Source organism: Chryseobacterium sp. NFX27 (assembly GCF_049887855.1).
Taxonomy (GTDB): domain Bacteria; phylum Bacteroidota; class Bacteroidia; order Flavobacteriales; family Weeksellaceae; genus Chryseobacterium.
On record NZ_JAGEKK010000006.1, the window covers coordinates 115,344 to 173,014 of the forward strand.

The 57,671-nt window shown below is 38.0% G+C and carries 51 protein-coding genes (2 of these 51 cut by a window edge); 37 read left to right on the forward strand and 14 right to left on the reverse strand.

Going from position 1 to position 57,671, the window contains the following annotated elements; genetic code table 11:
- Nucleotides 1–70, forward strand: partial view of a SulP family inorganic anion transporter gene (locus J4Q03_RS08670; protein WP_426047799.1) — the final stretch only. Its footprint begins 1,523 nt before the window's first position; only the last 70 of its 1,593 coding nucleotides appear in the window; the start codon falls outside the window, past its left edge; its stop codon occupies nucleotides 68–70.
- A gap of 49 nt (nucleotides 71–119) precedes the next feature.
- Nucleotides 120–755 carry a carbonic anhydrase gene (locus J4Q03_RS08675; RefSeq protein WP_426047800.1) on the forward strand — a complete coding sequence of 212 codons (636 nt, stop codon included), beginning with the start codon at nucleotides 120–122 and terminating at the stop codon, nucleotides 753–755.
- 231 nt (nucleotides 756–986) lie between these two features.
- Here J4Q03_RS08675 and pth read toward each other — a convergent pair whose 3' ends face one another.
- From pth to mfd, 7 genes are all read right to left on the reverse strand, one after another.
- The gene (gene pth, locus J4Q03_RS08680; protein WP_426047801.1) at nucleotides 987–1,550 is read right to left on the reverse strand and encodes an aminoacyl-tRNA hydrolase; all 564 of its coding nucleotides are present in this window, start codon (nucleotides 1,548–1,550) and stop codon (nucleotides 987–989) included.
- Between the two features lie 85 nt (nucleotides 1,551–1,635).
- The gene (locus J4Q03_RS08685; RefSeq protein ID WP_426047802.1) at nucleotides 1,636–2,568 is read right to left on the reverse strand and encodes a hypothetical protein; all 933 of its coding nucleotides are present in this window, start codon (nucleotides 2,566–2,568) and stop codon (nucleotides 1,636–1,638) included.
- A 98-nt stretch (nucleotides 2,569–2,666) separates the two neighbouring features.
- Nucleotides 2,667–3,539 (reverse strand): hypothetical protein, encoded by an 873-nt coding sequence (locus tag J4Q03_RS08690; protein WP_426047803.1) that lies wholly within the window; start codon nucleotides 3,537–3,539, stop codon nucleotides 2,667–2,669.
- 152 nt (nucleotides 3,540–3,691) lie between these two features.
- Nucleotides 3,692–4,435, reverse strand: a complete 744-nt coding sequence (locus J4Q03_RS08695; protein WP_426047804.1) for a hypothetical protein — start codon at nucleotides 4,433–4,435, stop codon at nucleotides 3,692–3,694.
- A 7-nt stretch (nucleotides 4,436–4,442) separates the two neighbouring features.
- Entirely contained in the window at nucleotides 4,443–5,258 is an 816-nt protein-coding gene (locus J4Q03_RS08700; RefSeq protein WP_426047805.1) for a hypothetical protein, read from the reverse strand.
- 3 nt (nucleotides 5,259–5,261) lie between these two features.
- Nucleotides 5,262–6,083 carry a hypothetical protein gene (locus J4Q03_RS08705; RefSeq protein ID WP_426047806.1) on the reverse strand — a complete coding sequence of 274 codons (822 nt, stop codon included), beginning with the start codon at nucleotides 6,081–6,083 and terminating at the stop codon, nucleotides 5,262–5,264.
- Between the two features lie 355 nt (nucleotides 6,084–6,438).
- Nucleotides 6,439–9,807 (reverse strand): transcription-repair coupling factor, encoded by a 3,369-nt coding sequence (gene mfd / locus J4Q03_RS08710; RefSeq protein WP_426047807.1) that lies wholly within the window; start codon nucleotides 9,805–9,807, stop codon nucleotides 6,439–6,441.
- A 256-nt stretch (nucleotides 9,808–10,063) separates the two neighbouring features.
- On the opposite strand from mfd, the gene J4Q03_RS08715 reads away from it, so the two are divergent.
- From J4Q03_RS08715 to J4Q03_RS08845, 27 genes are all read left to right on the forward strand, one after another.
- Nucleotides 10,064–10,456 carry a hypothetical protein gene (locus J4Q03_RS08715; RefSeq protein ID WP_426047808.1) on the forward strand — a complete coding sequence of 131 codons (393 nt, stop codon included), beginning with the start codon at nucleotides 10,064–10,066 and terminating at the stop codon, nucleotides 10,454–10,456.
- A 174-nt stretch (nucleotides 10,457–10,630) separates the two neighbouring features.
- Nucleotides 10,631–10,879 (forward strand): hypothetical protein, encoded by a 249-nt coding sequence (locus J4Q03_RS08720; protein WP_426047809.1) that lies wholly within the window; start codon nucleotides 10,631–10,633, stop codon nucleotides 10,877–10,879.
- Between the two features lie 129 nt (nucleotides 10,880–11,008).
- The gene (locus tag J4Q03_RS08725; RefSeq protein ID WP_426047810.1) at nucleotides 11,009–12,508 is read left to right on the forward strand and encodes a GH3 auxin-responsive promoter family protein; all 1,500 of its coding nucleotides are present in this window, start codon (nucleotides 11,009–11,011) and stop codon (nucleotides 12,506–12,508) included.
- A gap of 69 nt (nucleotides 12,509–12,577) precedes the next feature.
- The gene (locus J4Q03_RS08730; RefSeq protein WP_426047811.1) at nucleotides 12,578–12,940 is read left to right on the forward strand and encodes a hypothetical protein; all 363 of its coding nucleotides are present in this window, start codon (nucleotides 12,578–12,580) and stop codon (nucleotides 12,938–12,940) included.
- A gap of 91 nt (nucleotides 12,941–13,031) precedes the next feature.
- A complete protein-coding gene (locus tag J4Q03_RS08735) occupies nucleotides 13,032–14,267 on the forward strand; it encodes an MFS transporter (RefSeq protein WP_426047812.1) in 1,236 nt (411 codons plus the stop codon).
- Nucleotides 14,268–14,358: 91 nt separating this feature from the next.
- A complete protein-coding gene (locus J4Q03_RS08740) occupies nucleotides 14,359–14,760 on the forward strand; it encodes a hypothetical protein (RefSeq protein ID WP_426047813.1) in 402 nt (133 codons plus the stop codon).
- Between the two features lie 37 nt (nucleotides 14,761–14,797).
- Nucleotides 14,798–16,888, forward strand: a complete 2,091-nt coding sequence (locus J4Q03_RS08745; RefSeq protein ID WP_426047814.1) for a T9SS type B sorting domain-containing protein — start codon at nucleotides 14,798–14,800, stop codon at nucleotides 16,886–16,888.
- 101 nt (nucleotides 16,889–16,989) lie between these two features.
- On the forward strand, nucleotides 16,990–19,113 hold the full coding sequence (locus tag J4Q03_RS08750) for a T9SS type B sorting domain-containing protein (protein ID WP_426047815.1): 2,124 nt from the start codon (nucleotides 16,990–16,992) through the stop codon (nucleotides 19,111–19,113).
- 270 nt (nucleotides 19,114–19,383) lie between these two features.
- Nucleotides 19,384–20,973, forward strand: coding sequence for a replicative DNA helicase (dnaB, locus tag J4Q03_RS08755; RefSeq protein WP_426047816.1), 1,590 nt, complete (start codon nucleotides 19,384–19,386; stop codon nucleotides 20,971–20,973).
- A gap of 83 nt (nucleotides 20,974–21,056) precedes the next feature.
- Entirely contained in the window at nucleotides 21,057–21,533 is a 477-nt protein-coding gene (gene rnhA, locus J4Q03_RS08760) for a ribonuclease HI (protein WP_426047817.1), read from the forward strand.
- A gap of 159 nt (nucleotides 21,534–21,692) precedes the next feature.
- Complete coding sequence (locus tag J4Q03_RS08765) at nucleotides 21,693–23,945, forward strand: lectin-like domain-containing protein (protein ID WP_426047818.1); 2,253 nt, start codon at nucleotides 21,693–21,695, stop codon at nucleotides 23,943–23,945.
- Between the two features lie 239 nt (nucleotides 23,946–24,184).
- Nucleotides 24,185–26,446, forward strand: coding sequence for a T9SS type B sorting domain-containing protein (locus J4Q03_RS08770; protein ID WP_426047819.1), 2,262 nt, complete (start codon nucleotides 24,185–24,187; stop codon nucleotides 26,444–26,446).
- Between the two features lie 124 nt (nucleotides 26,447–26,570).
- Nucleotides 26,571–27,197: an NAD(P)H-dependent oxidoreductase gene (locus tag J4Q03_RS08775; protein ID WP_426047820.1), complete on the forward strand. Its 627-nt coding sequence runs from the start codon at nucleotides 26,571–26,573 to the stop codon at nucleotides 27,195–27,197.
- Nucleotides 27,198–27,227: 30 nt separating this feature from the next.
- On the forward strand, nucleotides 27,228–28,799 hold the full coding sequence (gene nadB / locus J4Q03_RS08780) for an L-aspartate oxidase (protein ID WP_426047821.1): 1,572 nt from the start codon (nucleotides 27,228–27,230) through the stop codon (nucleotides 28,797–28,799).
- 9 nt (nucleotides 28,800–28,808) lie between these two features.
- Nucleotides 28,809–29,441: a hypothetical protein gene (locus J4Q03_RS08785; protein ID WP_426047822.1), complete on the forward strand. Its 633-nt coding sequence runs from the start codon at nucleotides 28,809–28,811 to the stop codon at nucleotides 29,439–29,441.
- A 10-nt stretch (nucleotides 29,442–29,451) separates the two neighbouring features.
- Nucleotides 29,452–30,312, forward strand: a complete 861-nt coding sequence (gene nadC, locus J4Q03_RS08790) for a carboxylating nicotinate-nucleotide diphosphorylase (protein ID WP_426047823.1) — start codon at nucleotides 29,452–29,454, stop codon at nucleotides 30,310–30,312.
- A 209-nt stretch (nucleotides 30,313–30,521) separates the two neighbouring features.
- Nucleotides 30,522–33,200, forward strand: a complete 2,679-nt coding sequence (locus J4Q03_RS08795) for a TonB-dependent receptor (RefSeq protein WP_426047824.1) — start codon at nucleotides 30,522–30,524, stop codon at nucleotides 33,198–33,200.
- Between the two features lie 80 nt (nucleotides 33,201–33,280).
- Nucleotides 33,281–34,033, forward strand: a complete 753-nt coding sequence (locus J4Q03_RS08800) for a nucleotidyltransferase domain-containing protein (RefSeq protein WP_426047825.1) — start codon at nucleotides 33,281–33,283, stop codon at nucleotides 34,031–34,033.
- 41 nt (nucleotides 34,034–34,074) lie between these two features.
- Complete coding sequence (locus J4Q03_RS08805) at nucleotides 34,075–34,314, forward strand: hypothetical protein (protein WP_426047826.1); 240 nt, start codon at nucleotides 34,075–34,077, stop codon at nucleotides 34,312–34,314.
- Nucleotides 34,315–34,364: 50 nt separating this feature from the next.
- Nucleotides 34,365–34,601 carry a hypothetical protein gene (locus J4Q03_RS08810; protein WP_426047827.1) on the forward strand — a complete coding sequence of 79 codons (237 nt, stop codon included), beginning with the start codon at nucleotides 34,365–34,367 and terminating at the stop codon, nucleotides 34,599–34,601.
- A 95-nt stretch (nucleotides 34,602–34,696) separates the two neighbouring features.
- Nucleotides 34,697–35,833, forward strand: a complete 1,137-nt coding sequence (locus tag J4Q03_RS08815; RefSeq protein ID WP_426047828.1) for a lanthionine synthetase LanC family protein — start codon at nucleotides 34,697–34,699, stop codon at nucleotides 35,831–35,833.
- A gap of 12 nt (nucleotides 35,834–35,845) precedes the next feature.
- Nucleotides 35,846–38,104, forward strand: coding sequence for a lantibiotic dehydratase family protein (locus J4Q03_RS08820; protein ID WP_426047829.1), 2,259 nt, complete (start codon nucleotides 35,846–35,848; stop codon nucleotides 38,102–38,104).
- Nucleotides 38,094–38,960 carry a thiopeptide-type bacteriocin biosynthesis protein gene (locus J4Q03_RS08825; RefSeq protein WP_426047830.1) on the forward strand — a complete coding sequence of 289 codons (867 nt, stop codon included), beginning with the start codon at nucleotides 38,094–38,096 and terminating at the stop codon, nucleotides 38,958–38,960. The genes J4Q03_RS08820 and J4Q03_RS08825 overlap by 11 nt, the downstream gene beginning before the upstream one ends.
- A complete protein-coding gene (locus tag J4Q03_RS08830) occupies nucleotides 38,950–39,852 on the forward strand; it encodes a lanthionine synthetase LanC family protein (protein ID WP_426047831.1) in 903 nt (300 codons plus the stop codon). The genes J4Q03_RS08825 and J4Q03_RS08830 overlap by 11 nt, the downstream gene beginning before the upstream one ends.
- Before the next feature lie 46 nt (nucleotides 39,853–39,898).
- A complete protein-coding gene (locus J4Q03_RS08835; protein WP_426047832.1) occupies nucleotides 39,899–40,330 on the forward strand; it encodes a hypothetical protein in 432 nt (143 codons plus the stop codon).
- A 75-nt stretch (nucleotides 40,331–40,405) separates the two neighbouring features.
- On the forward strand, nucleotides 40,406–41,398 hold the full coding sequence (locus J4Q03_RS08840) for an aspartate-semialdehyde dehydrogenase (RefSeq protein ID WP_426047833.1): 993 nt from the start codon (nucleotides 40,406–40,408) through the stop codon (nucleotides 41,396–41,398).
- A 53-nt stretch (nucleotides 41,399–41,451) separates the two neighbouring features.
- On the forward strand, nucleotides 41,452–42,453 hold the full coding sequence (locus J4Q03_RS08845) for a cation diffusion facilitator family transporter (protein WP_426047834.1): 1,002 nt from the start codon (nucleotides 41,452–41,454) through the stop codon (nucleotides 42,451–42,453).
- A 163-nt stretch (nucleotides 42,454–42,616) separates the two neighbouring features.
- On the opposite strand, the gene J4Q03_RS08850 is transcribed toward J4Q03_RS08845, so the two are convergent.
- On the reverse strand, nucleotides 42,617–43,072 hold the full coding sequence (locus J4Q03_RS08850; RefSeq protein WP_426047835.1) for an exosortase F system-associated membrane protein: 456 nt from the start codon (nucleotides 43,070–43,072) through the stop codon (nucleotides 42,617–42,619).
- Nucleotides 43,059–43,589, reverse strand: coding sequence for an exosortase family protein XrtF (gene xrtF / locus J4Q03_RS08855; RefSeq protein WP_426047836.1), 531 nt, complete (start codon nucleotides 43,587–43,589; stop codon nucleotides 43,059–43,061). The genes J4Q03_RS08850 and xrtF overlap by 14 nt, the downstream gene beginning before the upstream one ends.
- Before the next feature lie 232 nt (nucleotides 43,590–43,821).
- Between xrtF and J4Q03_RS08860 the strand changes: the two genes are divergently transcribed.
- The 5 genes from J4Q03_RS08860 to J4Q03_RS08880 all read left to right on the forward strand — a co-directional run bounded on the left by J4Q03_RS08860 (nucleotide 43,822) and on the right by J4Q03_RS08880 (nucleotide 47,456).
- Nucleotides 43,822–44,841, forward strand: a complete 1,020-nt coding sequence (locus J4Q03_RS08860) for an aminoglycoside phosphotransferase family protein (RefSeq protein ID WP_426047837.1) — start codon at nucleotides 43,822–43,824, stop codon at nucleotides 44,839–44,841.
- A gap of 92 nt (nucleotides 44,842–44,933) precedes the next feature.
- On the forward strand, nucleotides 44,934–45,341 hold the full coding sequence (locus J4Q03_RS08865; protein ID WP_426047838.1) for a RapZ C-terminal domain-containing protein: 408 nt from the start codon (nucleotides 44,934–44,936) through the stop codon (nucleotides 45,339–45,341).
- A 113-nt stretch (nucleotides 45,342–45,454) separates the two neighbouring features.
- On the forward strand, nucleotides 45,455–46,168 hold the full coding sequence (locus J4Q03_RS08870; protein ID WP_426047839.1) for a nucleotidyltransferase family protein: 714 nt from the start codon (nucleotides 45,455–45,457) through the stop codon (nucleotides 46,166–46,168).
- Between the two features lie 6 nt (nucleotides 46,169–46,174).
- Nucleotides 46,175–46,927, forward strand: a complete 753-nt coding sequence (locus tag J4Q03_RS08875; protein WP_426047840.1) for a TIGR00730 family Rossman fold protein — start codon at nucleotides 46,175–46,177, stop codon at nucleotides 46,925–46,927.
- A gap of 58 nt (nucleotides 46,928–46,985) precedes the next feature.
- On the forward strand, nucleotides 46,986–47,456 hold the full coding sequence (locus tag J4Q03_RS08880) for a DUF6702 family protein (protein WP_238639943.1): 471 nt from the start codon (nucleotides 46,986–46,988) through the stop codon (nucleotides 47,454–47,456).
- 61 nt (nucleotides 47,457–47,517) lie between these two features.
- Here the strand turns inward: J4Q03_RS08880 and J4Q03_RS08885 are convergent, their stop codons facing one another.
- From J4Q03_RS08885 to J4Q03_RS08895, 3 genes are all read right to left on the reverse strand, one after another.
- Nucleotides 47,518–47,871, reverse strand: coding sequence for a hypothetical protein (locus J4Q03_RS08885; RefSeq protein ID WP_426047841.1), 354 nt, complete (start codon nucleotides 47,869–47,871; stop codon nucleotides 47,518–47,520).
- A gap of 201 nt (nucleotides 47,872–48,072) precedes the next feature.
- Nucleotides 48,073–49,470, reverse strand: a complete 1,398-nt coding sequence (locus J4Q03_RS08890; protein WP_426047842.1) for a DUF5689 domain-containing protein — start codon at nucleotides 49,468–49,470, stop codon at nucleotides 48,073–48,075.
- A gap of 17 nt (nucleotides 49,471–49,487) precedes the next feature.
- Entirely contained in the window at nucleotides 49,488–52,364 is a 2,877-nt protein-coding gene (locus J4Q03_RS08895) for a carboxypeptidase regulatory-like domain-containing protein (RefSeq protein WP_426047843.1), read from the reverse strand.
- Nucleotides 52,365–52,608: 244 nt separating this feature from the next.
- Between J4Q03_RS08895 and J4Q03_RS08900 the strand changes: the two genes are divergently transcribed.
- Nucleotides 52,609–53,796: an endonuclease gene (locus J4Q03_RS08900; RefSeq protein ID WP_426047844.1), complete on the forward strand. Its 1,188-nt coding sequence runs from the start codon at nucleotides 52,609–52,611 to the stop codon at nucleotides 53,794–53,796.
- Between the two features lie 55 nt (nucleotides 53,797–53,851).
- A complete protein-coding gene (locus J4Q03_RS08905) occupies nucleotides 53,852–54,271 on the forward strand; it encodes a DUF6146 family protein (RefSeq protein WP_426047845.1) in 420 nt (139 codons plus the stop codon).
- A 96-nt stretch (nucleotides 54,272–54,367) separates the two neighbouring features.
- Here the strand turns inward: J4Q03_RS08905 and J4Q03_RS08910 are convergent, their stop codons facing one another.
- Both J4Q03_RS08910 and rho read right to left on the reverse strand, forming a co-directional pair.
- Nucleotides 54,368–54,964 carry a superoxide dismutase gene (locus J4Q03_RS08910; protein WP_426047846.1) on the reverse strand — a complete coding sequence of 199 codons (597 nt, stop codon included), beginning with the start codon at nucleotides 54,962–54,964 and terminating at the stop codon, nucleotides 54,368–54,370.
- Nucleotides 54,965–55,299: 335 nt separating this feature from the next.
- Nucleotides 55,300–57,162 carry a transcription termination factor Rho gene (gene rho, locus J4Q03_RS08915; RefSeq protein ID WP_426047847.1) on the reverse strand — a complete coding sequence of 621 codons (1,863 nt, stop codon included), beginning with the start codon at nucleotides 57,160–57,162 and terminating at the stop codon, nucleotides 55,300–55,302.
- 145 nt (nucleotides 57,163–57,307) lie between these two features.
- Here rho and J4Q03_RS08920 point away from each other — a divergent pair, with 145 nt between their 5' ends.
- A protein-coding gene (locus tag J4Q03_RS08920; protein WP_426047848.1) for a DUF4293 domain-containing protein crosses the window boundary here: on the forward strand, nucleotides 57,308–57,671 show its 5' portion. The gene runs 26 nt beyond the window's last position; the window shows 364 of its 390 coding nt (coding positions 1–364); the start codon lies at nucleotides 57,308–57,310; its stop codon lies beyond the right edge, outside the window.

Genomic DNA, 57,671 nt, shown 5'->3' on the forward strand with positions numbered 1-57,671 from the left:
AACTTCATACAAAGATTATGAAACAGATGAAGACTCTCACATCCTGATCACACACAGAAGAGCTATGTAAGCTCATTAATTACAGTAATTTTTAATTTTAAAAAGAATAAATCAATCATATGAAAGCACATACATACGAAACCCAATCTACCATTAATCCTGAAAAAGCATTAGATTTTTTAAAAGACGGAAACCAAAGATTTGTGAATAACCTAAAAGCAAACAGAGATCTTTTAGAGCAAGTCAATGCAACGCGTGAAGGTCAGTGGCCTTTTGCAGTAGTTTTAAGCTGCATAGACAGCCGTACTTCTGCAGAACTTATCTTTGATCAGGGATTAGGAGATATTTTCAGTATCAGAATTGCCGGTAATTTTATCAATCAAGATATTTTAGGGTCAATGGAATTTGGCTGTAATGTTGCAGGTTCCAAGCTTGTTGTCGTTTTAGGACACACTAAATGCGGTGCATTAAAAGGAGGTTTGGATGCTGCGCAGATTCAGGGAATGGGAATGGATAATCTAAATCATTTAATTCATCATTTCGACCCAATCATCAATGAAATCATTGAAGAAGGTGAAGAACGTTCATCAAAAAACGGTTCGCTTTTGGAAAGGCTGAATCAGCAAAACGTAAAAAATGCCATCGAAGATATCCGTACCCAGAGCTCAACACTTAAAAAGCTTGAAGATGAAGGTAAGATCAAAATAGTTGGAGCCAATTATGATGTTGAAACCGGAGTTGTAACCTGGCTTTAAGAGATAAAAATCTGTACATTTTTATTTCTCATAGATAAAGAAAATCATTTATAGTTAGATTGGAATTGATTTTAAAAAGTACAACAAAAGATCATCGGAAAATCCGGTGGTCTTTTATTTTTTTGTAATAAGCTTAGAAATAACTATTCTTTTGAACCATTAAGACTTAATAAGCTGTTAAGAATCATTAAGGCAAAATAATCAATTGATTATTTTAAGTTGACATCCTATTTATTTTCCGTTGAATGCAGACATTGTATTATTGATACCGGCAAACACAAAGGACAGGCTGGCTTTAGAGAATTTTTCAATTCTTTCACTCAGCTTTCCGGATTCCTCCTCATTCCAGGTTCCCAACACGTAATCCACCTGGCGCCCTTCAGAAAAGTCTGCAGAAATCCCGAACCTCAGCCTTGCATAATTTTGAGTATTGAGGGTTTCATTAATACTTTTAAGCCCGTTGTGACCGGCATCAGAACCTTTCATTTTCATTCTTAAAGTCCCGAACGGAAGAGCAAGATCGTCTGTAATGATCAGTACATTTTCCAGTGGAATATTTTCTTTCTGCATCCAAAACTTTACTGCATTTCCCGAAAGATTCATATAAGTATCCGGCTTCAGAACAAGAACCTTTCTTCCTTTGTATTTTCCTTCTGCCATCCAGCCGAAATTGGTCGTATTAAATGAAGCTTCCAGTGTTTCAGCTATTTTCTCAGCTACCTTGAATCCTATATTGTGGCGTGTATTTTCGTATTCAGGGCCTTTATTTCCAAGCCCGACTATTAAATATTTCATTCAGAAATTTTTTGCAAAATTAAGGGATAAAAAATAAAAAGCCCAATCTTACAAAAGATTGGGCCTGTATATTATAAAGATCCTTTTAAAAAGGCTTATAAATATAGTTTACACCAAATCCTTTTGTCATATAAGTCTGCGGATCATAGTTGTAATTGGTTGTCCAGTTAATTGGAGACGGGATAGGAGGAATAAGATCTGTTACCGATCTTTTCTTAGGGTTGTTCGGAGATAAGATATGACTTTCCTTATCATTAATTTCAGTTGATAAAAGTCTTGAAATTTTGTATGCTGAAGGAAGCAGTGTAAATGGGCTGATCAGAGTATCGTAATTCACGAAATCATATGCATATCTGGTAGTAGGTCTTCCCATTGCATCTCCGGCCATAGGACCATAATTTCTTACCACCCTGGATACGTTATCTCCTAAATAAGTGTATCCTGTTTTAGAATAACTGATATACGCAAACTGTGTCCCTGGAACATCAGGACCATTTTTCATGATGATAGAGTCCAGCTTTGCTGTTGAGCCGTTATACTTTAACAGGTAGTGGGTTTTTGTTTTTCTTAATAGGGTCTGTGGGCCGGGATTTGTTGCCGGCGGCACAGGTGGAGGCCTTCTGAAAACAGAACGGTTTTCAGAAATTGTTACCAGCTTGTCGTTCGGTCCATAAGTAAATAACTGGCTGTAAGAAACGCTGTCTTTATCAAGCTTCCCGTTTCCGTCCAGATCCAAAAATCCGTTAAAGTTAATTTGGCTTACTTTGTCACCGCTGTATGCAATATTCGTAATTGAAGCACTGTCTGTGATTACTTTCGTTACCAAAAGCCCACTGTAGTGATATTCTGCTAATGTATCCTTATCTGTAATTTCTCTGTATAATGCTCTTGGGCCAATCAGGCCTCCTGTTCCATTAAGGTCCAATAAAGGATCCCCGTCCTCGTCTAGCATGTCTTTACAGGAATGTATTGATGAAAATCCTGCTATTAATAAAATAAAGTAGAAAAGCTGTTTCATTTCCAGGTAATTGTTTATTTTTTGACAAATATAACTTTTTTTTGAACAAAAGTTATGTTTTTATTTATATTCCAGTAAAACTGATAATCAATTGAACTTTACAGAGTTCTGTAAGTATATTTAAGAATCTGATCCTTATCCGAAACGGGATAGTTGTAGGCATCATACACGTAGGTCATAGGTGTATTTACTGCTGGTGCGGGAGATGGCGGCATCACATATACCGATGTTGGATTATTCGGAGAAATTCTATAAAAATTTTCAGGACGTACCAGGCTCCAGGCAGTAAAGAATGATTTGGGAAGTGTGGAAAACGGATTAACCTTAGAATCATAGTTCTGGTAGCTGTAAACAGTCATCTTTGCAGTAGCCATATTAGGTGCTCCTGATGATGTAAGTGTTCCTTTGGCACATTCAGCCTTGAAAATATTATCTCCCACGTAGGTAAAAGTGCTTTCAGTGAATAAGCTGTAAGCTGTATTTCCGGCCACTTTTCTCTTTTCCAGGATTTTCACAAGTTTCTTACCTGTGGCATCGTAAGTGAATATATAATCACTTACAAAAGAGTCTATTGCAGTAGCGGCTGTACCAGTACACGTTGCGCTGTACACATTGCCTTTGCTGTCTTCACTTACGCTAAAATCATACGTCATACTTCCGGTCAGGCTTCCCAAAAATTTTATTTTCCCAATTTTATTATTGATATAGGTTACGGTACCTGTATAATAATTACTGGTATTTCCATCTCTAAGCATTCCTTTCTGAAAAGCAGTACCATTAACTGTATATTCTTCCTGAACAGCGCCACTTAATGTAATCTTTTCCAGAACTCTGGCTGGAGGAGTCGGGTTCCCGTTGTTTCCGCCATTATTGGCACTGGGCTCGAATTGATCTGAAGAAGAATTGTCACATGAAACCATAAGTCCGAAAAATACACCGGCAATGATTTTAAAAAGATAGTTTTTTCCCATGAAAAAATATTTTAGTGAGTTGACAAATATAATTCATTTTTTTGACGAAAACATTCACTTATTCAACAAATTCATGACAATCTTTATCTTTTTACAAAAAAAACCTAAAAACATAATGTTTTCAGGTTTTTATCTTATGATTTATCATGAAATTAATAAGGCTGCAGTACAGATGTCGTTAAAACAGACTGAGACATTTCATTGTTCAGATAGTCTGTATTGACTGCCCTTCCTATTCCCAATGTTCCTGAATTAAGGTTTCTTTTTGTACAGGCCACCTTCACAGAATAATTGTTCTTAGGGGTAAGATTCGTAAGTGTTGCATTCAGGTTGAAAATCTTATAGCTTCCTTCCGAACCTATTAAAACATCAGTTCTAACTGCTCTAAGCGCATTATCTATAAAGATACCACATGCAAAACCCGCAGAAGCATTGGAATTTCCCGTTTTCTGAGCGGTGGTCTGAAAGGTAAAGGCCACTTTATTGATGGCATTGGTAATGGAAAAAGTATCGACTGCTCCCGGAAGAACCGTCCACGCAGAGGTGATCGCCGTCCCTTCCATATAAGGAGCGGTGGCTCCATTAGGGGAAGAAAAACTTGCTCCAACCCGGTCTGCAACAGTATTCAATGAAAATACGGACATACTTCCCTGCCCATCGGCAATTTTTATACTTTTCCAGTCATTCACATTCAGTTCTGAGTTGTTATGAAAAATAGTTCCCGCAGATCCGGCAGATCCTTTCAGCAGATTCGTTCCACCGGTTCGGATTTCTCTTCTAACATTTAAATCACCGTTTATATCCAGCATATTCACAGGATTGGCAGTGTTTACTCCCACCTGTGCAGTTGCCAGCACAGCAAAAAATAATGACTTTATAATAATAATTTTTTTCATGCCTGGATTAATTTATAATTGGATTGAATACCTGGGGAATTTCATACACATCAACTTTAAGGGAAGACTGCGTAATAAAACTGTTAATATTGCTATATGCATTGATTCCTATAGCCAATACAACATCGCTTGCTGTTCTGTAAGATCCCAGCCTTGAGCAGGCCACACTTACCTCATGCTGTCCTTTGGAAAGATTGGTGACTATCCCGATCTGATTGTGTGTAATAAAGGTGCTTGCCGCACTACTTGCCTTTAAATTTCTCTGTCTGAGGTTAACCAGCTTGTTATCCACAAAAATACCACATGCATAATCTATGGAAATATCAGGTGTCCCGTTTACAGGAAGATCAGCCTGCACTACAGTTTCAAACTGAAAATAAGTTTTGCTTTCCGTGCTGAATACACTGATAGGATGCGACAGACCTGCAATTTTCTTAAATCCGGGAAGGCTTGAGATATCTGCTCCTTTAGTAAAAGCTGTATTTTTGGAAGCAATAGTGGATTGCTCACTGTTGGTAAATTTCACACCGGTCCTGTCTGAAAAGGAATTATTGAATATCAGATAAAATTTATTCGGTTCATATTCCGGGATACGCAGTGACTTCCAGATCGGAGGATAGTCCTCTCCCTGAGAAACAAGGATCTGGTCATTATTACCCTGGGACAAAGTATTATCTGTAACGTTAAGGACAACGATTTTATTTCTTAAATTGATATCACCATTGACATCAAGTTGCGCTTTTGGTGAATCCGTTTTGATTCCCACTTGGGCAGAAAGAGACAGCCCTGTCATAAAAAACAGGATCGAAATAATATTTTTCATCAATTAATTGCTTTTATAAGTTACGTATTCAATAACATCGATCTTCATAACAGACTCAAGAGTAAATGCATTGGAAACCGTATTGGTATCGGATACATTACGCCCGACTGTAAACTGTGAGCTTAGATTTGAGGAATTGATTTTTCTACACGCCACCTCAAGCTTTTGTGCCCCAACCGGAACATTCTGCTCTGTATAATTAAGAGTGAAAATATAATCCAGAATACCCTGTTTCTCCGTATTGTTGTTTGAAACAATCTTATCCGGACGTACTGCTACCAGTTTTCCGTTTCTGAAAACCCCGCAGGTAAAAGTAACAGACTGGGAAGTTGTTGCAGACGGAGCCTTCATTTCAACACCTGTTTGAAACTGGTAAGTAAGCCTGTTCTTCCCGTTTTTGATGATAAAATTGTTCTCAAGTCCCGCAATTTTCACCCACTTTCCTTTTGAGGTATCGGCAATGTCATCCCCAACATTATTCTTATACACATTATCTGCCGCAATACCACTGGAAAGCGCCGTAATACCTGCCTGATCCGATGATAGATACGAATTGATCAATTTGTACTGTCCTTCCTCCATAAAGGAAACATTCAACGATTTCCAGACTGGAGGCAGACCTTCTCCCTGCGAAACCAAAACCTGGCCGTTCAATCCGGCATTTCCAACCTGGTCGGATGTGCCGCCTACTCTAAGTTCTTTTCTTAAGGTGGTTTTCCCGTTGATGTCGAGAGTAGATTTGGGAGCAGTAGTCCCGATTCCCACCTGCGCGTTCACACAGAGCGATAAAAGCCCGGCTGCGCAACAATAAATAATTCTTTTCATAATAAGGGCTGCAAAGGTATGAATTTTAAACAAAATAAACCATTTACAAGCCCGTAAACCCGTACTAATAAAGCAATTATGCTGTAGAATTTAATGTACAAAAAAGTAGAATTATTACTACAAAATCTACTTTTTATATCTGACTTATCGGGATCAAAGCAATCAAACCCAATGCCAGCCGAGGATACGGCAATATTTTTTCTCATCCTATTGTGACTTCAAATGCTTCTAAATCCGTATGATACCTTACTTTTTACGTGTAAAAATCATGTTTTTTTTCAATAAAAAAAGGCCTTAAAAAGTAAATTTTTAGGCCTTTCCTATTTTTTGATTATTAAAATATGGTATTCTTCTCTTAATTATGTCCGATAATCGTTTTCAAAAGCACATTAACTTCATCCACATTTTTCACTTTTTCTTTTCTCATCATCAACAGATTACCCTCTTTACCGATCTTCTCTTTAAGCTGAGCCTCCGCCGGATTCTGAGTCAGATAGCTGATGATATGCCTGAACCTGTCGGTCTGGTAAAACTTATCCTGGGGATTTGCTGGAAAATATCCCAAAAACACACCATTTTTCATGACGATCTTTTCAAATCCTATCTCTGCCGCAAGCCATTTCAAGGCAACACTCTTCAATAAATTAACCGCTTCTTTCGGTAAAGCCCCAAAACGGTCGATCAGTTCAAGCTCAAATTTATAAAGATCTTTTTCATTATCAATCTCTGCAATTTTCTGGTACAGCAATAACCTCTCTTCGGTATTGGAGATATAGAAATCCGGAAGCATCAGCTCAAGATCAGTATCAATATTGACATCTTTTACAGATTTGAAAAGCTTCTGCCTGTCTTCCTCATTATCAAAAAGGTTTTCAAAATCCGCATCATCTTTTAATTCTTCCAGGGCTTCCTGCATAAGCTTCTGATAGGTTTCAAAGCCCATTTCATTAATAAATCCGCTCTGCTCCGCCCCAAGAAGATCTCCCGCTCCACGGATCTCAAGATCCTTCATGGCAATCTGGAAACCGCTTCCAAGATCTGAGAACTGCTCAATAGCTTCAAGACGTTTTCTGGCATCAGAGGTTATCATATCATAAGGAGGCGTGATCAAATAGCAGAAAGCCTTTCTGTTGCTCCGTCCTACTCTTCCCCTCATCTGGTGGAGATCTGCCATTCCGAATCTTTGGGCATCATTAATGAATATGGTATTCGCATTGGGAACATCCACTCCACTTTCGACAATCGTTGTAGAAACAAGTACATCATATTTCCCTTCCATGAAATCAAGCACATTCTTTTCCAGCTGCTTACCTTCCATCTGTCCGTGTCCTGTAATCACTCTTGCATCCGGAACCAGCCTCTGGATAAGCCCGGCAATATCTTTAAGGTTTTCAATCCTGTTATTGATAAAGTATACCTGCCCGTCTCTCTGGATCTCATAAGAAACAGCATCCCTGATGGTTTCCTCATTAAAACCAACAAGCTGTGTATCAACAGGCTGTCTGTTTGGCGGCGGTGTTTTGATCACAGAAAGGTCTCTTGCCGCCATGAGGGAGAACTGGAGTGTTCTCGGGATAGGAGTGGCAGTAAGGGTAAGGGTATCTACATTGCTTTTAAGCGTTTTCAGTTTATCTTTCACCGAAACCCCGAATTTATGTTCCTCATCAATGATCAGCAGTCCAAGATCTTTGAACTTCACGGAGCTGCTTACCAGCTGATGGGTGCCAATGATAATGTCTACTTTTCCGTTTTTAAGACCATCTAAAGCTTCTGCTTTCTGTTTGGCAGTTCTGAATCTGTTGACATAAGAAACGTTCACCGGAAAATCTTTCAGCCTTTCTTTAAAACTTCTGTAATGCTGAAATGCCAGAATCGTTGTAGGAACCAATACAGCAACCTGTTTTCCATCTGTCGCGGCTTTAAATGCGGCACGGATCGCTACTTCAGTCTTTCCGAAACCTACGTCACCACAAACCAGCCTGTCCATTACCGTATCTGCCTCCATATCCCTTTTCACATCAATGGTTGCTTTCTCCTGGTCCGGAGTATCTTCATAAATAAAACTGGCTTCCAACTCATTCTGCAGATAGGAATCCGGAGTATAGGAAAATCCTTTTGCCGTTTTTCTTTCAGCGTATAATCTTATAAGGTCAAAAGCAATCTGCTTTACTTTCGCCTTAGTTTTCTGTTTTAATGATTTCCAGGCCGGAGAACCCAGTTTACTCAGTACAATTTCTTTTCCGTCCGGACCGTTATACTTTGAAATTTTATGCAGTGAATGAATACTTACATATAATAAGTCTCCATTTTTGTAAGTCAATTTAAAACATTCCTGGATTTTCCCGTCATTATTTACCTTGACAAGACCCATAAATTTCCCTATTCCGTGGTCGATGTGGGCAATGTAATCGCCTATTTTCAGAGACATCAGATCTTTCAGTGTCAGCTGTTCTGATTTTGCAAAGGTATTTTTTGCTTTATATCTTTGATAGCGGTCGAAAATCTGGTGGTCTGTATATACTAAAAGTTTATGCCCGTTATCTACAAATCCTTCATGCAGCTCAGATTTGAAACTTTTAAAGGGAAGCTCGTGTTCAAGCTCTTCAAATATAGATTCCAGCCTTTCTTTCTGCTTTTCTGTAGAAAAAGAGATCCAGGTATCAAAGCCTTCGCCTTGCTTTTCTTCAATATCTTCTATCAGCAGCTCGAAATTTTTGTGAAAGGAAGGTTGCGGAACCTGCTCAACTTTTATTTCGGTAATTTCTTTAAGCCCTTCAATAGGAATTCCAGCAAAATCAATTGTTTTAAATTTCTTAAAATCAAACAGAAAATCCTGATCTGAAATAAACAGTTCCTGCGGGGCCCTGTGCGCAATATCCTTATTCAAGGTATCATATTTTTCCAATGCTTTCTCATAGAAAGTCCTGATCTTCTGCATTCCAACGGCGCCATTTCTGGAAACAACAAAGCTTTCTTTAGGCAGCAGCTCCAGCAGTGAAACCCGGGTTCCGGTTACTGAAAAATTCATATTGGAAACCAGCTGAAAGTCTTTTACCTTATCTATAGAAAGCTGGGTTTCTATATCAAAGGTTTTAATATTCTCCACCTCATTTCCAAAGAAGGTAAGTCGGTAAGGTTTCTCGTAGGAATATGAAAACACATCAACGATTCCTCCTCTTACTGAAAACTCTCCCGGTTCGGAAACAAAATCTGCCTGCTGGAAATTATAATGGTTCAACAGCTCATCTACGAAATCAAAATCCAGCTGATCACCTACTTTTATGTGATGTGAAATTGCTTTAAAATCTTCTTTTTTCAAAACCTTTTCGGACAAGGCACCGGCATAAGCCACAATAACCTTAGGAGCTTTCCCGGAGTTGATCTTATTCAGAACCTCTGTCCGGAGCACCAGATTTGCATTCTGAGTCTTTTCTACCTGATAAGGCTCAAGATGGGTTGCCGGAAAATACAGAACTTTATCCTTTCCAAGCAGGTCTTCCATTTCAGTGTTGGCATATAATGCATCTTCTTTGTCATCTACCAGATAAAGAATGGTCTTCTTCTGAGTTAGAAAGAGTTCGGCAACAAAAATAGAAACTGAAGATCCGGCACTTCCTTTCACGGAAATATGCTGGCTTTTCTCTAGCTGGGTAAAGATTTCTTTTCCAAATTCTTTCTGAAGCAGGTCCGGAAGAAACTTTTCGTGAATAGGTTTTAGCTGCATAAATAGTAATGGTATAAACGACAAAAGCGATTTCGGGAGTGTTCCGAAACCGTTTGCTTATAACAAAGATAAGGATATTTTTTTCTTTCTCCAGAAATCAAAAGTTATTAAAAATACAACCAAAACAATACAACCACCATCTAACTCTTAATTTTTTACCAATTTATTTAATTAAAAGTTAAAAATATACTGATATTCCGGCATGGCATAGTGTTTGAAAATCACACCTTATCAAACTTTTTAAAGAAATAAAATTATGAAAAAAGCAATCAGAATCTTAGGAATTTTTATGCTGGTCTTTGTTGCCGCATTATCTTTTGCATCATGTAGTGATGATGATGATCCTGTAAACAACGATTTCTTCGCAGGAACTTATAAGGGAAGCATTTCTTATAATGACGGATCTACCAACAACAGCACAGATAACGGAAGTGTATTTGTAACCAAAATTGCGAGCGGTACGAAGTATAATTTCGCATTTTCGAACGGTATCCCGGATCTTAACGGAGTAGAATTTCAGCAGCAGGGAGACCATACTCTGGTAATGGTTGGTTCCACTGCCACATCTTATATTAGAATTGACAATAATGAGTTGAAGATTCTATACATCAAGGACGGGAAAACGTGGACTGCCAACTGTACACGTTAAACCAACTATTCATACTTACATGAAAGCCTGCTTCAATGGAGCAGGCTTTTTCTTTTTAAAAGCTGTCTATTAAGTTTTTTTTAAGCAGTAATAAACTTTAGTTAAGGTTGAAAATCAGGGATTTTCAGCCTGCTTTTTGTATATCTTTACTCAAGAAAAACAAACCGTACACCTATGAAAAAATTATTAGCAGCAATGTTTCTGGCTCTTGGGCTGGGATTTGCAACCGCTCAGCAGACTGCTCCGGCAGCGCCTGCAGCCCCTCATCATCAGACTGCAAAAACAGTAAAAGTTCCTGAAGCTAAAACGGCAAAACCTGCAGCCAAAATGAAAAAAGACGGAACACCTGACAAGAGGTATAAGGAAAACCAAAAACTGAAAAAAGACGGTACTCCAGATAAGAGGTACAAAGAAAACAAGTAAACTTTAACATATAGTTGTTATTTTCATAATCAAATTTCGAAGAACCGGTGAAACTCTTTCACCGGTTTTTTTTGTGGCATATTGGTTGAAAATGATTTCATATTCTATACTTATTTATAAATTTGAGGCATGTTAAATTTCTTCAAGAAAAATGCGGCACTTGTCTGGGCAAAGAAACATGTTCAGAAAACCGGGGAATTCAAAAAAAACTCAGTGAAAAATCAGGAGGTCCTTTTGCTGTCTTTGGTAAAGACGGCACAGAAAACTCTTTTCGGAAGGGAGCATGATTTTGAAAATATTCAGTCCGTCAAAGAATTCCAGGACAGAGTTCCTGTTTCAGACTATGAAGATCTGAAACCCTACATTGAGAGGGTAAAAAAAGGGCAGGCCAATATTCTCTGGACGGAAACTCCTGAATATTTTGCAAAAACTTCGGGCACCACTTCCGGTTCAAAATACATTCCTATCTCAAAAGAAGGAATGCCTTTTCAGATTGCAGGTGCGCAGAGTGCCCTGTTCCATTATATTGCCCAGAAAAACAATGCTGATTTTGTGAACGGAAAAATGATTTTTCTACAGGGAAGTCCCGAGATGGAGGAAGTTTTCGGAATAAAAACGGGCCGTCTTTCCGGAATTGTAGCTCACCATATTCCGGCTTATCTTCAAAAAAACCGTCTGCCAAGCTGGAATACAAATATTATGGAAGACTGGGAAGCGAAGGTAGATAAGATCATTGAAGAAACGGAGCACGAAAATATGACGCTCATTTCCGGAATTCCGCCATGGCTGATCATGTATTTTGAGAAGCTTAGTGAAAAACACGGTAAAAAGATCAAACAGCTTTTCCCTAATCTTCAGCTTCTTGTGACAGGAGGTGTTAACTACGAGCCATACCGTGACAAAATGAACGATCTGCTTGGTGGAAAAGTGGATATCATCCAGACATTTCCGGCCTCTGAAGGTTTTTTTGCTTTTCAGGATGACTATACCAAGGAGGGACTGCTTCTTTTAACCAATCATGGCATTTTTTATGAATTTATTCCTTTGGAGGAGTATGGCAAACCTGAAGCGCGTAGATTGACATTAAAAGATGTAGAACTCAACAAAGATTATGCCTTGGTTCTCACTACAAATTCAGGATTATGGGCTTATTCGATAGGTGATGTTGTAAGATTCATCAATAAAGATCCGTATAGAATTCTGGTGAGCGGGAGAACGAAGCATTTCACCTCTGCTTTTGGAGAACATGTGATCGCCTTTGAAGTAGAGGAAGCAATGAAAGCTACTTTAGAAAGACAGGTAGCGCAGATCACGGAATTCCACCTTGCCCCACAGGTAAATCCTACGGAAGGCCTTCCATATCATGAATGGCTGATAGAATTTGAAAAAGAGCCGGAAAATTTGGAATTGTTCAGGAATGAGCTGGACCGCCAGCTTCGCGAGAGAAATACTTATTATGATGATCTTATTACCGGAAACATCCTTCAGCCGTTGCATATTACTCCACTGAAAAGAAACGCTTTCCATGAGTATGCAAAATCGCAGGGCAGGCTGGGAGGTCAGAATAAAACACCGAGACTCGCCAATGACAGAAAAACTGCAGATCTGTTGGAAATTTACAAACTTTAGAGATATTTTTTCAATTCCAAAAACATATATTCGAAAAAAATTATAAATTTGAAAAAATAAAAAATAATAATGAAAGCATCTGTACTTTTAAAATCATCTTTACTAACATCCTTATTTGTCATTTCATCCTGCGCTACAACAAAGTACAGCGAGGACATTTCAAAAAACAATTATTCTAATCTTCAGGCTGGAAAAATGTATGTTGTTACCATGAAAGATGGTTCTGCCAAACAGAAAATGCTGTTCCGAAACATAGATGGTGACAATCTTATAGGAACTGCAGGTAAAAAGGACAGTACAGAGGTAATTATCCCAAAATCCAATGTAGCAGCCGTAAAAGACAGATCTAAAGCAAGAGCAACAGCAGGTGCTACTGTAATTGGTGCGGCCGGTGTTGCAGCTATCGTAATCAGTGCCTTGAGAGCGGACTAAATAGATTTTATCTTTCGGAACCTATTTGATTTATCATTCGAAAAACAGTATATAAGTAGCCTTAAATAAATATTTAGGGCTATTTTTGTGCATGATTTCCTTTACCCCGTTAAAAACATTGCAAAATGTTGAATTCAGGAATCTTCTTACGGGAAGATTTTTTATTGTTTTAGCTTTCAGAATGCTCGCGACTTTATTGGGATGGTGGGTGTACCAGTTAACAAAAGATCCTTTTTCAATAGGCCTGATCGGTCTTTCGGAAGTAATTCCTGCGGTAAGCTGTGCTTTATATGCCGGCCATGTCATTGACATGAATGAAAAGAAGAGACTGCTCCTGATCTGCAATTATGCCTATATTTTCCTGATCGGTCTTCTGCTGATCCCTGCTTTCTTTAATGTAGAGCTGCACTTTAACGGGCATGAAATCACTTATTTTATATATGGTGTTATATTTTTCACAGGAATTGCAAGAGCCTTTATCGGGCCTATTGTTCCCTCGATGATTCCTAAAATAGTAAAGAAAGAAAATCTTCCGAACGCGGTAACCCTGAACCAGGCTACATTTTTGATCTCTTCTGTATGTGGACATGCTGCGGGGGGACTTCTTATCGGATTTTTCGGAGTAAAATGGACACTAATAGTTATTATCTCTTTAATATTTATCGCCTCCCTGTTCTTCTGGCAGCTGAAACAGCAGCATTCTGAATATAAAAAGGAAAATGTAAATGTGGTGGAAAGCATGCGTGAGGGGATTTCCTATATTTTTAAGACTAAAGAAATCTTAGGGGCATTATGCCTTGATATGTTTGCGGTCCTCTTCGGAGGAGCTGTTGCTATGATTCCGGTATTTGCCACTGACATTTTAGATGCGGGAGCAGAAGGTTTCGGTCTTCTGAACGCCGCTTCAGATATAGGCTCCATGTGTATCATTACTCTTCTGGCGATTGTTCCGCTGAGAAAAAACCAGGGGAAAATTCTTCTTGTCGTTGTTGCCGGATTCGGACTCTGTATTATTGGCTTTGGTTTGTCCAAGCTTTACTGGCTGTCCTTTATATTCCTTGTAATGAGCGGAATGCTTGACGGAATTTCGGTGGTCATCAGAGGAACTATTGTACAGCTGAAAACTCCTGACAACATCAGAGGACGTGTACTGAGTGTCAATTCAATATTTATTATGTCCAGTAATGAAATGGGCCAGTTTGAGAGTGGCTTGATGGCAAAATTACTCGGTGTGGTACGGTCTGTCGTCTTCGGAGGAACTATGACGGTACTGGTAGCTCTTCTGGTAGCGAGTACAAATCCCAAGCTGAGAAAAATGAATTATTAAACAATGATACACTGATTTTTTTAAATATATCACAAAAACTTTAATTTAACTTTAATAATTTTTTATATTTGCCGTATAAATTCCCCTCTTTATGAAAAGAATATTACTTACTTTTTGTTTTGCATTATTTGGTGTACTTATTTCTGCCCAGAGTAGTTACGAGAAAACACTGAATGCAAAAGCAGAAAAAATATCCTCTGCAAAAACCATAGCTGATTACGAAAAGCTTTTCAGAGAATTTTCTGAATTAAAAAAGAACAGAGATCCTTACAGATGGAAAGCGTATTATTATGCAGGCCTTGTACTATATAAGGAAGGTGAGCTTATTCTGAACAGCAACAAGAAGGCAGATGCAGGAAATACCAACAGCCTTGCTGAAAAATTCACTGCAGGAAGTTTGGAATTACAGCCAGACAACAAAGAAACCAATGATTTACTAAACCTTATTCGAGAGCAGAGAACAAAGTTTGAATCTGATAAAACTGTAAAATAGTTTTGCAGGTAAATTTACTGCCATTAAAAAAAATTATATGAAAAAAATATTACTCTTTATAACCTTTTTGGTATCTCATATCTTTTTCGCCCAAAATAACGACTGCTTGACTGCAATACCCATCTGCAGCAATGCAGACATCACCCTGACACCCACCGGAACAGGAAACAGTGATGAAGGAAATGCGGGCTGTCTAAGCGGGGAAAACAACTCTATTTGGTTTACCTTCAGTACCCTTACTGCCGGTACTTTGACATTTGCGATTGACCCTGTTAATAATGTGGATTACGACTGGGCTCTGTATGGGCCTAATAATACCTGCGCAGAGATTCAAACTATAGACCCTCTCAGATGTTCTTATGATGCTCCATCAGCCGGACAATACACAACAGGACTAAACCTTACTGCACTTGACACATCTGAAGGTGCCGGTACGGATAATCTAGGAAACCCTTCAGATGGTATGGTAAAGTATATCGATGTTCTTCCAGGGCAGATATATTATCTGTTAGTTGATCAATTTTCCGGCTCCAGTTCGCAATTTTCATTGACCTTCGGAGGATCTGCAGGCTTACTTACTCCTTTTGGAGATCCTGTTTTACAGCCATTTCCATTTATTATACCTGGCCCAAATCATGATGGAAAAATCAATATATGTACCAATCCGGCAACTTATGATTTTTCTACCTTAACTGCTGAGATAATTAACGGGAATCCTAATTTCATCGTAAAATATTACCGAACACCTGCTGATGCTCTGGATAACGTGAATGCCATCACAACTCCTATCTCTGTGAATACAGCTGATACTTATCATTATGTTATCAGTTATTCGGACCCTACCTCTCCGGCCAGTTTCTTAAATAAATGCAAGCAGTTCGGAACAATAAATTTTGTTGACAGATTTTTTGCACTGACACCGGCAACGCTGACCTCCTGTAGCAATAATAATTCAGGAACCGCGCTATATAATCTAACATCCGCTGCCACAGGTATTACGCCAAACCTTACAGTACAGTATTACCCTTCACTGGCGGCTCTTAATACCGGCACCAATGAAATCACCAACCCTTATGCCTATCATTCAGCAGCAGGATCTGCTTATGTAAAAGCAACCAATGAATTCGGATGTATAGCAACAGCGGAAATCACCCTGAAATTCCACCCTCTGGTAGCAGTCACTGACGCCTCTTTAAGAACATGTTTCCTTGAAACAAATCCTTCATTGGGAACATTCAATCTGAGCACTGCCACAGTAACCACTGTAGTGGGAGCGACTAAAAAATATTACCCTTCTTTAACAGATGCTGAAAACGGGACAAATGAAATTTTAAATTTCTTAGCCTATACTGCTCCGGCCGGTGTAGTTTATGTAAAAGTATTTAATGCGCAGGGATGTTATTCTATTGCAAAAGTGACATTAACTGTACTTTCTCCTGTTTATTCGAATGTGCTTCAGGATAAGATCATCTGTATTGAAGATAAAACAACACTGGATGCGGGCCCCGGATTCAGTGGTTACGAGTGGAGCACGGGAGCAACGACACAGGCTATCAATAATGTAAGCGTAGGAACATATTGGGTTAAATTAAAAACCGGAGACTGTATTACATTACAGACGGTAAAAGTATACGCTTCTGAGCAGCCTGTTGTTTCAGGTATTGATATTTCAAGCAATACTATAACTGTAAACGTTATTGCCGGAGCTCCTGAATACAAATATTCCATGGATAATATTAACTGGCAGGACTCTAACGTCTTCACCAATGTTTCAAGAGGCGACCATACGGTATATGTAAAAGATGCTTATGACTGTGAACCTATTGAGATAACTGTTGTTGTGCCTAACCTTATTAATGTTATCACTCCAAACGGAGACGGCGTAAACGATGTAATAGATTATTCTGCACTATCTGGTAAAAACGGACTTATATTCAGCATCTTTGACAGATACGGAACCAAGATCCACCAGGCAGATAAGTCTAACGGATACCAATGGGACGGAACGGTAGCCGGTAAAAAGATCCCTACAGGAACATACTGGTACTCTGTAACATGGAACGAAAATGATAAAAAGAATACGCCATTCAAGTTCTCAGGATGGGTAATGGTAAAAAATAGAGAATAATTCTCCTGTTAAAACAAAAACCGCTCTACGGGGCGGTTTTTCAACATAAATGCTGATAACTTTATTTACTCAAATCTTGTTTCACAAAAATGATTTTAAACATGAAAAAAACATTACTTCTTTTAATTTTATTTATAGCACAGGTGTTTTATGCACAGTCCGATTGCGTCACGGCCATTCCGCTCTGCGGGAATTCGGACATATTCTATACACCGACAGGACATGGAAATATTGAGGAGGAGCTGTCTGACAATGGATGCCTTAGCAGCGATGAAAATTATTCAGTATGGTATACCTTTACGGTCGCAACATCAGGTACCCTTGCATTTACTATTAATCCTAACGTGGACACCGATGATTATGACTTTGCTGTGTACGGCCCTACAACCAATGGCTGTACCTCTTTAAATACCGGCAACACCTTCGTAACACCGCTAAGATGTAATTACTACGGTACAGGTGCTTCACAGGGAAATACCGGTCTTTCTTTAACAATACCACCGCCACCACCGCCCAATACCAACGGAAACGCAGGAAATCAGGACGAATGGAGCCCGCATATGGTAGTACAGGCTGGTGAAACTTATTATCTTATTGTAGACAACTTCAGAAGTTCACCTAATGGATTCTCACTGACATGGACAGGTACGGCAAGCTTAAGCTCTGCGTTCAACGACTCTGTTCTGGCTCCTAATCCTTTTATTCCACCAGGCATCCCTGCAGCTAACCCTACAGATCCTTCCACGGTTATGGTATGCGGGCTGCCGTCACAATTTAATTTCACAACGCTGACTCCCGGCATTATCAATGGAAATAACTCTAACTTCCAGGTTACCTACCATGACAATACCAACGATGTAGTAACAGGAGAAGACCCTCTTACCATTGCAACAGTAAATGCAGCTACTACCTATTATTACAGAATCCGGTATCTGGATCCGGACAATCCTGACAACGTGGTCAACAAATGTTTCATAAGCGGTAAGTTCAAATTCGTAGATGCCAGCATCACAGCGAAAAATGCAACTATTTTCGCATGTAATAACAATGGTGAAGGTACAGGGAAATTTGACCTGACAACAGCAGACGTATTTACAGGCACCGTTACGAAAAAATATTATCCCACTCTTGCAGACCTGACCGCTGACACTAATGAAATCACTAGTCCTACCGATTACATTTCACCTGAGAAAACCGTATATGTTAAGCTAATTTCTGCGTTTGGATGTACGGCAACAGCAGCGATCACATTATCATTCCATCCGGTGGTTGCCCTAAGAGATGCATTACTAGAAGAGTGTTATATCGAAAATGATATTATGCAGGCTACATTTGACCTGACAACAGCTGACATAGGTGCTGTAGCAGGACAGACAAAAAAATTCTATAAGACATTAATCGACGCTAAGGCCGAAACCAACCCTATTGCCAGTCCGGCCACTTATCTTACAACAAGCACAGAGGTGTATGTAAGAGTTACCAGCGCCAACCAGTGTTATGCTATTGCCAAAATCACGTTAAAAGTTCTTCCTCCGGTAAAATCTGCTGTTCTGAAAGACAAAACAATTTGTGCAGAAGGAAAAACAACACTGGACGCAGGACCTGGGTTCGACGGATATGAATGGAGCACCGGCGATACCACACAATCTATCAATAATGCAGGAATAGGAGTTTACTGGGTAAAACTGAAAACAGGAAAATGCTTCACGCTTCAGACTGTAACGATCTCCGCCTCTTCACAACCGGTAATCTCCAGCGTAGATATCAGCAACAATACCATTACAGTGAACGCTTCAGGCGGAAATCCTCCTTATATGTATTCAATAGACGGTGTCAACTGGCAAGCATCTAACACATTCAGCGGACTTCCGAGAGGAGACAATAAGATATTCTTAAAGGATTCTTACAACTGTAATCCTGTACAGATCACCATTACCGTACCGAATCTGATCAATGCAATCACTCCGAACGGAGATAAGATCAATGATGAGATCGACTACTCGGCTTTATCCTATAAGAAAAACCTTGTTTTCATTGTATATGACAGATACGGAAACAAGCTTTACGAAGCTAATAAAATGAGAGATTATAAATGGGACGGGACGGCTTCCGGCAAGAAAATCCCTACCGGTACTTACTGGTATACGATCTCATGGAATGAAAACGACAAGAATAATACTGAAACGAAATATTCAGGATGGATACTGTTGAAGAATAAAGAATAAGCTTATTTTTAGCGATAAAAAAGACTGTCAATTGTGACAGTCTTTTTTTGTTTTATTTATTAGTCCAGCTACTCACTTTATCATTTGGAATAAAAACCATTAATCATTTTCATTCTGATGAATGGTACTTATTGAAATTTTTCTATTTTTGATCCCCGCTTTTTACTAACATTCATTTACGTTCTGCTGCTATAGGTTGCAGCAGGATTGCTGATAACTTGTTAGTTACTATTTTTTAATTATTTTTTTTAAATAAACTATCTTTGCATCATGGCGCAGAAAGAAACATTATCATCCCTTACACACGGAAATTTTGCAAGAGAACTGTCTATTGCGGATGGAAAAATGCCACCCAATGCTGTAGATTTTGAAAGACTGGTGATAGGAACTTTTTTAATAGACAAAAAAGGTCTTGATCATTCCATTGACCTTCTTACTCCCGAAGTATTCTATGATCCGAGACACCAGGTTATTTTTGCCACAATCCTGAAACTTTACGAGGGCAACCACCCTGTAGATCTTATGACGATTATTCAGGAATTAAAAAAAGAGGATAAATTAAGCCAGGCCGGTGGGGACCATTATATCATTGATCTTACCATGGGGGTAAGTTCATCTGCACACATTGAATACCATGTCCGTGTTATTCTTGAAAAATATATCTTAAGAAGCCTGATTAATGTTTCTGCCAATGTAATCGATTCATCGTATAAAGAATCTACTGATGTATTCGAACTTTTGGATAAGGCAGAACAATCTTTCTTTGAAATCACCAACGGTACGATTAAAAAAGGATTCGATACTGCCAATTCATTGGTAAAACAGGCCATTGATACTATTAAATCTTTGAAAGATAAGGAAGGACTTTCAGGAGTTCCTTCCGGATTCAGGGATATCGACAAAGAAACGGGAGGCTGGCAGAATTCTGACCTCATCATTATTGCAGCCCGTCCGGCGATGGGAAAAACAGCATTTCTTCTGTCGATGGCCAGAAATATCGCCGTAGGCCACAAGATCCCCATGGTGCTCTTCTCTCTGGAGATGGCATCTGTACAGCTTATCACGAGGATGATTGCTTCGGAAACGAAAATCTCTTCCGAAAAGCTGAGAAAGGGAACTTTGGATGATGAAGAATGGCAGAGACTGTTCTCCAACGTATCCGAACTTGAAAATGCACCGCTTTTTATTGACGAAACCCCTTCTCTTTCTATATTCGACTTCCGGGCAAAATGCAGAAGACTGGTTATGCAGCATGGTGTACGACTGATCATGGTGGATTACCTTCAGCTGATGACTGCCGGAGGCGGAGGAAAAGGAGTTGGAAACCGTGAACAGGAAATTTCCATGATCTCGCGTTCATTAAAGGCCATTGCCAAAGAACTTAATGTACCTGTTATTGCACTTTCGCAGCTATCGAGAAGTGTGGAAGCTCGTCCCGGAAAAAGACCTCAACTTTCGGATCTTAGGGAATCCGGAGCAATTGAGCAGGATGCGGATATTGTATCCTTCATTTTCAGACCTGAATATTACAAAATTGCCGTTTGGGATAATGATGAAGAAGGCCAGGAAACTCCAACGGAAAATCAGGCCGAGCTGATCATTGCAAAGCATAGAAATGGAGCTACAGCCGATGTAAGGTTGTCATTCCTGAAACATTTCGCAAAATTCGGGGATATTGAAGCAGCATTAGACGGCGGTATGGGAGGCTATCCTTCTAATTTCGGATCTAATGAACCCAATGGTTTTGATAAAATAAGAACCACTATTCAACCTGGAGCAGCATTTGATTTACCGGATAGCTCAAAGCTTTCAGGATCTTCGATGAACGATCTTGATGATGATGATGATTTCCCATTCTAGAATCCATACTATTTTAAATTAATAACAGCTTGGTATTCTTCAGATTATTTTACAGAATACCAGTTTTATATAGACCTAAACTTTTGAGAATAGAAATATACACCGACGGTGCATGCAGCGGGAACCCAGGAAAAGGAGGTTATGGAATTCTTATGCGTGTTCCTGAAAAAAACTATCAGAAGACATTTTCCAAAGGTTTCAGAAAAACTACCAATAACAGAATGGAACTCCTTGCAGTTATTTCTGCCATGGAGAAACTAAAGTCTTCGGAGAACGATATTCACATTTACACAGACAGCAAATATGTAGCTGATGCTGTAAACCAGAACTGGATCGCAGGATGGATCAAAAGAGGATGGAAAAATGTAAAAAACCCTGACCTTTGGAAAAGATTTATTGAGATGTACAACAAACATACACCAAAAATGCACTGGGTAAAAGGTCATGCCGGTCACTTTGAAAATGAGCTCTGTGACAAACTGGCCGTAGCGGCCGCAAATTCATCCGACCTGGAAATCGACACTTATTTTGAAGGGCTGGAAAACAGTTCTCTTTTTTAATCAATCTAAATGAATATCCACATTATTAGTTATTTTATTCTTTATCATTATCATTTATTGACAAATAATTATCATTTTCGGTAAAATTAACATTAAATATACATTAATTGAAGTGGATTTAATATATTTACAGTGTCTAAATAAAAGTAATCCCCTTTAATGAAAAAATTTTTACTGTCTTCTATTTTACTCATTGCATTTTTTCTACCTGGAAGCCTATCGTCTCAAACGTACCAGCTAACGGGAAATCCTGTGAATACTACAGGATGGACCATGGTGTCGCCAACACAGGTACTGGGCGATTTCGTGCAGCTCACTCCGGATACCAACAACCAGTCCGGATCCATCAGGCTTAATGACCAGATCAACTTAAAATACTGTGATAAATGGAGGGTTGAGTTCGATTTCAGAATGGATTCTAACCAAACTTCCAACGGAGACGGAATTGCATTTTGGTATCTGGCGAATCCGCCTGTTGCAAGTGTATTGGGTTCCGGTCTTGGAGTTTCCCAGAATGCAGTTGGTTTTATTGTAGGCCTTGACACTTACAACAACACAACCACGGCTACAATGAGCAAAATACATGTAGCTTATGGACAGGTTGCCAATACAACAGATAACAACAATGTAGAATTCTTCAATGTTCCGGGAAGTTCTTTTCACTCACCGGACCTGAATACGACCCAGCCTTTTCAAGGAGCAACTTATAAACATGTTGAAGTAACAGCCCAGGTAGACCCGGCAGTTCCTACCAACTGGATTGTAAACATAACGCTTGACGGTACAACAATCTGCAATCAGTCTTTTGCTCCATCAGGTGCAGCCGCCGCCATGACTATTGGATACTTCGGATTTTCGGCTTCTACAGGGGCCGCAAGATCAAGACATTCTATTAAAAATGTAAAAATCTATACTGATAAAGTTCCTATTTTACAAAGTACGGCAACACAGTCTTTCTGTCCAAATCCAGCTACAGGATTCGCTTCTGTAAATTTAACAACCTTCAATTCTCAGTTCGTAAGTAGTCCTTCCAATTATACATTCACGTATCTGCAGGGCTCAACACCAATTGCCAACCCTACAAATTTCCAGTTTAACGCGAATACTACGGTTACCGTGGTTGTAAAGGACAATGCAGGAATATTATGCGATAATCCGGACGGGAAAATACAGCTGGTTCTGGCTCCTCTTACCCTTACCGATAAAACTTTAACGGCGTGTAACAACAATAAAGCAGGGACAGGCTTATTCAACCTTAATACTGCAGATGTCACCAATGTACTTGGCGCCACTAAAAAGTATTATAAAACACTGAATGATCTGAATGCAGGAACCAATGAAATCACGAATCCCAACTCTTACACTTCCGCCCCCGGAATAGTTTATGTAAAAGTAACCACCCCTCAGGGATGTACCGGCACAGCAAAAATTACCCTCGCCTTTTATCCCGAGACCCCTGTTAAAGAAGCTACACTACAATCGTGCTTTCTTCAGGATAATATTACGAGCGCTATATTTGATCTTACTTCTGCCAATGTAACGACGCTGACAAGCGGCTTTACAAAGAAGTATTATTTAAGTGTGGCAGATGCTTTAAGCGGAACCAATGAGATTGTAAATCCATCTCAATATATGTCCGTGAGTACTGCAATTTATATAAAGGTAACAGACTCAAACGCATGTTTCGCTATAGCAAAAGTCAATCTTGTTGTACTTCCACCTGTGAAATCTACCGTTTTAAAAGATAAAGTCATCTGTATTGACGGCAGAACTGACCTGGATGCAGGTCCGGGATTTGACGGCTACGAATGGATTACTGGCGCAACAACCTCTTCTATACAGGGAGTAGGTGTCGGTCTTTATTGGGTAAAGCTAAAAACAGGAGACTGTATAACGCTACAGACTGTGAAGGTTATTGCTTCGGCAAACCCTGTTATTTCAAGCATTGATATTAATAATACAACCGTAACTGTGAATGTTTCCGGAGGCACTCCCCCCTACAAATATTCTTTAAACGGTATCGACTGGCAGGACTCTAATACTTTTACCGGCCTGCACAGAGGAGAAGTAAAAGTTTTTGTAAAAGATTTTTACAACTGTTCACCGGTTGAAGTTCAGATCACTGTTCCCAATCTCATCAATGCCATTACACCAAACGGCGATAACGTGAATGACTTTATTGATTATTCTGCACTAGCATACAAGAAAAACCTGGTTTTTATAGTATATGACAGATATGGCAATAAACTTTACGAAGCTGATAAAACAAGAAACTTCAAATGGGACGGAACTGCTTTCGGTAAAAAAATCCTTACCGGAATTTACTGGTATTCTATCTCATGGAATGAAAACGATAAGAATAATACCGCCACAAAATATTCCGGCTGGGTATTGGTAAAAAACAGAGACTAACCTCCATTAAAAATCACTCCAAATGGGGTGATTTTTTTAATAATATCAATTAAAAGAATACTAACAATTAATTTTTTATTTAACAAATGAAAAAATCATTACCATTTTCAATAATTACCATTAATCATTTAAAATAAATTTCAAATTGACAATTTAAACTAAACAATTGACAATTATTCATTATATAACACGAATCAAAATAAATATATTTATACCGATAACCACAAACCCCTCATTTCATGAAAAAAAAACTACTCATTTATTATTTAACATTATTATTCGGTTTCTCAGGACAGCTGCTTTCCCAAACTTATCAGCTTACGGGAAACCCTGTTAATACAACCGGCTGGGATCTTGTTTCAAATGCGGCTGTTGACACAGATTTTATCAGGCTTACAACCGATAACGGAGGTCTGTATGGTGCTGTAAAGCTGGCTACACCTATCACATTAAGCTATTGCGACAAATGGAAGGTGGAATTTGACTTTAGGATTGATGGAAACGGAACAGCACAGTTCGGCAGAGGAGACGGATTTACATTCTGGTATCTTGCCAACCCGCCGACAGGATTTGTATCCGGTGGCGGACTCGGAATTCCCGGAAATGCATCAGGACTGATGGTAGGATTTGATATCTTCAACAATACCACAGAAGGGCAGATGAGTAAAGTGCATGTTCTTTATGGCACTAACAATACGGCCGGAAACAATATTGAATACAATACAACAGCCGGCAGTACGTTTCACTCTCCCGACCTCAACCCTACTCAGCCATTTGTAGGCCCAACTTACAAACACGTGGAAGTAAACGGAGAAACAGATCTCACCAACCCTACGAACTGGATCATTAAAATAAAAATTGACGGCGTCCTTATTGCAGACCAATCATTCGCTCCTTCAGGTGCTGCCATTGGAATGTCACAGGGTTACTTTGGATTTTCGGCAGCTACGGGAGGTGCCAGCGCCAGACATTCTATCAAAAATGTAAAAGTTTTTGTAGACAAGGTTCCGATCCTGAATGCTACAGTGACTCCATTTGTATGTACCAATCCTGCAACCGGTAACGGAACTGTTGATCTCACGTCTTTCAATGATCAGTTTGTTAATAATCCGGGTAATTACATATTCACCTATTATGTTTTAGGGAGTCCAACACCTATTGCCAATCCTTCAAGCTTTTTGTATTCAGGCGCCACCACAATAAAGGTGGTTATTAAGGATCCAAGCTCCACACTCTGTGATAATGGAGACGGAGTCATACAGCTGAATCCAACCCCGTTTGCAGCCACAGATGCTTCTCTTACTGGATGTAACAACAACAATGCCGGCACTGCGACATTTGACCTTACCACAGCTGCTTTAACAACAGTACCCGGCTGTACGATGGCATTCTACAATACAATGGCTGACCTGAATGCAGGGATCAACCAGATTCCTAATCCTACAGCCTATGCATCAGGAGCAGCCATATTATTTGCAAAAGTGACAACTCCTCAGGGATGTGTGAGTGTGGCAAAAGTTACCCTGAATCTTAATCCGGTTGTTGTAGTTACTGATGCATCATTAAGAACATGCTTCCTCGAAACCAATCCTTCACTGGGAACATTCAATTTAAGCAATGCTCCGGTAACAGTATTGACGGGAGCGATAAAAAAATACTATCCATCCCTTGCGGATGCTGAAAACGGAACCAATGAAATTTTAAATTTCCTGACCTACACCGCTCCATCCGGAGTAATCTATATTAAGGTATCCAACGCACAGGGATGTTATTCAATTGCAAAAGTAACCCTCACCGTTTTATCTCCGGTTCCGTCGAGCGTATTACAGGACAAGATCATCTGTATTGAGGACAAAACCACACTGGATGCAGGTCCTGGATTTAATGGCTACGAGTGGAGCACAGGAGCAACAACACAGGCTATAAATAATGTTGGCGTGGGAACTTATTGGGTAAAATTAAAGACCGGGGACTGTATTACACTACAGACAGTAAAGGTATATGCTTCAGAACAGCCTGTGGTTACCAGTATTGATATTTCAGGAAGCACAGTAACTGTATTTGTTAACGGAGGAGCCCCGCCTTACCAATATTCAATGGATAATATACAGTGGCAGGATTCTAATATATTCACTAATGTGACGAGAGGCGAAACTAAGATTTATGTAAAGGACAGCTATGATTGCGAACCTATTCAGATTAACATTACAGTTCCTAATCTAATTAACGTGATCACGCCAAACGGTGACGGAGTAAACGATGCCATTGATTATTCAGCGCTTTCCAATAAAAAGAATCTGGAAATCGGAATTTTCGACCGATACGGATACAAACTTTTCCAGGCTGACAAATCTAACAGATATGTTTGGGATGGCACCACCAACGGAAGTAAAAAAGTGCCGACAGGAAATTACTGGTACTCCATCACATGGAATGAAAATAACAGCAAGAATACCCCAATCAAATTCTCAGGTTGGATTATGGTAAAAAACAGAGAGTAAATTGAAAATTACTTTTTTTAATACAGGGATCACTCCAAATTTGGAGTGATCTTTTTACTTTTCATAGAAAGAGATATTTCATTATAAACGCACTTTATTCGTATTGTATTCTTAAATTTGTCCTATGAATTATTTGGAAGCTTTAAGCAGAAGATATTCTGTGAAGAAATTTAATCATGAGATTATCCCTCAAGATACCCTGCACAATATTCTTGAGTCGGGAAAGCTGTCTGCAAGTTCGCTTGGACTTCAACCCTACAAAGTACTGGTCGTGGAAAGTGAGGAAATGAAACAGAAATTAATTCCGGCTTTCTATAATCCCTCTCAGATTTCTACCTGCTCGCACCTTATTGTTATCATTTCAAAAAAAACTATTGAGGAGAGCTATATTCACGGCTATTTTAATCATATTTCCGAGGTAAGAGAAACTCCTGTTGAGAAGCTCGACCTTTTTAGAAAAAGCATTAATCAGCATATTACCCAAAAAACACAGGATGAAATTTTCAACTGGGCAGAAAAGCAGTCCTATATAGTATTGGCCAATCTAATGTATGCCGCCGCTATTGAAAATATAGATTCCTGCCCTATGGAAGGCTTCCGCCAGGATTTGATAGAAGAGATTCTCAATATCAATCCGGAGACAGAAAAGGTAACCGTCACCCTGGCTTTGGGCTACCGTTCTGAGGAAGATCATTTCCAGCACATGAAAAAAGTAAGAAAACCAAACGAAAAATTGTTTAAATTTATTTAATATTTAAACGATCGTACCTAAAGCAAGCATATGATAAAAGCGGATGTATTAGTAATTGGTTCCGGCATCTCGGGACTTTCCTATGCCATTAAAGTTTCTGAACAGCTCCCCGACGCCAAGATCATCATCGTAACAAAATCCGACGAAGACGAAAGCAACACTAAATATGCACAGGGCGGGCTGGCCGTAGTCACCGATTTTAAAAATGATAATTTCGAAAAGCATATTGAAGACACCATGCGTGCCGGAGACGGGGAAAACAAACGCGAAGTCGTAGAAATGGTCGTAAGGGAGGCTCCTACAAGATTCAACGAAATTGTAGAATGGGGCGCCAATTTCGATATGAAAAACGGAGAATTTGCTTTGGGCAGAGAAGGCGGCCACACTGAAAACAGAATCGTCCACCATAAAGATATTACCGGATTCGAGATTGAAAGAGCTCTTCTAGCAACAGCCAACAGCAGCCCGAATATTGAAATCCTCGATCATCATTATGTTATTGATATTATTACTCAACACCATGTACCGGGAAAAGAAGTAAGTGAAGGTGATATCAACTGCTATGGTGCCTATATTCTTGACGAAAAATCAAAAAAAATCAAAAAGATCACTTCCAAAATAACATTGGTCGCCACAGGAGGTGCAGGACATGTTTATAAGAACACAACAAACCCTACTATTGCTACCGGAGACGGAATTGCTTTTGTAGCCCGTGCAAAGGGTAAGGTTTCCAATATGCAGTACTACCAGTTCCATCCAACAGCGCTGTACAGCAAAATCAACGGAATGCTTTTCCTTATTTCTGAAGCCGTCCGCGGAGATGGTGCCAAATTAAGGACTAAAAAGGGTGAAAAATTCATGCACAAATATGATGAACGTGAAGAATTAGCCTCCAGAGATATTGTAGCCAGGGCCATTGATAATGAAATGAAGATTTCCGGTGATGAATACGCCGGTCTTGACTGCCTGGATATGGACCATGAAAGATTCCTGGAACATTTCCCGAATATTTATAAAAAATGTAAAGAAGAAGGAATTGATCCTTTCACTCAATTAATCCCTATAGTACCGGCATGCCATTATCTAATGGGAGGTATTGAAGTAGACAGAGACGGACAGTCTTCTATCCGGAATCTTTTTGCCGTGGGAGAATGCACCAATTCAGGATTGCATGGTGCAAACAGGCTGGCGTCAAACTCTTTATTGGAAGGGTTAGTTTTCGGACACAATGCCGCTATAAAAACAGTTGCTCTCCTCAATGAAAATGATTTTAATTTTGATGATCTTAAAGCTGTTCCGGAATGGAATGAAGAGGGAATGAAGATCATGGATGAAATGGTTATCATAAGCTACCTCAGAAAACAGCTTCAGGAAATGATGAGCGATCTGGTAGGTATTGTACGAAGTAACAGACGTTTGAATATGGCCCTGCAGAAACATCAGGAAATTGCAGCAGCCGTGGACGAGATCTACCACTATTCTATTCTTTCACCACAGTTATCTGAATTAAGAAATTTAACAACCGTTGCCCACCTTATCATTACCCAATCTATGGAAATGACTGAAAATAAAGGGGCGTTTTATAATAAAGATTTGGTTTAAATTAAATCAATGAAAACTCTGAATTTAAATATTCTTACAACAGTCAATATTTTATTCTATTCAAGAATGATACTTTCATTGATTTGTGGTTTTATATTATTGAATTTTTGGGTAAAAGATGGAAAAACTGATAATTTTTCAAGTATAATCATCCTTGCAGGAATAATATTTTTAGGACTTCTTTTGGGATTATTTGGAGTAACATTATTAAAAAAAATTATTATCCCCAGATCCAAATATCCTTTAGTTTTAAATCTTTTATGCAATATGAAAGGCTTGGGAAAACCGGATTATTATGGAAGTTTAAAATTCGATTTAAATAAAATAATTGAAGATAATAAATTACGCTTAACTCTATATTATGTCAATAATCACCAATATCCGATTTTAACATTTAATAAAGAAAAAATCATTTACTACACTCAAGAATATGATTGGGATAATTTTAAATGGAGCTATAAAGTTATACCACAAGGACGAAACGAAAAACAAGTATTAGAGTTTCAGGGTATTAATCAAAACAATATAAAAATAAAAGACAATATAGATTTTGAAAAAATAGATGCAAAAGAAAATGAAGTCCTTTTGCTCTTCATTATTCATGATGTATTGTTCGGAAAAAAATCTTCCTTTTATTATTAAAATCAAAAATATGAAAAGACCAGCATACGCTACAGATAAAGTATTAAAAACATTTATTAAAAATGCCCTGGAAGAAGATATCCAGGATGGCGACCACTCTACCCTTTCTACAATTCCAAAGGATTTGAAACAGAGCGCCAAACTTCTGGTCAAGCAGGACTGTATTTTAGCAGGTGTTGAGCTGGCAGAAATTATTTTTAAGACTTTTGATAAGGATTTAAAAGTGGAAATCTTCATTAAAGATGGAGAAGCAGCCAATGTTGGAGATGTGGCTTTAACTGTAACCGGAAGCGCAAGGTCAATTCTTTCCACAGAAAGGCTGATCCTGAACTGTATGCAGAGAATGAGCGGCATCGCGACCCTTACCCACGACTGGGATTCACGATTGGTAGGCACAAAAACAAAACTTTTAGATACCCGAAAAACAACTCCTAATTTCAGAGTATGTGAAAAGTGGGCCGTTGCTATAGGTGGCGGAACCAATCACAGGTATGGTTTATATGACATGATCATGCTGAAAGACAATCACATCGACTATAACGGGAGTATTACGAATGCCGTAAAAATGGCAAAAGATTATGTTAAAAGTACTAAGAAAAAACTAAAGATCGAAGTTGAGACACGAAACCTTGAAGAAGTAAAAGAAGCCATCAAAGCAAAAGTAGACAGAATCATGCTCGACAATATGAGTGTACCTATGATGAAGCAGGCAGTAGAAATGATCAACGGCTCTTGTGAGTCTGAAGCCTCAGGTGGAATTACCCGTGATATGTTAAAAGAAATTGCTTCTACAGGGGTCACTTATATCTCTGCCGGAGCCCTTACTCACTCGGCCGAAAATATAGATTTGAGTCTCAAAGCCGTGAAATAGCGTTATATTTTTAATAAAAACAGCCCCTATTTGTTAAAAACTCAATAATATGATTTTTTTCATATAAAAATTCAATTTTTATTTATAAATCTGAAAATCAACAAGTTAAATCTTATTAAGATTAAGTAAAAATTAACATACAGTTAATATTAGTTAAATTTTATTTCGCGAATTTTGCAGAAAATTAAATCTAACTATTACTAACGATTATGAAATTAATCAACAAATCGATGCTATCCGTAGTAATTACATTATCTACAGCTAGTGTTTATTATGCTCAAGAAGTTCAGGATACGGTGAAAACTAAATCCAATGACATTGAACAAGTTGTAATCACTGGTGTTGCTGATATTGCTAAAGATAGAAAAACACCGGTAGCAGTTTCAACCATTAAAGAAGCACAGATTGTACAACGATTAGGAAATCAAGAATTCCCGGAGATCTTAAACTCTACCCCTTCTATCTATGCAACGAAAGGTGGTGGTGGCTTTGGTGATGGTCGTGTCAATATTCGTGGTTTTGATACAAATAACACAGCAGTAATGATCAACGGTGTTCCTGTAAACGATATGGAAGGGGGTACAGTATACTGGTCAAACTGGCTTGGTTTGTCAGATGTTACTTCTGCTATGCAGGTTCAAAGAGGTTTAGGATCATCCAAATTAGCTATTGCATCTATTGGAGGAACCATTAACGTTATTACAAGAGCAGCTGATAAAAAGAAAGAGGGTAATGTAACTTTAGGTCTTGGTAATGACGGATACCTTAAAACATTATTTTCATACAATACTGGTAAATCTGCAAACGGATGGTCTACTTCATTCTTAATGGCGAGAACGGCAGGTGCAACATATATAGATGGCTCTGATTTTGAAGCATACAACTATTATTTTGCTCTTGGATGGCAGCCAAATAAAAAGCATGATTTCCAATTCACATTTACTGGGGCTCCTCAATGGCACAATCAAAACTTTAACGGAAGTATTGCTACATATTTAGATATGGGTGATGGTAAATTGGATAAGGTTTTTGGGGATGAGCCAAACAGAAAATACAATTCTAACTGGGGATATTTGAATGGAAGACAATATTCTCAATCTGTAAATTATTATAGTAAGCCTGTTGCATCCATCAACTGGGATTGGACAATGAGCGAAAAATCTAAATTATCAACTGTTGTTTATGCTTCTTGGGGACGTGGAGGAGGGACCGGAGTTATCGGATCCATTAATGGAACAAGTATAAACAGTCTTCCGAAAACTCAAGATGGTTTAATCCGTTTTGATGATATTGTTGCGTGGAACCAAGGACAATCAGTATTATGGAACCCATCAAATCCTGCTGCTCCAATCAATAAAGTTAATGCAACGCCAGGAATTGCACAAAGAACCAATGGTCTAGTAAGAAGAGCTTCAGTAAACTCTCACGATTGGTACGGATTCCTTACCAATTTCCAACATAAAATCAATGATAATTTTAATTTTTCAGTTGGTTTAGATGGAAGATACTACTACGGTTATCACCCGGGAGTTTTAACCGATCTTTGGGGAAATAACAAATTTATTGAAAAGGACAACAAGAATAATCCTAATATGGATGTAAACCTTGTTTACAATGCAACACCTTCTGCTAACCCGTTCATCAAGGCGATAAAAGATAAAGACCAAATTGTATACAGAAACTATAACGGAGAAGTCCTTTGGGGTGGAGTTTTTGGACAATTAGAGTATTCTAAGGACAATCTTTCTGCATTTGTACAGGGTTCTGCTTCTGAACAAGGATTCTCAAGAATTGACAACTGGATTATAGATGGTGTTACCGAACAATTAGGAGAAAAGGTAAACACAAAAACAGAGATGAAATATCTGTTTGGTTATAATGTAAAAGCAGGTGTTAATTACAACATCAATGATAATCATAACGTATTTGTGAACGCTGGTTATTATTCTAAACAGCCAAACTTCTTTGCAGTTTATCCTTACTCTGTTTCAGATGGCAGACAGACAGGTAACCAACAAGTCGTGAATAAGGATCTTCAGAATGAAAAAATTGCTTCTGCAGAATTTGGTTACGGCTTTAGATCTTCTAAGCTTAGAGCTAATCTTAACTTATACTATACTTCTTGGGATGACAGATTTGTTCGCCTTACAAACCTTACTATTTACGGCCTGGAAAGAGCAACTGTTAGCTTAAATGGTGTAAAGCAGGTACATATGGGTGCTGAACTAGAATTATTCTACAAACCTTTGAACTTTTTAGAATTTAACGGAATGCTATCTATAGGAAACTGGAAATATAAAAACAATCCTACAGGTCTTTTAGTTGATGAAAACGGAGCTCCTATTGTTGGCTCAAACGGAAAAAACGAGGTTACTTTAGCTTTAGATGGCCTTAAAGTATCTGATGCTGCGCAAACCACAGCAGCTATTGGAGCTACTGTGAAACCAGTTAAAAACCTTGATATTTACGGAACTTGGAGATATTATGACAACCTTTATGGAACATTTAGTATCAACAGTGGTTTTATCATTGGAGAAAATGGGCAAATTCCTGCAGCCAGAGCTGAAAAAGGTTCTTTAAAAGCACCTTCTTATAACCTCACTGATGTTGGAGCATCTTATACATTTGATCTGAAAAATGGACAGAGACTGATTTTATCTGCAAATGTTTACAACTTATTTGATGCTACATACATTTCAGATTTAAGATCATCTAACAAAAAAACAATATCTGATTATAAAGATATTGCAGGTGGGCAAACTGCTCAACAACAATTAGATGCTTACAACGCAAATCCAAATAACTTCTACAAAGGTTTGGATGTTAGCAACAACGTTTATTTCGGATTCGGAAGAACTTGGTCAGCTTCACTTTCTTACAGATTCTAATAACATCACAATATTAGATTTTATAAATATCTATCCCGGCTTTTCGCCGGGATTTTTTTTATTTTTATAAAAACAATTTTATGGAAGAAGCACTCGAAAACTTTTTAAACCATTGGAAAAACAAAAAGTATGTTCTGGGAATTCTACTCACCGGCAGTTATGCTGTAGGGCTGCAAAATAAAAATTCAGATATAGATATCAGGATTATATTTGACAGGTCTAAAACAAAAACTGTAAAGGGACTGACCACTATCAACAACTATACATTCTCCTATTTGGGCAGAAATACTGAATCTGTTAAAAAAAAATTCAACAGCGAATTTATCAACAGGCAGAAATTTGAAGCCTATATTTTTAATATTGGCAAGGTTCTTTATGATCCGAAAAACATCGTAACGGATTTACAGGAACTTGCAACAACCTACACAACAACTCCCTTTCTAAAAAAAACAAATATAAAAAGTGAAGTGAAGGCAGGGCTGTACGGGCTGTACAACCATAAAAATCATTTGCTTTCTATTGATGAAGACTCTCCTTTTTTCTCCTATCATTATTATATCCTTTTAAAGAAAACACTTCATTTCTACTCATCATATCTAGGATATGAGACATTTTTAGATACTAAAACAGAAAAGGTTCTCTGTGATGCTGCATACAGAAAGATATATCATTGGAATGATTTTCCCGATAAAGATTTTGTAAAGTTATGGGTTTCAGGTATTGACCCTAAAACTATCAACAAAAAAACAGCAATAACAATTTATCACTACATAGAGAGCAAAATAGAAAAAATCAATGAAGAAAATTTTAAAACACACTGGATGGAGTCTTAATTTTTACTATTTTAGAGACAAATAAATTTAAATTTTAACCCATGAACAAAAAGAAATTAATTTTAAAAAAGACTAAAATCTCTAAACTCAATACAAATATCCTGGACAGAAACCATAAAGGAAATATCAAAGGAGGTGATGTGGTCATGCCTAATACCCATCCAACCCCTGTATATGGAGGCGATGGCGGTTCAGCCCACGGTGCATGGTACCACGAAGGATATGACGCCCAGACCAATGCAATTCATGGAACGACGTGCTACTACGATTGTGGATCATAATAAATCTCTTAATCGTCAAAAAATATCCACCTATAAAACCTATAAATCACATGAGAAAGAAATTAACATTGAAAAAAACAAAGATCTCAAAACTTAATTTCACACCATTAAGCAGAAATCTTAAAGAAAACATCAAAGGCGGTGACGTGGTTCAGCCTAATACCCACCCAACCCCCGTAATAGGTACGGAGAATGCTTCCGGTCAGGGATACTGGCAGCATGCAAGCTATGATACACAGGGCAATCCTATTCATAGTACGGAATGTTACTATGTGTGTGTATCTTAAACGCTCAATTTAAAAATTATGGCCATAGTAAATTTTGTTTTACTATGGCTTTTTATTCAACAGCTTTCATGTCTTCAGCTTATTTTAAAACAAACTTGGATCAAAAATTACAGGATATATATGTCCATCTGGGACATCATTATACCCAATACAGCAAAATAGGAGCATTAAACGGCCTGGCCGGAATTGCTCTTTTTCAGTTTTATTACGAGGAAAGTTTGGGACTGCACTCAGAGAACAGTCTTAAAACCATAAATTTCTGTATTGAAAAAATAAATGAAGGTCATTTTTCCGCTTCTTACTGTAATGGTTTGGCCGGCTTTGCATGGCTTTTAAATCATCTGGAAGAGTATAATTTTGTAGAAAAAGATGAATTCACCTCCATATTATCAGCAATAGACACCCAGATCGAATATTACCTGCAACAATATATTCTGCATGACAATTACGATTTTTTTCACGGAGCTCTTGGATGTATTTTTTATTTTTTAAAAAGAACTGCTCACAGCAGGGAATATGAAAAACAGATTTCCCTGTTCTTTTCAAAACTTCCCTATCTCTACAAAACAATCCGTGATTATGACCTTTGTAAACTTGCAGTATCTGAAACTATTGAAGGAAAGCTAAAAAAAAGACTTCATCTGGGACCTGCCCACGGCATATCCGGAATTATAGCAATCCTTGGTATAGCCTATGGTAAAAAGTATTTCCAGAAACAGTCTGAACAGTGGCTCGAAAAGTTTACCCAATTGGTTCTGGAAACTAAAATGCCGCCGGATTCCATATCTGTCTTTCCGATATGGATTGATTTAGAGACAGAAGAAAAGTCATTCAGCAGCTTAAGTTGGTGCGCAGGTGATATAGGTATAGGAGCAGCTTTACTAAATACTTCAACTTTACTTGGGAAGCCGGTATGGAACGTCCAGTCAGCAGATATTTTAAAAAAGGCAGCACAAAGAAAAGATATAACACAATCCATGATTAATGGCTACGGAATATGTCATGGTTATTTCGGGGCTTCCAGAATCTTTTCAAGGGCATATCATACAAATCGCGTCCAGGAATTTGAAGAAGCTTCCTTATACTGGCTAAAGAAAGGCATGGATTCGTTCATCATCACAAAAGAGTCCCCGATGAGCATTCTTAACGGATTAGCCGGAGCGGGATTAGTAATGCTTGATTATCAACAAGAAAAAATAAGCAGCTGGGACGAATGCCTGTTAATTTCATAAATAAAAATCATAATGAGTAAGTTTCCTTACAAAGTTTTAAATCAATATGTTCTAAGAACTCCATCAAAACCGCTTAACTTATTAACAACACTTTTCAAAGGCAAAGACATTCAGGAAGAACAGCTTAAAAACTTAGTGAATGACGTCTATTTCAAGGAAGCATTATTCCTGGGCTCTCCTTTACTTTACGCCACTCTTTTAAAGTGGCTGGAGGAGGGATTAAGCAAGGAAAAAGAAGAGAAATTAAAAATATCCTTACTTAAATATATCAGCAGAATGTCTTCACGCTGTACGCCTTTCGGATTATTCGCAGGATACTCCTTAGGACAATTTGGTGATTATAATGCAATAGAAATAAACACAGAAAACCAATATCTGAGATATACAAGGCTGGACATGCAATATCTCATTACCTTTTCCCAGTATTTGTCCGATGACAAAAAATTACGGAACAATTTTATCTACCATACCAATACCAGCATTTATAAAGCAGGCAGTCAATACAGGTATATAGAATACAGCTATCCCGGAGGACTACAGAGAGTTCATCACATCCAGGCCCTTGATGCTACACCCCATTTGGAATTTATCATCAACAAGGCCGCCAGCGGTTCCACTATAAATGCATTGGCTGAACAGATGACTCAGTACGATCCGGAGATCACCCCTGCCGAAGCCAAGCGATTCATTAACGAGCTTATAGATCATCAGCTTTTTGTAAGCAACATAAGCGGGGCCGCAATTGGAAATGATTATTTCACTTCAATCACCAATGTATTTTCCCGAATCAAAAATAACAGCTACAGTAAAAGATTTGCACAAATCAGCAATGAACTTGCCCAACTCGATAAAAAAATCCCCAACACAGTCGACATCTATTATACCCTGAAAAATAAGATTGATGAACTGGGGATAAAAACAGATCCTAAGTTTCTTTTCCAGACCGATTTATCCGTCACTGCAAAAACGAATGTTTTGGACAAAACTATCATTAAAGATCTTCAGGACGGCCTCAATATTCTCAATAAAATATCATTTATTTCACAGAAAAAAGACAGTCCTCTGCTGGACAACTTTATTACAAAATTCAGAATAAAATATGAAGACCGCGAAATCCCTTTATCAATTGCATTGGATAACGAAATTGGAATCGGCTACGGGATACATCCCAACATCATTCCTGGAAATCATTTTCTGGAAAGTCTCCAGATTCCTGTTCAAAGAAAAAAGAAGAACGAAATAAAATGGGATGCCGCCAGTGAGCTCTTTCATCATAAAATAACAGAGGCCCTCAGAAAAAATGAAAAAATTATTACGTTAACATCATCAGATATCCATCAAAATACAGATGAAATGTGGGAGGATATTCATGACACTTTCTCGCTGATGGCAGAGATCGTTCATACAGATCAGGAACAAAAAATCTTTTTCCATGGGTTCAGCGGGGCTAGCGGAGCCAATTTATTCGGAAGATTCTGCTCATCGGATTCCTCACTAAGAGAACACACCCAGAACATTACAGACATTGAAAAAGAAATCAGGAAAAATTTCATTATTGCAGATATATCACATATCCCGGAATCAAGAATAGGAAATGTCATCTGCCGTCCGGGCTTCGCAGAGTATGAAATCCCTTATTTATCCAGATCTGAAAAAGCGGCGGAATTCCAGCTGACCACCTCAGATTTAATGGTTTCTGTACGCAATCATACAATACTATTGCGATCGAAAAAATTAAACAAATACATCATTCCCCGCCTTACAACAGCCCATAACTATAGCAGCAATTCTCTTCCTCTATATCACTTCTTGTGTGATCTGCAGAACCAGGGAAACAGGTATGGACTTGGGCTGAATTTAGGATTAATGGAAAAAAATTACAAGTACATTCCCAGAATAGAGTACAAAAAATGCATTCTTAAAGCTTCTACCTGGAATCTTACCAAAGACGACATGCTTATCTTTACAAAAAAATATACCTCAGATGAAGAACTTTTTGATTGGATGAAAGAAACCCGAAAGGAATGGAACCTCCCTCAATACGTTTTGTTTGCTGAACATGATAATGATCTTCTCATTAATCTTGAAAACATCAGCAGTATAAAAATGTTGATAGATACCATAGGAACCCGGGAAAGTTTTACTCTTAAAGAATTTCTGTACACCGATACAGATCAGCTGGTAAAAAGAAACGGAAGCAGCTTTACCAATCAATTTATATTTACTTTTTATAATAACCAAAAACTTTCTGCAATAAGAAATGCAAAATAATATTCAGCGGATTTTTCCACCTGGCGATAAGTGGCTTTACTACAATATATTTTGTGGATATAATGCTGCAGATCATATTTTGATTGATCATCTTAATACTTTAAGCCTGTCTTTACTTGCTCAAAATCTTATTGACCAATGGTTTTTCATAAGATATAATGATCCTTCCTATCATATCAGGTACAGAATAAGGCTGAAAGATCAGGATCAGGTGGGTTTAATTATTAATACACTAAACAAATTACTGGAAAATCTGATGTCAGGTGAATACATATGGAAATTACAGATAGAAACCTATACGCGGGAGATTGAAAGATATGGCGCTTCAAGCATGGAACTGGCAGAAAAAATTTTCTTTTATGACAGCAGTATCATTATCAATATCATCAATTCTCTTAACGAAGATCAGGAGAATATCCGTAGTCTATGGGCATTAAAACTGATTGACCTTTATCTCTCTGTTTTTAATTTCTCTCTTTCAGAAAAATTGGAATTTGCAGAAAAACTCAGAAATCATTTTTACAGCGAATTTAATATTGAAAAAAATACAAAGAAGCAATTTGATAGACTGTATAATGAAAACAAGCATGCAATTGATGCATTTCTAAGTAAAAAAACGAAAAAAATAAATAAAGCCCCCTTGGCAGACGCTGCTTCAAAAATCCTCTCCCTGAAAGAAAAAAAGCGCCTTAATGTAGATTTCTACAGTATGGTATCCAGTTTTATTCATATGTCGCTAAACAGGCTTTTTACGGGAGACAACAGAATGCATGAGCTGGTTGCGTATGATTTCATATGGCGGTATTATAAAAAAGCACATTATTTCCACACAAGTACAAAGGATCATGGAAGCTGAAAAATACTACTCTTCTTTAAAAGTTTATTTTCAAAACAATGAGCCTGCTTCTCTCAGTACGGGCCTTAATGGCAGATGTGCTATTGCCATTTTTATGTTTGAATATTATAGGGTTTCCTCCGACATAGAAGCTTACAATTATGGAACAGAACTAGTAGAGACAGAGTTAAATGAAATAAACTTAATCCACAATGTATCGCTGTTTGACGGATTATGCGGAATAGCCTGGACGGTACAATATCTCTCAAAGGAAAAGATGATTGATCTTAATGCGGATTCTTATCTTTCCCAATACATCGAAAAACATTTAGAAAAATTCAGGGATTCTCATATCAATTTCAACCATCCTTTACAGCTAGAATATTTTAGTGACCTTCTTTTCTATTTTTCAGAAAGGATGTTTTATACGAGAAAGAAACTTCAGAAGGAGAATTATCTCCACATCTTAAATCAGACATTAATCATCCTTTACAACCAATTTATACAGATAGAAAAGTATAGCTCTCAACAAAATATATCCCTTGAAAGCCTGTTCCCAGTAATAAGATCCTGTGTATATGTATCTGAAACCAATTTTAAATCCCCATTAATCAATACACTGCTACAGAAAGCTTTACTCTGGATAAAAGACAGGAAAATTCATCAGATTCAAACAACCTATGAGCAATTTATTCTAAAAAAGGCAGTCCAATATGCTTCTTCATCACATCGGGGTATCGAAAAATTCACCTCTGAATTCAAACCTGATGAAAACGTTCTTAAAAAGGAAGAAAATACCTTTGGAATATGGAATAATAGCCTCACAAACAGTGCCATTAGAAATATTTCGGAATTAAATGCAAAAAAACACCCCGGGTTAAAGTGTATCTTAGAATCCACGTATAATTACTGATCATACGCCCGGGATTTTTGCTATATTTGTGTACAAAAAATTGAATATGGATTTTTACAAGATTTTGCTTAATGCACACAAAGGATTTGGGTACCTTGAACTTCTTTTGGTCTCGTTATTTATTATTGCCCTTTTAGCCACAATGTTTGGTTTCAGTGGTAAAGTGAACAAATTTTTAAAGAAGACTACTCTCTTTACGATGATTTTCTTCCATGTTCAGTTTTTAATAGGAATCATCATGCTGGTAATGAATTTTACAAAAGGATTGGATATGGGATCAGTCATGAAAAATGCTGACTTAAGATTCCAGTATGTAGAGCACCCGTTTTCTATGCTTATCGCAGCAGTACTGATGACCATCATCAACAAAAAAGTGAAGTCTAATGACACGATTTCCTTAGGAATTGTAATCATGGGACTAATTGCTGCAGGTTTATTTGCATTTGCCTTCCCTTGGACGAGAGTCTTTGGGGCTTAAAACATAAAATAATAAGTTATTAATGATCAATTAATAACTTTATAATAGTTTAACCTTAATTTTTAATTTAAATCAATGAAAGTAGCTGTAGTCGGTTCAACAGGAATGGTTGGACAAGTTATGCTGAAAGTTTTGGAGGAGAGAAACTTCCCTGTAACAGAATTAATCCCGGTAGCATCCGAAAGATCTGTGGGTAAGAAGGTGAAGTATAAACAGGAAGAATTTACCATCGTAAGCATGAAAGACGCTATAGCTGCCAAACCTGATATTGCTATTTTCTCTGCCGGAGGAGATACTTCTCTCGAATTCGCACCCCTGTTTGCTGAAGCTGGTACCACTGTGATCGACAATTCTTCCGCATGGAGAATGGATCCTACTAAAAAACTGGTGGTTCCGGAAATCAATGCCAGTGTTCTGACTAAAGAAGACAAGATCATCGCTAACCCAAACTGCTCTACCATTCAACTGGTAATGGTTTTGGGTCCATTGAATAAAAAATATGACCTGAAAAGAGTGGTTGTTTCCACTTACCAGTCTGTAACAGGAACAGGAAAAGCTGCCGTGGATCAGCTTAATGCTGAGATTAATGGAGATGACAGCGTTGCCAAAGTATATCCTTATCAGATCTTCAAAAATGCACTTCCTCACTGCGATGTTTTCAGTGATGATGATTACACGAAAGAGGAGATTAAATTGATGAAAGAACCTAAGAAAATTTTAGGTGATGATACATTCAATCTTACAGCCACTGCAGTGAGAGTTCCTGTTCAGGGAGGACACTCAGAAAGTGTAAATATTGAATTTGAAAACGAGTTTGACCTTGACGAAGTAAGAAAAATCTTATCCGAAACACCGGGCGTGGTGGTAATGGACAACGTGAAAAACAACGAATATCCAATGCCATTATATTCCGAAGGAAAAGATGAAGTCTTCGTCGGAAGGATAAGACGTGATCTTTCACAGCCCAAAACGCTCAACCTCTGGATCGTAGCAGACAATCTGCGAAAAGGAGCCGCAACGAACGCTGTACAGATTGCAGAATACTTAGCAGCCAACAACTTAGTTTAAACTAACAAAATAAAAAAGAGTCTCAGAATTGAGATTCTTTTTTTTATCAAACTATGGAAAATAAAAAGACCATTAGCCATAAAGACAAAATAGGATTTCAAAAGCTGATTGCCGCTTTTGGACTTATTCTTTTTGTAGGAAAAATTATTGCCTGGAAACTCACCAACTCCGATGCTGTATTTTCTGACGCCATGGAAAGCATCGTAAATGTTATCAGTGCATTCATGGGACTCTATTCCCTCCATCTGGCCGCCAAACCCAGGGATGAAGACCATCCTTACGGCCATGGAAAAGTAGAATTTGTAACATCTGGTATTGAAGGAGCTTTAATAGCCATTGCGGGCATCATGATCATCTATGAAGGCATCAACAGCCTCATCATGGGAAAAACGCTGAGCAAAATAGATCTGGGGATATGGATTATTGCCGCAACTGCCGTTGTAAATTATCTCCTGGGATATATCTCCATTAAAAAAGGGCAGGCAGAAAATTCCCTCGTTCTCGTATCATCCGGGAAACATCTTCAGTCTGATACCATTACGACATTGGGCGTTGTAATAAGCTTAATTATTGTTTATTTCACTAAAATATACTGGCTGGATTCAGTGGTAGCCCTTATTTTTGGATTTTACATCATCTACGTGGGCTATAAGATCGTAAGAAAATCTTTAAGTGGTATTATGGACGAACAGGATCCTGATCTCCTTAACCAGATCATCAGGGTGCTTGAAGAGAACAGACGGATAGAATGGATTGACGTCCACAATATGAAAATCCAGCAGTTCGGTGCCAACCTCCATATAGATGCCCATATTACGCTACCCTGGTACTACAGCCTTCGGGAAGCTCATAATGAAATGGAAAAAATGATTATCCTTCTGGCTAAAAACACAAAAAGAAGTGTAGAATTTAATTTCCATATGGACGACTGCAAAACAGTATCATGTCCTGTATGCCAGATCAAAGACTGTCCTGTCCGTGAAAAAGACTTTGTAAAAAGAGTAGAATGGACCCCGGAAAATGTTACCAGTATAGACAAACATACCATAGACTAAATTTGAGAGTCAGGGGGGTTTAGAGTTTAGTTACTGGTTGACAATAAGTAAATCAATGAATTTATCATCTAATGTCTGCTCATTCACGATTCACTTGCAAAGCAACATTCACAATTGACATTTCCAATCTTAACCTTATTCTAAAACTTGGGCAACTTGTAAGTTAATGGGTTTTCCCGTCTATTTGCCTGTTTTTTTCTAGCTGTTTTCTATAATAAAACATCGGGACGATCAAAAGTAAAGCCAGTGGCTGGATGACAAACCTTCTCATGTAAAAGGAAAAAAGATAGCCAATATCGAATCGGTCATAAATACAGTAAAGATAAATTGGAAAAGTAATCGCGAAGATAATGGCAATCAGCAATGCTCCCTGCACCGTCCACCGGCGGTTTTTAAAAAGACATTGAATGATCAGGCATGAAAGAGCAAGATTAAGGATAAACCTGAAAAGATGGCCTGCAATTAATTTCCCCCATTCAAACCGGGGAAATGCAATATTCTTAACCGCTTCATGAAAATACTCAAGAAAGGGGTCATAGAAAATTTTGTCCTCAAGCATCCTTACACTTATAAGACCGCAGATTCCTGCTATCACCAAAAGCCAGTTAAGAATTTTCATTTTTTAAAGCAAAGAATTTGATCCACACCAGCCAAAGAACCACAACAGTTCCGTAAATAACTGCCGGAAAAATAAAATCATGGAAAATTTTTCCATATTCCTGATAATCTACCAACACGATATTCAGCCCTACAATTCGAAGGAGATTCATAATGTAAAGCAAAACAAGTCCTGCCAAAGCAAAAAGATACGTTTTAGCCCCTTTATAAAATGCAAAAACAAAGGCTATAAACAAGATCATAACGGAAACAGCATTACACCCTTCCACCATTCTTGCCACATAATTTTTCTTTACATAAAACCAAACCTGTTCATTTTTCACATCATCATAAAGCAGCGTAGGAAATCCCGTCGCGTTTTGAATAGAGGCAACCTGGTCAGCAATCATCCGGGAAAAAGAATCCAGCCCATCTGCCTTACCGCTGTTCAGATAAAACTGGTATCCAAAAAGCAACACCAGATAAATGACGATGAACCTCAGCAAAATGTTTAAAACCGGTTTAAAATCCTTTAACATACTGCAAAGATAGAAATTAGACTGAAACTTAGGTTAATAAATATTTGATATCAAATTTTAGACACTAGATGTCAGACATTAGATTTTACAAAATAATTTAACTAACATCAACTTTCAATCACCATCCAGAACTCCAAATCCTCTAATAACTCTACTCCAACTCTAATACGCTCAAACCCTCAAACAACCAGAACACCAAACTCCCATTAAATTAGTATATTTGTTCCATATTATGACTTCCGAAAACGCAAAACGATTTTTTGAAAATTATCTGGGTGAAACATCTTCTGAGTTCGTTACGCTGGCTCAAAGTGGTTCCGCGAGGATGAATTTCCTGGCCAAATCCAACACCAGAAAATACATTGTCACCAGCAATGAAAATATCCCGGAAAACGACAGCTTTCTCTACTATTCTGAAATATTCTCAGAACTTGGCCTCAACACTCCTGATATTTTTGCTGTTTCAGACGACAGAAAAATTTATATTCAGGAATTTCTCGGAGAACAGACTCTTTCAGAGATCATTACAGCAGAAGGCCTTTCCGTTCATGTAAAAACATTGGTGAAGCAAACATTAGAAAAGCTTTTCCAGCTTCAGATCCGGACTCAGGGGAAAATTGATTTTTCGAAAACTTTTGAATATGAAAGGTATGATGAGCTTCCCGTAATTCACGATCTGTATTATTTTAAAAATTTTGTAGCTGATGTTCTGGAACTCGAGTACCGTAAATCGATCTTACTGAAAGAATTTAAACAGATTGCCAAACTCATAGAAAGTCTTGAACCTAAAGGCATCATGATCCGTGATTTTCAGGCAAGGAATATTATGGTTAATGAAGGTCGTAAAGTTTCGTTCATCGATTATCAATCTGCTATGGAAGGACCGTTGATGTATGATGTGATTTCTTTCCTTTTCCAAGCAAAGGCTGATTTCCCGGAAGATTTTAAAAATGAAATGCTTGACTATTACATCGGACAGTTTGAAAACGAAGAGATCAAGAGTCAACTAAAAAATTCGGTAAAACCTATTCAGATGATGAGATTTCTGCAGGTACTTGGGGCTTATGGCTTCAGAGGACTGATTCAAAGGAAGCAGCATTTCACAGCCAGTCTTGAAAAAGGAATTCAAAACATCACCCGGTTTGCTCAATCCTGGGAACAGATGCAGGATTATCCTGAGCTAAAGAAAGTCATAGAACAGTTGTCTTCGGAAGAATCAAAATTGAAAATTAATCGCATTTTAAATGCTTAACTTTTGACTACGATAAGGCTGACAGATTACAGATAATCGGTTATCAATAAAAATAAAGAAACCTTAATGGTTCAAATTAAAAAATAAAGAAAATGTTACACATCGACATACACAGTTTTTCCTACAAAAAAGGAGGAATTCCTAAAGACCACTCAGGAAATGGCGGAGGTTTTACCTTCGACTGCAGAGGAATTTTAAATCCCGGAAGAATTGAGGAATACAAAATCCAGACAGGAAACGATATCGGGGTTCAGGAATACCTAGAAACAAAAACCGAGATGCCGAAGTTTCTCGAGCTGGTAAAATCCATTATTTCAATCAATATCGATAATTATCTGGAAAGAGGTTTTGAAGACCTACAGATCAATTTCGGATGTACGGGCGGACAGCACAGATCTGTGTATTCTGCAATCAAGATCGCTGAATTCATCAAGGAAAAATATCCTGAAGGTATAGAAATAAGCCTTCACCATGACGAACAGCACCACCTGAATGCATAAATGGTCATTGATAAGAGATACATGATTACCACCATTTAAACATCAGTTATCACTTATCCCTTGCTCATTTCCTAATCATTCATCAATTATCATTCATCAATTATAAATAAAAAATGAAAGCTTTAATTTTTGCTGCCGGAAAAGGCACAAGGCTCAAACCTTTTACGGATCACCACCCAAAAGCACTGGCTCCGGTAAACGGCATCCCGCTTTTGGAAAGAAATATCAATTATCTTAAAGGCTTCGGAATAAAAGATTTTGTGATCAATATCCATCATTTTGGAAATCAGATTGTTGAATTTTTAAATAAAAACAGTAATTTCGGATGCAGCATTGAAATCTCAGATGAGACGGATGAGCTGCTGGAAACCGGTGGCGGCTTGATTTTTGCTAGAAGGTTCCTCGATCACGGGGAAGATTTTCTGATCATGAATGCTGATATTTTAACGGATATCAATATTAATGCACTCGTTGAATATCATAAAAAGATAAAAGATTTCGCTACTTTAGCGGTTTCCGACAGAGATAGTTCCAGAAAGCTGCTTTTCAATGACGATATGGTTTTGAGAGGCTGGCTTAATGTACAGTCGGGAGAGCAGAGGCTTGCGGAATTCAACAAAGGCTTTAAAGCTCTTGCCTTCAGTGGTGTTCATTGTATCAACCCTGCTATCTTTGAAAAAATAAAGAGAACCGGCAAGTTTTCTGTTATGGAAGAATATCTTGACCTGATGCAGACTGAACATATCCACGGATTTGTACATGACAGCATTCTGATAGATGTGGGAAGACCGGAATCTGTAATAGAAGCCGAAAAACATTTTAAATAAATTGCAATGGAAATGGATGGAACCAGGGATGAAAGCTTAGTAAATCCTGCGCTTGATATTAACGAAACAAAACTTCACAACAGTCTCAGACAGAAAACCTGGGACGAAACCATCACCAAAGACAGCTGGATGGTTTTCAAAGTAATGGCTGAATTTGTAGACGGGTATGAAAAGCTCGCCAAGATAGGACCGTGCGTTTCTATATTTGGTTCTGCCAGACTGAAGCCTGAAAGCAAATATTACGAAATGGCGGTTGAAATTGCGGAAAAGATCACCAAACTGGGCTTTGGAATCATTACCGGAGGCGGTCCCGGGATCATGGAGGCAGGAAATAAAGGCGCTTTTAATGCACAGGGAAGATCTATCGGACTTAATATCGATCTACCGTTTGAACAGCATTTTAACCCGTATATTAATAAATCCTATTCTATGAACTTCGATTACTTTTTTGTACGAAAGGTAATGTTTGTGAAATATTCTCAGGGATTCGTAGTCATGCCGGGAGGTTTTGGCACCCTGGACGAGCTTACGGAAGCAATGACTCTGATTCAGACCAATAAAATAGGCAAGTTCCCGATTGTTCTGGTAGGAAGTGAATTTTGGAGTGGATTACTGGATTGGTTTAAAGCAACACTGTTAAAAGAAGGAATGATTGCTGAAGGTGATTTAGACTTATATCGTGTGGTAGACACTGCTGACGAGGCTGTTGCACACATCAAGGCATTCTATGATAAATATTCTGTGAATGTAAATTTTTAATTGGCATATTATTTGTGACCTATAATTAGCAAGAATGATTGTAAATCTATTAATTAAGATGAAAAAACTTTTATATATATCAGGAATTTTAACATTTTTTGTGTTAATGAGTTTTATGTATGTAGACTTTTTCTCTTCAATGACCAAAGTTGATTATATAGATGGAAGCAAAACATTGAAGTTTACCACAAAAATGAATACCAACCATATTTCTGATGCTATTAAAATCAATCCCAGTACAGCAGGATTTGAAGCAGAGGTAAAAAAATATGTAAATAATAATTTTGATGTGTTCGTCAATGGATCTCCAAAAACTATAACCTTCACCGGAAGTCAGGTAAGCGGAGAAACTGTATGGGTGTATTTTGAGACCGGTGGTGTTTCCGATATCAATACCTTAAAGATTAAAAACACTATTCTTTTAAGTGCTTTTCCTAAGCAGATCAACATTGTTAGTGTTGCATACAAAGGAAGCCAGAAAGTAATGAACTTCCAGCGAGGCAAGGAAGTAAATGAAGTTTCTTTCTAAACGGAATAATTTAAAATATGGACCACTGCAGATGCAGTGGTTTTTTTGTTCCTTTATTCTTCTAAAGTCCTTCATAAACCTTTTTAAGGTCATATTCTATATCACTCTTATCATATTGAAAAGGAATTTTGATCAAAGACCAGGTTTCATCATACATGTTATATTTTGGATAAATACCGTGTTGGATAAGAGAATCTGTGATATCATATTTTTCGAGTAGAATAACTCCGTTTTCAATGTTTAAAGAGTCAAAAGCCACCAGGTATTTTCTGCCTTTTGTATACTCACCATTTGCTTTCAACTCTATAATATGGCCGCCATCATACATAAATTTAAAGTTATTTCCGCTTCTTCCTCTATCTGTATAATAACTTGAGGTCACAATTCCCACAGCATATTTGGTATTTTTAAGCATATTCTGATTGGGTAGACCAATCCTTAATTTAAACAAATATATATATATATTAAAAGGAGTACACTTCCTGTTATCAGTATTCCCCTTATTATTTTATTTTCCTGCATGGTATTAAGTTTAAAACAAAGTTAAAATAATTATCCAAGCATAAAAAAGGCCGTCCTATAAAAGACGGCCTGTATTTAAAATATCAGATCTTGATTATTGAACCTGAATATTATCTAACTGAATGGTCGTTGTAACACCAGGTGATGCTCCTGTATATTCGAACAGGATAAATCCGTTTCCTGTTAATCCGGCAGGTAAAGTATAAGTTCCCGCAGGAGTCAATGTACCATAACCAGTGGCAGGGGATTGTGGAATGGTAAATGCAGATGTAATATCTGTTTTTGTTGCCGTTGTAATATCTCCAAGCGGAGTATAATTGGTTGTGTAGTAAACTTTTAAAGCATTACCGTTCCAGAATCCGACGTTTACATCAAACTTCAGGGTATTGGCAGCAGTAAAATCAACAGGTACCGCAAAATACGTTAAATAATTCCCGGATCCTGAATTAGCTCCCAGCTGAATATACTTATTATTGCTGAAAGACTTTAACTGCCAGTATCTGTTTCCTAATACTGCATCATTTACATATTTAGGATACACTTCAAGATTAGTAGGATTCAGTGAGTAGCTTTCGAAGTTTTCAAGGAAAGAACCTGAATAAGCGATCTCTGTACCTCCTTTAGGTGGCGTTGGATCTACTCTTGTTCCGCCAAAATTAACGTCAGATAAGCTTCTGATCAGCATCTGCCATGTTGAATTATATCTGCTTACTACAAAAGTAATCGTTCCGCTTCCTTTTGGCACCAGCTCTCCTCCACTCTTGAAGAATCCTGAGTTTCTGATCACTGCAGTACCACCCAATTTATCTTCAATATTTCTGTCTGTATCCAAACCTTGGCCTCCTGCATCATAATCAAGATATTTTTTCTGAACTGGGAAGATCTCACTCATGCTGAACTGCACATCAGATACCGTCACTAAAGTATTGATCAGATTAGCCTGTTTTGCATCATTCAATGAATTAAGTTTTGTTGGAATAATAGTCTGGATATCCAAACCATTGCCATTACACACTCCGGAAACATATCTGCCTAAAAGAGCCTGAGGAATTCTGCCAATGGCGAAATTCGGATCTTCGGAACCAAGTTTAATCGATCCTCTGTCCAGTCCTAAACGTAGTCCTTTCGCATTAATTCTGATATGTGCACCTACCGGGAAGTCTGCAAAATTACTTGCTTTATCCACCTCGATCTGTAGACCTACACTAGGGTTTACCGTTTTATCCTGGAAAGAGATTGTTTTATAGAAATTTCCCTGAGCATCAGAAGAAACGATATAACCGTCGAAGATCTGATCTGTTGTAATGAGTTTATATCCTGTAGCAGGAGCCTGAGCTGCAAAATCAGCCATTGAAATGGTTGGCGCCTCAAATTTATTGGAACAAACAATTGGAGGAGTTTCCCAATCATCATTCTTTACACAAGAAGACACTGCAGACAGTACACCTACTGCTACGAATGCCGTTTTGAAAAAGTTAGTGAAATTATTCATTGTTATTTTTTTATTTATTAGAATCTGAATTGTAAGTTAACGAAGTACGAACGTCCCTGAGTATACCAGTATTTCGGTCCGAAAGAAGATTTAGGGCTATAGTAATCATAAGCGAAATCCATTGCTTTTGTCTCTCTTGTCTGCTCGAAACCTCCCGTGATGAATCTTCTGTTGTTCAAGATATTATTCACAGAAGCAGTCAACAATATATAATACTTTCCAATCATGAATGATTTCCCTGCATTAGCATTCAGAAAAAATGCAGAAGGAAGTTCTACCGGCTTCAGCATATCGCGTATATCACCATCTGTAAGACCTAAATAAGGAGTGCTTGAATACGGGTTTTGAATAAAGTTATTCGTTCTTAAAGCCGGAGCCGGATCCAGATAATTATTATCGAAATAATTCCAGTTTGCTCCTACCCACCAGTATTTCGGATTGTTATACCGGAAACCTAATGAGAAAGCTCTCTGAGGAGTCCCACCCTGCTTATAATCTTTCAGATATGCTTTTCCGAAAGAAGTCACACTGCTTCCTGAGGCATCAGAAACCAAATAAACTTCCGGATTATTTCTGTACGTATACTGGCCTAAACTTGCAAGACCCTGTAAAGATAAGGTAGGAATAACTTTTAGGTCAACACCTAATTCCACTCCCATATTTCTTTTCTCAAGATTAGACATCACCTGGGTAACAAATGCACTCTGTACCTGGGAAACAGATCCGTCAGGATTGGTGCTGCTCATCTGAATTCCGTCTGCAAAGAAACGCTGCACATTGGTTTCGTTCTGCGTATCGACAATATATCCTGATGCTCTTAATTTAAGGAAAGGCGTATTGATCACATAGCTTAAATCATTAGCTGTGTATACCGTACTTCTGATATTAGGGTTAACAAGGGCATTAATTCTGGGATTGATAAACAAATCTTCAAGGAATGGCGCCTGATTGTACATCGCTCCATTGTACACTAAGAAATTACGTCCGTTGATACGGTAAACAATCTGTCCTTTCAGACCGAAGTTCCAGAAATTGTAATCTTTACTTTTCCCATAAGAGTTTTCATATAAATAATGTTTGAAAAGACCTTCTCTGTTTGAAGTGGAATAGCCGGCCAAAGCAGAAACAAATACATCGAAATTTCCTGTAGAAAATTTCAGTCCCGGATTTACTTTCGCTTCCTGTCTTCTCAAAATATAATTATAAGTCATACGGTCTCCCACTCTCAGCTGAACATTAGGATCCAAAGTATTATAGAATCCTGTAGAGCCAGGTTTGGCCGATTCTTTAAACGGATCTACACCAATGGCATAATCTCCGCCTAAAAGATCTTTCATTTCACGGTAAAGCTCAGATCTGTAGTTCTGATAGGAAACGTTCATGACAAATTTCATACGGTCGTTGAAGTTGTACGTATAGTGCGTGCCAGCGTTGAAAATCTTATCATCACTTACATCATCTACAAGATATATCTTGGAACGTTTTCCTGATAACCCGTACAAACGGGCCATCTCAGCCTGGTCCGTAACATCGTTCTTTTGGTTATTGGCATAGATCTGTCCCCAGTTGATCTGAGTTACATTAGGATCTCCGTTCTGCCAGTTAGACATACTTGTATTATAGGCATCCCAAAGTGTATTATACTGCATGGGATCAGTTTCAGTGTTATTAACGGAGTTATAAATAATACTGTTAATATAATAACTTGGTAAGTTTCTGTAGTATGTAGGCGATGGATTGGTAACCCCATTCCAGTCTAAACGTGACCCTTTATCTTTTCCGAACTGGTAAGATGCAGTCGTCCAAAGGCTGGAGTTTTTATTGATCTTCCAGAAATCCTGCACCTGGAAAAGCGGCTGGAATCCTCTTCTGACCCTTTCACTTCTTTTTTCTCCATCCTGCCATCCCCAATAAGAGTTATAGTGTACTCCTCTGTAATCATAGACTTCCTGGGTACTCGGGCTTGCTGTAGATCTTCTGTATGGTGCACCGATAAAGTTGAAAGTCATTGTATGACTGTCACTGAATTTCTTTTCTACCCCCAAATAAGCGCCATAGGCATCATAGAAGGTTCCTTCCTGAATTCCTTCTTCCGCCCACCTTCTGGCTCCCATTACAGTAAACGCCCATCCTTTACTGTTCATTCCTGAAGTATATCGTAAAGATGTTCTGTTTCTGTAGTTTCTGTTGGTCAGGGATTGTGTAAACTGGAATCCTTTTCTATACTCACTGGCTTTTGTATTCTTGTACACAACAGAGCTGTTTCCACCAAAAGCGTATTCAGACGGGGAATGGTTAGATGCGATCTCCGGATATCTCGTGATCTCGTTCAGTCCACCCCAATTGCTGAAATCAACATTACCATTATCAGATTTTACCATTGAGACACCATTCAGCATAGATTCTCCTGTTCTTCCGTCAATTCCTCTTGGGCGGAACCAGTAAAACCCTAAATCAAACGCAGCAATTCTGCTGAAAATATCCTGAGAAGATTGTAGTAATCCTACTGTAGAAGCCTGTCCACTGCTGTTACTGTCATCATCATCATTGTCTATAATCGCTAATCCCTGATCTGCGCTTGTAAGTGTAGAATATAGAGTTATTACCCCCAGATCCTTTCTTTTCTCATTGGTTACGTCAAACTCCATCATTTTGGTTTCGAAGTTTGGTTTCGCAATCATAATTTGATAATGGCCCGGCTGCAGGTCTACAAACTGGAAGTATCCAATTTTGTCAGCCGTTACATCATTTTCGCTCCCTTTAAGATCTACTTCTGCCCTTTCAACAGGCTTTCCATCGGCATCCTTAAGATACGCAAACACAGTAGTCTGCGCAAAATAGAATGAAGCAGGAAGTAAAGTAAATAAAGAGACTAATGATAATTTTTTAATCATGAGTATATTATTTTTTTTAATACTTTTCTTCTTAATTCTCAACAGTTTAAAAGTTGGGGGCACAAATTTAATCAAAATTTGGAATCTCCAACTTTTTTAACAATATTTTTTCTTAACATTGCAACCTTTTAAGATTCATTATATAAGAGAATTGTTTTATCTTGTTTTAAATTTACAAATATTTAAATGGAGTGAATTAAAAAAAGGTAAATTTGTGGTTTAAATAATTTTAATACTCTAGAGGATGAAGAGATTGATGAGTTTTATGGCTGTTATTTTTTCAATAATGGCTTTTGCACAACAGGGGAAACTTAGAAAAGTGGCTACTGTTGGCTTTTTGAATGTTGAAAACCTTTGGGACACCATCCGTTCTGCAGACTATATTGATGGCACAAAAGACATCCGTAATCCGGCTTTCCACAGAAGCATTCCAATGGATTCTATTAAGTTTCTAGAAGCAGAGAAACATGACGGGCCCTGGAGTGACGGTGCTTTAATAGGTAAAAAGGCAGTAAGATATCAAAGCGGCTCTGACGAATTCACGCCAAGCAGCGGTAAAAATTATAATACTAAAATCTACAAAGCCAAACTTGCCAACGAAGCCAAGGTGATTTCCGAAATGGGAGCCCAGTATACCAAAACGGCGCCTGCAGTAGTTGGACTTATAGAAGTTGAAAACAGACAGGTCATTGAAGACCTGGTAAAGCAACCTGCTCTTGCTAAATATGATTACGGAATTATTCATTATAATTCTTATGACTACAGAGGAATTGATGTGGCTTTAATTTATCAGAAAAGAAGATTTACCCCAACCAATTCATTGAAAAAAGAACTGAAAGTTTTCGGTGATGACGGTAAAAGAGAATATACAAGAGACATTTTGGTGGTAACAGGTTTCCTTGACAATGAAAAAGTTGCATTTTTCATGAACCACTGGCCATCAAGAAGAGGTGGCGAGGCCGTTTCACTACCCAAAAGAAATGCCGCTGCCGCTTTACTGAAACAGCAGATGGACAGCATAAGGGCAGCAGATCCTTCCACTAAACTTTTTGCCATGGGTGACTTTAATGATGATCCTGTGAGCGCAAGCTTGAAAAATCATTTAAAAGCTGTTGCAAGTCCTAAAGACCTTAGCGAAACCACACCTTACCTTAATTTAATGTATCCTTTATATAAGAAAGGTATCGCTTCACTGGCTTACCAGGATGCTCCTAACCTTTTTGACCAGATCATTGTTTCTAAAAATGCAGTATCCGATCAGGTGACAAAAGAATATTCCGTGTATAAAGCAGAGATCTTTGCTCCACCTTATTTAGTGAACAAAGAAGGAAATTATAAGGGCTATCCTTTCAGATCTTGGAACGGAGACCAGTTTACAGGAGGATACAGTGACCACTTCCCGGCATTTGTTATTCTTCAGAAAGAACCATAAAAATTAACTTAGGCACTCATTTTGAGTGCTTATTTATTATATCAATGTTTTGATTATGAAAAATCTTATTATACTGCTTTTTTTCGCATGTATTCCTTTCAGCTGCTTTTCCCAAAACAGCCCCCGGAAAGATGAAGAAAAATCAGAAATGAAGCCTTCAAAAAATGAAGACGGAGAGTGGGAACTTACTGTGATTGATACTCAGTTTGATTATTTTTTGAATGCAGTGGCAAAACCAATAAGCCAGTATTCAGAGTCTTATCTGAAAACAAAAAATACATTCCTGGTTACTGAGTGGAATTCCTACTACAATTCAGGGAAATACCGGAATATCATAGAGTCGGGCATAGATTACGATCCAAGAGAAAACTACGGAATAAAATTCGAGTATAAGCTGTATCAGGTCTTTGCTTATGTCAGCTGGAAATACGGACTCAAAATGAGTGGACTTTCCGGAAGCGACGCCGTGAGATAGAATAATACTAAATCAACGTTTCTTACACGTTTGATCTATAATAAAAAAGGTTCAGAATTGCTTCTGAACCTTTTTTATTTTTATAATAGCTGAAAATTATTTGTTGAATAATTCCTCCACTTTGTCCCAGTTTACAACATCAAAGAATGCTGAAACATAATCAGGTCTTCTGTTTTGGTAGTTTAAATAGTAAGCATGCTCCCAAACATCCAATCCAAGAACCGGAGTTCCTTTCACGTCTGCAACAGGCATTAATGGGTTATCCTGGTTTGGAGTAGAAGAAACAGATACAGAACCGTCTGAGTTCTTCACTAACCAAGCCCATCCTGAACCGAATCTTGTTTTAGCGGCATCAGAAAAATCAGTTTTGAATTTTTCAAGACCTCCATATGTTTCAATGGCTGCTTTTACATTTCCTACCGGCTCTTTGCTTCCACCCGGAGTTAAAATTTCCCAGAATAAAGAATGGTTAAAGTGCCCTCCTCCATTATTTCTTACTGCTGGCTTATCAGTTCCTGTCTGGCAGATCTCTTCAATCGTTTTTCCTGCCAATTCAGTTCCTTCAATAGCTTTATTTAAATTGTCAATATACGCCTGGTGATGTTTTGTATGGTGGATTTCCATAGTTTTTGCATCAATAGTAGGCTCCAATGCATCGTATGCATATCCCAATTTAGGTAATTCAAATGACATAATTTTTATTTTTAATGTTATATCCAAATTTAGCCAATATTTAAGCTATTATCAAAAACTGGGGATTACTTTAATAAATCTTTAACATTGATATATTGATTTAGAATGAATTAATTTTTATAAGAGGAAAGCAGGAAGTGGAAAGACGGAGGTTATTGTAGGGTAAAATACATGTCAAAGTCTTATTTTAATTAATAAAAAACTACAACTGAATAAATCTCTAAAATCTTCAAGCTCTAACCCTCTCAAATTCTACTACGCTTTTACTCCCTCCCATCCAAAAAAAAGCACGGAAATCAGCTGATCTCCGTGCTTTTTTAACAATTAAATTTAATCTATTTATTCATAGACATCAGGAATTCTTCGTTATTCAAAGTTCCTCTGATGTTTTTATTTACAAATTCCATTGCTTCTACAGGATTCATTTCAGAAAGATATTTTCTGAAGATCCACATTCTCTGTGAAGTCACCTCATCTAAAAGAAGATCATCTCTACGTGTGCTTGAAGACACAAGATCGATGGCAGGATAAATTCTTCTGTTGGCAATTTTTCTGTCCAGCTGAAGCTCCATATTACCTGTTCCTTTGAATTCTTCAAAGATCACTTCGTCCATTTTAGAACCGGTATCGATCAGTGCAGTGGCAATAATGGTTAATGAACCACCTCCTTCAATCTTTCTGGCTGCCCCGAAAAATCTTTTCGGCTTGTGAAGTGCATTAGCATCCACACCACCTGATAAAACTTTACCTGATGCCGGTGTAACGGTATTATAAGCTCTTGCCAACCTCGTAATTGAATCCAGCAAAATCACTACATCATGTCCGCATTCAACCATTCTCTGGGCTTTTGCTAAAACAAGATTCGCTACTTTTACATGTTTGTCAGCTGCTTCATCAAAGGTAGACGCAATAACTTCTGCATTTACACTTCTTTCCATATCGGTAACTTCTTCAGGACGTTCGTCAATCAAAAGAACCATCATATATACTTCAGGATGATTGGCAGCAATAGAGTTGGCAATATCTTTAAGCAACATCGTTTTACCTGTTTTAGGCTGGGCAACGATCATCGCTCTCTGTCCTTTTCCGATAGGTGCGAAAAGATCTACAATTCTTGTTGAAAGCGTAGAGCCATTTCCGGTAAGGTTGAATTTCTCTTCAGGGAAAAGCGGAGTCAAATATTCAAAGGCAACACGGTCTTTGATGAACGCAAGATCACGTCCGTTCACTTCCGTAGGCTTAAGTAATGAAAAATATTTTTCACCTTCTTTCGGAAGCCTTACAATTCCTTTAACGGTATCTCCGGTTTTTAGACCAAAATTTCTGATCTGTGCTGTAGACACATACACATCATCAGGAGAAGAGATATAACTGAAATCAGATGAACGAAGGAATCCGTAGTTGTCCGGAAGGATTTCCAAAACCCCTTCAATACTTACCATCCCGTCAAAACTGAATTCTTTTCTGTGCTCAGAATGATGGTCCTCATTTCTGTCAGCATGTTGTCTCTGCTGATTTTGGTTTGGATTCTGATTCTGGTGTTGATTAGGATTTTGGTTCTGACCCTGGTTTTGGTTTTGATGCTGATTAGGGTTCTTATTTTGGTTTCCGCTGTTTTGCGGATTGTTGTGTCCTTTTTGTTGGGATCTCGCCTGAGGTTGGGAAGTAACAGGCTTTTCTTCTGATGGGGCAGCTTCCTGAGGTTCTGCATTTTTAGGAGCTTCTGCTCTGTCTTGTGGAGTTTCTGTATTGCCTGTGTTGGCCGTTACTCTCTTTCTTTTTTTTCTAGCCTGTGCTGAATTGTTTTCTTCAGGAGCGGAAACTGTTTCAGCTTTGGGCTCTTCCTGCTTTATTTCTTCAGCAGCAGGCACCTTTTCTTCTACTTTCTCTTCAGCTTTAGGGCTTTCTTCAGTGGGTGCTTTTACTTCTGCTTTGGGTTTGGCAGGTTGTCTTTTAGGCGCTGCTTTTTTTACAGGAGCCTTGGCAGGTTTTTCTGCCGGTTTTTCTTCAGTATCCATACTGGTTTCTGTGGCGTTGAAATAATCTTTTGCAACTTTAGGGTTAGAAGCCTGAAAGTCAAGAACGGCAAAGATCTTATCATTATCATTGCTGTTTCTAGCAACTTTAACGCCTAAATCTTTTAAGATTTTAGTCAGTTCCGTTACGGATTTTGACCTTAACGTTTCTATGTTAAACATACTTAATGTAAAAATGTAATTAATTGTGAGTAAGAAAAGTAAGTCCGGTGACTTTTGTTTTCAAGTACATATGTATAATGCAAATCTACACTTATTTTTGAATTGTGCAAAATTTATGTTATTTTTGCCCAGTATTTAATAATCTATGTTACAGAGAATACAGACTATATGGACTCTTTTGGCAGTTTTGGCTGCTGTTTCCCTTTTCATTACAGGACAGGATATTGATGTTTTCGGCAATATTCCGGTGATTGATATAAGCTGTATTGCCCTTGTTTTGATAGGAGCATTGAGTATTTTTAGTTTTAAAAACAGGAAAAGACAAATTTTGCTGAATACATTCAGCATCATTATAAACGTTTTGTTGATTGGTGTATTGGCGTACTGGTTACTAAACTTATCCGGAGGAATTCATTTTCCTGAGAAGGGTATTGAGCCGGTTTTCCCATTGATCGCGGTGATATGTCTGCTTATTGCAAACACCTATATCCGCAGAGATGAGAGGCTCG

What these genes read in the sequence shown, in the direction of transcription:
- J4Q03_RS08675 (WP_426047800.1), top strand. Translation starts at nt 120, where the DNA reads ATGAAAGCACATACATACGAAACCCAATCTACCATTAATCCTGAAAAA.
- pth (WP_426047801.1), bottom strand. Translation starts at nt 1,550, where the DNA reads ATGAAATATTTAATAGTCGGGCTTGGAAATAAAGGCCCTGAATACGAA.
- J4Q03_RS08685 (WP_426047802.1), bottom strand. Translation starts at nt 2,568, where the DNA reads ATGAAACAGCTTTTCTACTTTATTTTATTAATAGCAGGATTTTCATCA.
- J4Q03_RS08690 (WP_426047803.1), bottom strand. Translation starts at nt 3,539, where the DNA reads ATGGGAAAAAACTATCTTTTTAAAATCATTGCCGGTGTATTTTTCGGA.
- J4Q03_RS08695 (WP_426047804.1), bottom strand. Translation starts at nt 4,435, where the DNA reads ATGAAAAAAATTATTATTATAAAGTCATTATTTTTTGCTGTGCTGGCA.
- J4Q03_RS08700 (WP_426047805.1), bottom strand. Translation starts at nt 5,258, where the DNA reads ATGAAAAATATTATTTCGATCCTGTTTTTTATGACAGGGCTGTCTCTT.
- J4Q03_RS08705 (WP_426047806.1), bottom strand. Translation starts at nt 6,083, where the DNA reads ATGAAAAGAATTATTTATTGTTGCGCAGCCGGGCTTTTATCGCTCTGT.
- mfd (WP_426047807.1), bottom strand. Translation starts at nt 9,807, where the DNA reads ATGCAGCTAAAACCTATTCACGAAAAGTTTCTTCCGGACCTGCTTCAG.
- J4Q03_RS08715 (WP_426047808.1), top strand. Translation starts at nt 10,064, where the DNA reads ATGAAAAAAGCAATCAGAATCTTAGGAATTTTTATGCTGGTCTTTGTT.
- J4Q03_RS08720 (WP_426047809.1), top strand. Translation starts at nt 10,631, where the DNA reads ATGAAAAAATTATTAGCAGCAATGTTTCTGGCTCTTGGGCTGGGATTT.
- J4Q03_RS08725 (WP_426047810.1), top strand. Translation starts at nt 11,009, where the DNA reads ATGTTAAATTTCTTCAAGAAAAATGCGGCACTTGTCTGGGCAAAGAAA.
- J4Q03_RS08730 (WP_426047811.1), top strand. Translation starts at nt 12,578, where the DNA reads ATGAAAGCATCTGTACTTTTAAAATCATCTTTACTAACATCCTTATTT.
- J4Q03_RS08735 (WP_426047812.1), top strand. Translation starts at nt 13,032, where the DNA reads ATGATTTCCTTTACCCCGTTAAAAACATTGCAAAATGTTGAATTCAGG.
- J4Q03_RS08740 (WP_426047813.1), top strand. Translation starts at nt 14,359, where the DNA reads ATGAAAAGAATATTACTTACTTTTTGTTTTGCATTATTTGGTGTACTT.
- J4Q03_RS08745 (WP_426047814.1), top strand. Translation starts at nt 14,798, where the DNA reads ATGAAAAAAATATTACTCTTTATAACCTTTTTGGTATCTCATATCTTT.
- J4Q03_RS08750 (WP_426047815.1), top strand. Translation starts at nt 16,990, where the DNA reads ATGAAAAAAACATTACTTCTTTTAATTTTATTTATAGCACAGGTGTTT.
- dnaB (WP_426047816.1), top strand. Translation starts at nt 19,384, where the DNA reads ATGGCGCAGAAAGAAACATTATCATCCCTTACACACGGAAATTTTGCA.
- J4Q03_RS08765 (WP_426047818.1), top strand. Translation starts at nt 21,693, where the DNA reads ATGAAAAAATTTTTACTGTCTTCTATTTTACTCATTGCATTTTTTCTA.
- J4Q03_RS08770 (WP_426047819.1), top strand. Translation starts at nt 24,185, where the DNA reads ATGAAAAAAAAACTACTCATTTATTATTTAACATTATTATTCGGTTTC.
- J4Q03_RS08775 (WP_426047820.1), top strand. Translation starts at nt 26,571, where the DNA reads ATGAATTATTTGGAAGCTTTAAGCAGAAGATATTCTGTGAAGAAATTT.
- nadB (WP_426047821.1), top strand. Translation starts at nt 27,228, where the DNA reads ATGATAAAAGCGGATGTATTAGTAATTGGTTCCGGCATCTCGGGACTT.
- J4Q03_RS08785 (WP_426047822.1), top strand. Translation starts at nt 28,809, where the DNA reads ATGAAAACTCTGAATTTAAATATTCTTACAACAGTCAATATTTTATTC.
- nadC (WP_426047823.1), top strand. Translation starts at nt 29,452, where the DNA reads ATGAAAAGACCAGCATACGCTACAGATAAAGTATTAAAAACATTTATT.
- J4Q03_RS08795 (WP_426047824.1), top strand. Translation starts at nt 30,522, where the DNA reads ATGAAATTAATCAACAAATCGATGCTATCCGTAGTAATTACATTATCT.
- J4Q03_RS08800 (WP_426047825.1), top strand. Translation starts at nt 33,281, where the DNA reads ATGGAAGAAGCACTCGAAAACTTTTTAAACCATTGGAAAAACAAAAAG.
- J4Q03_RS08805 (WP_426047826.1), top strand. Translation starts at nt 34,075, where the DNA reads ATGAACAAAAAGAAATTAATTTTAAAAAAGACTAAAATCTCTAAACTC.
- J4Q03_RS08810 (WP_426047827.1), top strand. Translation starts at nt 34,365, where the DNA reads ATGAGAAAGAAATTAACATTGAAAAAAACAAAGATCTCAAAACTTAAT.
- J4Q03_RS08820 (WP_426047829.1), top strand. Translation starts at nt 35,846, where the DNA reads ATGAGTAAGTTTCCTTACAAAGTTTTAAATCAATATGTTCTAAGAACT.
- J4Q03_RS08825 (WP_426047830.1), top strand. Translation starts at nt 38,094, where the DNA reads ATGCAAAATAATATTCAGCGGATTTTTCCACCTGGCGATAAGTGGCTT.
- J4Q03_RS08830 (WP_426047831.1), top strand. Translation starts at nt 38,950, where the DNA reads ATGGAAGCTGAAAAATACTACTCTTCTTTAAAAGTTTATTTTCAAAAC.
- J4Q03_RS08835 (WP_426047832.1), top strand. Translation starts at nt 39,899, where the DNA reads ATGGATTTTTACAAGATTTTGCTTAATGCACACAAAGGATTTGGGTAC.
- J4Q03_RS08840 (WP_426047833.1), top strand. Translation starts at nt 40,406, where the DNA reads ATGAAAGTAGCTGTAGTCGGTTCAACAGGAATGGTTGGACAAGTTATG.
- J4Q03_RS08845 (WP_426047834.1), top strand. Translation starts at nt 41,452, where the DNA reads ATGGAAAATAAAAAGACCATTAGCCATAAAGACAAAATAGGATTTCAA.
- J4Q03_RS08850 (WP_426047835.1), bottom strand. Translation starts at nt 43,072, where the DNA reads ATGAAAATTCTTAACTGGCTTTTGGTGATAGCAGGAATCTGCGGTCTT.
- xrtF (WP_426047836.1), bottom strand. Translation starts at nt 43,589, where the DNA reads ATGTTAAAGGATTTTAAACCGGTTTTAAACATTTTGCTGAGGTTCATC.
- J4Q03_RS08860 (WP_426047837.1), top strand. Translation starts at nt 43,822, where the DNA reads ATGACTTCCGAAAACGCAAAACGATTTTTTGAAAATTATCTGGGTGAA.
- J4Q03_RS08865 (WP_426047838.1), top strand. Translation starts at nt 44,934, where the DNA reads ATGTTACACATCGACATACACAGTTTTTCCTACAAAAAAGGAGGAATT.
- J4Q03_RS08870 (WP_426047839.1), top strand. Translation starts at nt 45,455, where the DNA reads ATGAAAGCTTTAATTTTTGCTGCCGGAAAAGGCACAAGGCTCAAACCT.
- J4Q03_RS08875 (WP_426047840.1), top strand. Translation starts at nt 46,175, where the DNA reads ATGGAAATGGATGGAACCAGGGATGAAAGCTTAGTAAATCCTGCGCTT.
- J4Q03_RS08880 (WP_238639943.1), top strand. Translation starts at nt 46,986, where the DNA reads ATGAAAAAACTTTTATATATATCAGGAATTTTAACATTTTTTGTGTTA.
- J4Q03_RS08885 (WP_426047841.1), bottom strand. Translation starts at nt 47,871, where the DNA reads ATGCTTAAAAATACCAAATATGCTGTGGGAATTGTGACCTCAAGTTAT.
- J4Q03_RS08890 (WP_426047842.1), bottom strand. Translation starts at nt 49,470, where the DNA reads ATGAATAATTTCACTAACTTTTTCAAAACGGCATTCGTAGCAGTAGGT.
- J4Q03_RS08895 (WP_426047843.1), bottom strand. Translation starts at nt 52,364, where the DNA reads ATGATTAAAAAATTATCATTAGTCTCTTTATTTACTTTACTTCCTGCT.
- J4Q03_RS08900 (WP_426047844.1), top strand. Translation starts at nt 52,609, where the DNA reads ATGAAGAGATTGATGAGTTTTATGGCTGTTATTTTTTCAATAATGGCT.
- J4Q03_RS08905 (WP_426047845.1), top strand. Translation starts at nt 53,852, where the DNA reads ATGAAAAATCTTATTATACTGCTTTTTTTCGCATGTATTCCTTTCAGC.
- J4Q03_RS08910 (WP_426047846.1), bottom strand. Translation starts at nt 54,964, where the DNA reads ATGTCATTTGAATTACCTAAATTGGGATATGCATACGATGCATTGGAG.
- rho (WP_426047847.1), bottom strand. Translation starts at nt 57,162, where the DNA reads ATGTTTAACATAGAAACGTTAAGGTCAAAATCCGTAACGGAACTGACT.